The sequence below is a fragment of the Amycolatopsis sp. MtRt-6 genome (assembly GCF_017308975.1).
Lineage (GTDB): Bacteria > Actinomycetota > Actinomycetes > Mycobacteriales > Pseudonocardiaceae > Amycolatopsis.
In genome coordinates this window covers 224055-278963 of the sequence record NZ_JADWPD010000002.1, presented here as the reverse complement: position 1 = coordinate 278963, position 54909 = coordinate 224055, and the positions used below count along the sequence as shown (strand labels likewise).

At 72.8% G+C, this 54909-nt stretch carries 55 protein-coding genes and 2 pseudogenes (2 of these 57 running past the window's edge); 26 read left to right on the top strand and 31 right to left on the bottom strand.

The annotated features are described in order from the left end of the window. The 7 genes from I4Q55_RS04915 to I4Q55_RS04885 all read right to left on the bottom strand — a co-directional run. A protein-coding gene (locus I4Q55_RS04915; protein ID WP_206784799.1) for an NAD(P)/FAD-dependent oxidoreductase crosses the window boundary here: on the bottom strand, nucleotides 1–258 show its start. It extends 1293 nt beyond the left edge of the window; 258 of the gene's 1551 nt are visible here — the first part of the coding sequence; the start codon lies at nucleotides 256–258; its stop codon lies off the left edge, out of view. Then, nucleotides 255–977, bottom strand: coding sequence for a class I SAM-dependent methyltransferase (locus I4Q55_RS04910; protein ID WP_242545396.1), 723 nt, complete (start codon nucleotides 975–977; stop codon nucleotides 255–257). Before I4Q55_RS04910 ends, I4Q55_RS04915 begins: the two co-directional genes overlap by 4 nt. Before the next feature lie 5 nt (nucleotides 978–982). Next, the gene (locus tag I4Q55_RS04905; RefSeq protein ID WP_206784797.1) at nucleotides 983–1303 is read right to left on the bottom strand and encodes a lycopene cyclase domain-containing protein; all 321 of its coding nucleotides are present in this window, start codon (nucleotides 1301–1303) and stop codon (nucleotides 983–985) included. Then, a complete protein-coding gene (locus tag I4Q55_RS04900; protein WP_206784796.1) occupies nucleotides 1300–1641 on the bottom strand; it encodes a lycopene cyclase domain-containing protein in 342 nt (113 codons plus the stop codon). The genes I4Q55_RS04905 and I4Q55_RS04900 overlap by 4 nt, the downstream gene beginning before the upstream one ends. 1 nt (nucleotide 1642) lies before the next feature. Then, on the bottom strand, nucleotides 1643–2605 hold the full coding sequence (locus tag I4Q55_RS04895) for a phytoene/squalene synthase family protein (RefSeq protein ID WP_206784795.1): 963 nt from the start codon (nucleotides 2603–2605) through the stop codon (nucleotides 1643–1645). Continuing rightward, nucleotides 2602–4077 (bottom strand): phytoene desaturase family protein, encoded by a 1476-nt coding sequence (gene crtI, locus I4Q55_RS04890; protein ID WP_206784794.1) that lies wholly within the window; start codon nucleotides 4075–4077, stop codon nucleotides 2602–2604. Before crtI ends, I4Q55_RS04895 begins: the two co-directional genes overlap by 4 nt. Nucleotides 4078–4312: 235 nt before the next feature. Then, complete coding sequence (locus I4Q55_RS04885) at nucleotides 4313–5392, bottom strand: polyprenyl synthetase family protein (protein ID WP_206784793.1); 1080 nt, start codon at nucleotides 5390–5392, stop codon at nucleotides 4313–4315. 237 nt (nucleotides 5393–5629) lie between these two features. Between I4Q55_RS04885 and I4Q55_RS04880 the strand changes: the two genes are divergently transcribed. The 3 genes and pseudogenes from I4Q55_RS04880 to I4Q55_RS04870 all read left to right on the top strand — a co-directional run. Then, a complete protein-coding gene (locus tag I4Q55_RS04880; RefSeq protein WP_206784792.1) occupies nucleotides 5630–6508 on the top strand; it encodes a MerR family transcriptional regulator in 879 nt (292 codons plus the stop codon). Between the two features lie 95 nt (nucleotides 6509–6603). Further along, nucleotides 6604–7614, top strand: a complete 1011-nt coding sequence (locus I4Q55_RS04875) for a DUF5914 domain-containing protein (RefSeq protein ID WP_206784791.1) — start codon at nucleotides 6604–6606, stop codon at nucleotides 7612–7614. Nucleotides 7615–7714: 100 nt separating this feature from the next. Next, nucleotides 7715–8974 (top strand): annotated as a pseudogene (locus I4Q55_RS04870) (FtsW/RodA/SpoVE family cell cycle protein); the annotation flags it as partial. Here the strand turns inward: I4Q55_RS04870 and I4Q55_RS04865 are convergent. Next, nucleotides 8958–9956 (bottom strand): LacI family DNA-binding transcriptional regulator, encoded by a 999-nt coding sequence (locus I4Q55_RS04865; protein ID WP_206784790.1) that lies wholly within the window; start codon nucleotides 9954–9956, stop codon nucleotides 8958–8960. The pseudogene I4Q55_RS04870 and the gene I4Q55_RS04865 sit on opposite strands and share 17 nt — an antisense overlap. A 57-nt stretch (nucleotides 9957–10013) precedes the next feature. Further along, nucleotides 10014–11312, bottom strand: a complete 1299-nt coding sequence (locus I4Q55_RS04860) for a cellulose binding domain-containing protein (protein ID WP_206784789.1) — start codon at nucleotides 11310–11312, stop codon at nucleotides 10014–10016. 137 nt (nucleotides 11313–11449) lie between these two features. On the opposite strand from I4Q55_RS04860, the gene I4Q55_RS04855 reads away from it, so the two are divergent. After that, on the top strand, nucleotides 11450–11830 hold the full coding sequence (locus I4Q55_RS04855; RefSeq protein WP_307793112.1) for a VOC family protein: 381 nt from the start codon (nucleotides 11450–11452) through the stop codon (nucleotides 11828–11830). 10 nt (nucleotides 11831–11840) lie between these two features. Here I4Q55_RS04855 and I4Q55_RS04850 read toward each other — a convergent pair whose 3' ends face one another. The 4 genes from I4Q55_RS04850 to I4Q55_RS04835 form a co-directional block, all read right to left on the bottom strand. Further along, nucleotides 11841–12395, bottom strand: a complete 555-nt coding sequence (locus I4Q55_RS04850) for a maleylpyruvate isomerase family mycothiol-dependent enzyme (protein WP_206784788.1) — start codon at nucleotides 12393–12395, stop codon at nucleotides 11841–11843. Next, nucleotides 12395–12883, bottom strand: coding sequence for an SRPBCC family protein (locus tag I4Q55_RS04845; protein ID WP_206784787.1), 489 nt, complete (start codon nucleotides 12881–12883; stop codon nucleotides 12395–12397). Before I4Q55_RS04845 ends, I4Q55_RS04850 begins: the two co-directional genes overlap by 1 nt. Further along, the gene (locus tag I4Q55_RS04840) at nucleotides 12880–13239 is read right to left on the bottom strand and encodes a helix-turn-helix transcriptional regulator (protein ID WP_206784786.1); all 360 of its coding nucleotides are present in this window, start codon (nucleotides 13237–13239) and stop codon (nucleotides 12880–12882) included. The genes I4Q55_RS04845 and I4Q55_RS04840 overlap by 4 nt, the downstream gene beginning before the upstream one ends. A gap of 197 nt (nucleotides 13240–13436) precedes the next feature. Beyond that, nucleotides 13437–13766, bottom strand: coding sequence for a helix-turn-helix domain-containing protein (locus tag I4Q55_RS04835; protein ID WP_206784785.1), 330 nt, complete (start codon nucleotides 13764–13766; stop codon nucleotides 13437–13439). Nucleotides 13767–14126: 360 nt separating this feature from the next. On the opposite strand from I4Q55_RS04835, the gene I4Q55_RS04830 reads away from it, so the two are divergent. Further along, nucleotides 14127–15800: a DUF6461 domain-containing protein gene (locus I4Q55_RS04830; protein WP_206784784.1), complete on the top strand. Its 1674-nt coding sequence runs from the start codon at nucleotides 14127–14129 to the stop codon at nucleotides 15798–15800. Here I4Q55_RS04830 and I4Q55_RS04825 read toward each other — a convergent pair. Next, entirely contained in the window at nucleotides 15784–17451 is a 1668-nt protein-coding gene (locus I4Q55_RS04825) for an alpha/beta hydrolase (RefSeq protein WP_307793111.1), read from the bottom strand. The two genes, I4Q55_RS04830 and I4Q55_RS04825, sit on opposite strands and share 17 nt — an antisense overlap. Before the next feature lie 147 nt (nucleotides 17452–17598). Continuing rightward, a complete protein-coding gene (locus I4Q55_RS04820) occupies nucleotides 17599–18108 on the bottom strand; it encodes a hypothetical protein (RefSeq protein WP_206784782.1) in 510 nt (169 codons plus the stop codon). Nucleotides 18109–18233: 125 nt separating this feature from the next. Between I4Q55_RS04820 and I4Q55_RS04815 the strand changes: the two genes are divergently transcribed. Then, complete coding sequence (locus tag I4Q55_RS04815; protein WP_206784781.1) at nucleotides 18234–19256, top strand: LLM class flavin-dependent oxidoreductase; 1023 nt, start codon at nucleotides 18234–18236, stop codon at nucleotides 19254–19256. A gap of 50 nt (nucleotides 19257–19306) precedes the next feature. Here the strand turns inward: I4Q55_RS04815 and katG are convergent, their stop codons facing one another. Together katG and I4Q55_RS04805 are read right to left on the bottom strand one after the other, a co-directional pair. Further along, the gene (katG, locus tag I4Q55_RS04810; protein WP_206784780.1) at nucleotides 19307–21580 is read right to left on the bottom strand and encodes a catalase/peroxidase HPI; all 2274 of its coding nucleotides are present in this window, start codon (nucleotides 21578–21580) and stop codon (nucleotides 19307–19309) included. Then, entirely contained in the window at nucleotides 21577–22029 is a 453-nt protein-coding gene (locus I4Q55_RS04805) for a Fur family transcriptional regulator (RefSeq protein ID WP_206784779.1), read from the bottom strand. Before I4Q55_RS04805 ends, katG begins: the two co-directional genes overlap by 4 nt. Before the next feature lie 109 nt (nucleotides 22030–22138). On the opposite strand from I4Q55_RS04805, the gene I4Q55_RS04800 reads away from it, so the two are divergent. The 4 genes from I4Q55_RS04800 to I4Q55_RS04785 all read left to right on the top strand — a co-directional run bounded on the left by I4Q55_RS04800 (nucleotide 22139) and on the right by I4Q55_RS04785 (nucleotide 26690). Beyond that, complete coding sequence (locus I4Q55_RS04800; protein WP_206784778.1) at nucleotides 22139–22936, top strand: thymidylate synthase; 798 nt, start codon at nucleotides 22139–22141, stop codon at nucleotides 22934–22936. Beyond that, nucleotides 22933–23391 (top strand): dihydrofolate reductase, encoded by a 459-nt coding sequence (locus tag I4Q55_RS04795; RefSeq protein ID WP_206784777.1) that lies wholly within the window; start codon nucleotides 22933–22935, stop codon nucleotides 23389–23391. Before I4Q55_RS04800 ends, I4Q55_RS04795 begins: the two co-directional genes overlap by 4 nt. A 99-nt stretch (nucleotides 23392–23490) precedes the next feature. Continuing rightward, nucleotides 23491–25119: a GMC family oxidoreductase gene (locus I4Q55_RS04790; RefSeq protein WP_206784776.1), complete on the top strand. Its 1629-nt coding sequence runs from the start codon at nucleotides 23491–23493 to the stop codon at nucleotides 25117–25119. Beyond that, entirely contained in the window at nucleotides 25116–26690 is a 1575-nt protein-coding gene (locus I4Q55_RS04785) for a succinic semialdehyde dehydrogenase (RefSeq protein ID WP_206784775.1), read from the top strand. The genes I4Q55_RS04790 and I4Q55_RS04785 overlap by 4 nt, the downstream gene beginning before the upstream one ends. Nucleotides 26691–26693: 3 nt before the next feature. On the opposite strand, the gene I4Q55_RS04780 is transcribed toward I4Q55_RS04785, so the two are convergent. The 7 genes from I4Q55_RS04780 to I4Q55_RS04750 all read right to left on the bottom strand — a co-directional run bounded on the left by I4Q55_RS04780 (nucleotide 26694) and on the right by I4Q55_RS04750 (nucleotide 34779). Next, nucleotides 26694–28160, bottom strand: a complete 1467-nt coding sequence (locus I4Q55_RS04780) for a phospholipase D-like domain-containing protein (RefSeq protein ID WP_242545298.1) — start codon at nucleotides 28158–28160, stop codon at nucleotides 26694–26696. A gap of 42 nt (nucleotides 28161–28202) precedes the next feature. Next, nucleotides 28203–29111, bottom strand: coding sequence for a PDR/VanB family oxidoreductase (locus tag I4Q55_RS04775; protein WP_206784773.1), 909 nt, complete (start codon nucleotides 29109–29111; stop codon nucleotides 28203–28205). After that, complete coding sequence (locus I4Q55_RS04770) at nucleotides 29108–29269, bottom strand: hypothetical protein (RefSeq protein ID WP_206784772.1); 162 nt, start codon at nucleotides 29267–29269, stop codon at nucleotides 29108–29110. The genes I4Q55_RS04775 and I4Q55_RS04770 overlap by 4 nt, the downstream gene beginning before the upstream one ends. Continuing rightward, nucleotides 29266–30297 (bottom strand): aromatic ring-hydroxylating dioxygenase subunit alpha, encoded by a 1032-nt coding sequence (locus tag I4Q55_RS04765; protein WP_206784771.1) that lies wholly within the window; start codon nucleotides 30295–30297, stop codon nucleotides 29266–29268. Before I4Q55_RS04765 ends, I4Q55_RS04770 begins: the two co-directional genes overlap by 4 nt. Before the next feature lie 69 nt (nucleotides 30298–30366). Beyond that, nucleotides 30367–31131, bottom strand: coding sequence for an IclR family transcriptional regulator (locus I4Q55_RS04760; RefSeq protein WP_206784770.1), 765 nt, complete (start codon nucleotides 31129–31131; stop codon nucleotides 30367–30369). A 25-nt stretch (nucleotides 31132–31156) separates the two neighbouring features. Then, on the bottom strand, nucleotides 31157–32098 hold the full coding sequence (locus tag I4Q55_RS04755) for an acyl-ACP desaturase (protein WP_206784769.1): 942 nt from the start codon (nucleotides 32096–32098) through the stop codon (nucleotides 31157–31159). An 89-nt stretch (nucleotides 32099–32187) separates the two neighbouring features. After that, nucleotides 32188–34779, bottom strand: a complete 2592-nt coding sequence (locus I4Q55_RS04750) for an alpha-glucuronidase family glycosyl hydrolase (protein WP_206784768.1) — start codon at nucleotides 34777–34779, stop codon at nucleotides 32188–32190. A gap of 166 nt (nucleotides 34780–34945) precedes the next feature. Between I4Q55_RS04750 and I4Q55_RS04745 the strand changes: the two genes are divergently transcribed. Further along, nucleotides 34946–38278: a TM0106 family RecB-like putative nuclease gene (locus tag I4Q55_RS04745; RefSeq protein ID WP_206784767.1), complete on the top strand. Its 3333-nt coding sequence runs from the start codon at nucleotides 34946–34948 to the stop codon at nucleotides 38276–38278. Here the strand turns inward: I4Q55_RS04745 and I4Q55_RS04740 are convergent. The 4 genes from I4Q55_RS04740 to I4Q55_RS04730 form a co-directional block, all read right to left on the bottom strand. Continuing rightward, nucleotides 38233–38391, bottom strand: coding sequence for a hypothetical protein (locus I4Q55_RS04740; RefSeq protein WP_206784766.1), 159 nt, complete (start codon nucleotides 38389–38391; stop codon nucleotides 38233–38235). The genes I4Q55_RS04745 and I4Q55_RS04740 overlap by 46 nt on opposite strands. Nucleotides 38392–38452: 61 nt before the next feature. Beyond that, nucleotides 38453–39067, bottom strand: a complete 615-nt coding sequence (locus I4Q55_RS04735; protein ID WP_206784765.1) for a DUF2231 domain-containing protein — start codon at nucleotides 39065–39067, stop codon at nucleotides 38453–38455. Between the two features lie 29 nt (nucleotides 39068–39096). After that, on the bottom strand, nucleotides 39097–39267 hold the full coding sequence (locus I4Q55_RS48955; protein ID WP_242545297.1) for a hypothetical protein: 171 nt from the start codon (nucleotides 39265–39267) through the stop codon (nucleotides 39097–39099). 53 nt (nucleotides 39268–39320) lie between these two features. Next, on the bottom strand, nucleotides 39321–40079 hold the full coding sequence (locus I4Q55_RS04730) for an SDR family NAD(P)-dependent oxidoreductase (RefSeq protein ID WP_242545296.1): 759 nt from the start codon (nucleotides 40077–40079) through the stop codon (nucleotides 39321–39323). A 130-nt stretch (nucleotides 40080–40209) separates the two neighbouring features. On the opposite strand from I4Q55_RS04730, the gene I4Q55_RS04725 reads away from it, so the two are divergent. From I4Q55_RS04725 to I4Q55_RS04705, 5 genes are all read left to right on the top strand, one after another. After that, on the top strand, nucleotides 40210–40680 hold the full coding sequence (locus I4Q55_RS04725; protein WP_206784764.1) for a hypothetical protein: 471 nt from the start codon (nucleotides 40210–40212) through the stop codon (nucleotides 40678–40680). 385 nt (nucleotides 40681–41065) lie between these two features. Further along, nucleotides 41066–41518, top strand: coding sequence for a DUF2243 domain-containing protein (locus I4Q55_RS04720; RefSeq protein WP_206784763.1), 453 nt, complete (start codon nucleotides 41066–41068; stop codon nucleotides 41516–41518). Next, entirely contained in the window at nucleotides 41515–42258 is a 744-nt protein-coding gene (locus I4Q55_RS04715) for a cytochrome c oxidase assembly protein (protein ID WP_206784762.1), read from the top strand. Before I4Q55_RS04720 ends, I4Q55_RS04715 begins: the two co-directional genes overlap by 4 nt. 19 nt (nucleotides 42259–42277) lie before the next feature. Beyond that, on the top strand, nucleotides 42278–43069 hold the full coding sequence (locus tag I4Q55_RS04710; RefSeq protein ID WP_242545385.1) for an FkbM family methyltransferase: 792 nt from the start codon (nucleotides 42278–42280) through the stop codon (nucleotides 43067–43069). Between the two features lie 156 nt (nucleotides 43070–43225). Continuing rightward, entirely contained in the window at nucleotides 43226–43531 is a 306-nt protein-coding gene (locus I4Q55_RS04705) for a hypothetical protein (RefSeq protein ID WP_206784760.1), read from the top strand. A gap of 114 nt (nucleotides 43532–43645) precedes the next feature. On the opposite strand, the gene I4Q55_RS04700 is transcribed toward I4Q55_RS04705, so the two are convergent. Further along, nucleotides 43646–45628: an amino acid transporter gene (locus tag I4Q55_RS04700; protein WP_206784759.1), complete on the bottom strand. Its 1983-nt coding sequence runs from the start codon at nucleotides 45626–45628 to the stop codon at nucleotides 43646–43648. A gap of 176 nt (nucleotides 45629–45804) precedes the next feature. On the opposite strand from I4Q55_RS04700, the gene I4Q55_RS04695 reads away from it, so the two are divergent. Then, nucleotides 45805–46209 carry a ChaB family protein gene (locus I4Q55_RS04695; RefSeq protein ID WP_206784758.1) on the top strand — a complete coding sequence of 135 codons (405 nt, stop codon included), beginning with the start codon at nucleotides 45805–45807 and terminating at the stop codon, nucleotides 46207–46209. Nucleotides 46210–46216: 7 nt separating this feature from the next. On the opposite strand, the gene I4Q55_RS04690 is transcribed toward I4Q55_RS04695, so the two are convergent. Beyond that, on the bottom strand, nucleotides 46217–46609 hold the full coding sequence (locus tag I4Q55_RS04690; RefSeq protein ID WP_206784757.1) for a hypothetical protein: 393 nt from the start codon (nucleotides 46607–46609) through the stop codon (nucleotides 46217–46219). Between the two features lie 164 nt (nucleotides 46610–46773). Between I4Q55_RS04690 and I4Q55_RS04685 the strand changes: the two genes are divergently transcribed. The 5 genes and pseudogenes from I4Q55_RS04685 to I4Q55_RS04665 all read left to right on the top strand — a co-directional run bounded on the left by I4Q55_RS04685 (nucleotide 46774) and on the right by I4Q55_RS04665 (nucleotide 51426). Further along, nucleotides 46774–47400: a chemotaxis protein CheB gene (locus I4Q55_RS04685; protein ID WP_206784756.1), complete on the top strand. Its 627-nt coding sequence runs from the start codon at nucleotides 46774–46776 to the stop codon at nucleotides 47398–47400. Between the two features lie 37 nt (nucleotides 47401–47437). Then, complete coding sequence (locus I4Q55_RS04680) at nucleotides 47438–48466, top strand: chemotaxis protein CheB (protein WP_206784755.1); 1029 nt, start codon at nucleotides 47438–47440, stop codon at nucleotides 48464–48466. Continuing rightward, entirely contained in the window at nucleotides 48463–49224 is a 762-nt protein-coding gene (locus I4Q55_RS04675) for an ATP-binding protein (protein ID WP_206784754.1), read from the top strand. The genes I4Q55_RS04680 and I4Q55_RS04675 overlap by 4 nt, the downstream gene beginning before the upstream one ends. A 1-nt stretch (nucleotide 49225) precedes the next feature. Further along, a pseudogene (locus tag I4Q55_RS04670) lies at nucleotides 49226–51009 on the top strand (CheR family methyltransferase). Nucleotides 51010–51048: 39 nt separating this feature from the next. Then, complete coding sequence (locus I4Q55_RS04665) at nucleotides 51049–51426, top strand: hypothetical protein (protein WP_206784753.1); 378 nt, start codon at nucleotides 51049–51051, stop codon at nucleotides 51424–51426. A gap of 103 nt (nucleotides 51427–51529) precedes the next feature. Here the strand turns inward: I4Q55_RS04665 and I4Q55_RS04660 are convergent, their stop codons facing one another. Further along, nucleotides 51530–53182: a glutamate--tRNA ligase gene (locus tag I4Q55_RS04660; protein WP_206784752.1), complete on the bottom strand. Its 1653-nt coding sequence runs from the start codon at nucleotides 53180–53182 to the stop codon at nucleotides 51530–51532. A 144-nt stretch (nucleotides 53183–53326) separates the two neighbouring features. On the opposite strand from I4Q55_RS04660, the gene I4Q55_RS04655 reads away from it, so the two are divergent. The 4 genes from I4Q55_RS04655 to I4Q55_RS04640 form a co-directional block, all read left to right on the top strand. Further along, nucleotides 53327–53629 (top strand): DUF1905 domain-containing protein, encoded by a 303-nt coding sequence (locus tag I4Q55_RS04655; RefSeq protein WP_206784751.1) that lies wholly within the window; start codon nucleotides 53327–53329, stop codon nucleotides 53627–53629. Nucleotides 53630–53718: 89 nt separating this feature from the next. Next, nucleotides 53719–54216: a YbaB/EbfC family nucleoid-associated protein gene (locus I4Q55_RS04650; RefSeq protein WP_206784750.1), complete on the top strand. Its 498-nt coding sequence runs from the start codon at nucleotides 53719–53721 to the stop codon at nucleotides 54214–54216. 10 nt (nucleotides 54217–54226) lie between these two features. Continuing rightward, on the top strand, nucleotides 54227–54562 hold the full coding sequence (locus I4Q55_RS04645) for a hypothetical protein (protein ID WP_206784749.1): 336 nt from the start codon (nucleotides 54227–54229) through the stop codon (nucleotides 54560–54562). Next, nucleotides 54559–54909 carry the 5' portion of a hypothetical protein gene (locus tag I4Q55_RS04640; RefSeq protein WP_206784748.1) on the top strand. Its footprint extends 777 nt past the window's final position, so 351 of the gene's 1128 nt are visible here — the first part of the coding sequence; it begins with the start codon at nucleotides 54559–54561; its stop codon lies off the right edge, out of view. The genes I4Q55_RS04645 and I4Q55_RS04640 overlap by 4 nt, the downstream gene beginning before the upstream one ends.

Here is a 54909-nt window from a genome sequence, read left to right as displayed (position 1 = left end):
GCCGCGGCTCATGGTGACGCCGGTGCCGTCCGGCAGCCGGTCGGCCCAGCCGCCGACGCGCCCGCCCAGGTGGCCGTCGCGCTCGAAGAGCGTCACCGTGACGCCCCGCTCGGCCAGCCCGGTGGCCGCGGTGAGGCCCGCGATGCCGCCGCCGACGACCGCCGCGGCCGGTCGCTTCCCGAGCAGCCCGGCGTCGGTCAGGCCGGGCGGGGCGGGCCGCGTCTCGATCCGGCGGTCCGTGCCGACGGGGCGGGTCAAGGCTCCTCCCGCGGGTTGGTGCCGAGGACGGTGTGGACGACGCCGTGCTGCCAGCCGGGCATCGTGCCGGTGCGGACGTCGGTGAAGCCGGCCTCGGCGAGCCGGGCGGCGAGCGCGCCGAGGCCGTCGAACTCGCTCACGCTGCGGCGCAGGTGGCGGTAGAGGGTCGCGTCGCCGGTGGTGACCTTCCCGAGCGGGATGATCACGCCCGCGCAGACCGCGTTCCACACCCACCGGGCGCGCCGCGAGTCCCGGACGGAGTACTCGTGCACGGCGATGCGGCCGCCGGGACGCAGCAGTCCGCGCAGCCGCCGCAGCTGCCCGGTCGGCTCGGCCAGGTTGCGCAGCAGGTACGCCGCCAGGATCGCGTCGAACGGACCGGAAACGCCGTCGAGGTCCTCGACCGGCGTGTGGACGAAGGTGACCCCGTCCGGCCAGTTCTTGGCCCGGGCCCGCGCGAGCATCTCCCCGGAAGCGTCGAACGCGGTGATCTCCGCCCCGGGCGCGACCGACAGCAGCGCCGCCGTCGACGCGCCGGTGCCGCAGCCGGCGTCCAGCAGCCGCAGGCCCGTGCCGTCCGCCGGCAGCCCCAGCCGCCGCGCGGAGAGCCGGAGGTGCTCGTGGTAGCCCGGGTTGGCGCCGACCAGCCGGTCGTACCACCGCGCTTCGGCGTCGAAGGCCGACGGCACCGCCCCGCGGGGCAGGCCGTCCTTCGCCATGGCGTTCACGCGCGCTCCCGCCGGGGGCCGGTGCGTTCCCACGCCAGCAGCACGGCGGTCACGAGCGCGTAGCCGAAGAGGAAGTCTTCGAGGGGGATGTCCCAGGGCACCCGCCAGTTCGTGATGTGCTGCGGGTCGTACCGCACGATCGGGTCGGAAAGCTTGGTGAGCCAGCCGTCCACCGGGATCTGGAACGCGGTCACGATGGCCATCGTGATCCAGTACGCGGGCCGCCGGAACAACCCGGTCCGCAGCAGGAAAAGCTCGGCCAGGACGACGACGGCCACCGCGGCGACCGCGGGCACGGTGTACCCCCAGGGGATCACCGGCGGGCCTCCTTCCGGGCGAGCCGCTTGACTACCGCGATGGTGAGCTGGACGCCCTCGTAGGTCAGCAGCCCGCAGATCGGGATGACCACGAAGAACAGGATCTCCTCCAGCGGCACGGCGAAGGGAGCGCGGATGCCGGTGACGTGCTCGGGCGCGTAGTCCCAGACACCGCCGGCGATCGCCAGCACGTCCCAGGCCAGGAACACGAGCGCGACCGGCAGCACCGCGCGCGCCAGCCGCCGGGGCTGCCGGTAGACGCGCGCTCCCGCCAGCTCCAGCGGCAGGGTGACGAGCACGCACGCGGCCAGCACGACGAGGTATTCGGCCTTGCCCACGTCAGCTCACCGCCACCGGGAGCGCCGGCGCGGGGTGGCGCCGCCGCGCCCACTGCGTCCGCGCGACCGCCCCGCACGCCACGGCCAGCCGCTGCCCGCGGGACACCGCCGCGCGCCCGGCGAAGACGTCGTGCCCGGCGGCTTCGATGCGGTCGAGGATGCCGCCGTACAACCGCGCCGCCGTCGCCACGCACGGGCGGGAAACCGGGTGCAGCATGCCGATCCCCGGCCGGGCCTCGGCGTAGCTCTCGCGGGTGACGGCGATCTGCGCGCGGATCGCGGCTCGCACCGGCCGATCGGCCCGGCCTTCGCGGGCGCACCAGGCCAGCCGGTCGCGGTCGACGCCGTGCGCGGCCAGCTCGTCGGCCGGCAGGTAGACGCGGCCGCGGCGGAGGTCCTCGGCGACGTCGCGCAGGAAGTTGGTGAGCTGGAAGGCTTTCCCGAGCGCGGCGGCCCGCGGCTCGGCCTCCGCGCGGGGCGCGACGGTGCCGAGCACGGGCAGCACCTGCAGCCCGATCACCTCGGCCGAGCCGTGCACGTAGGTGTCGAGCTCCGCGCGGTTCGCGTAGCCGGAGACGGTGAGGTCCATCCGCATCGAGGTGAAGAACGCCTCGAAGTACGCCTTGGCGAGCGTGTACCGGGCTGCCGTGTCGATCACCGCGGTCAGCAACGGGTCGTCGCTCGCGCCGGCGTCGAGGTCGGCGAGGAAGCGCTTCTCGACGTCCTGCAAGCGAATGTCGAGCGTCTCCGGGGTGGCGTCGTCGTCCGGTTCGTCGACGATGTCGTCGAGCCACCGGGCGAAGCCGTAGAGCGCGTGGATCGCCGGCCGCTGCGCCGGGGTCAGCAGGCGGGTCGCGAGGAAGTAGGTGCGGCCGTGCCGGGCGTTGAGCTCGCGGCACCACGTGTAGGCCGCGCGCAGCCCGGGTTCGCGGATGCCGGCGGCGTCGAGTTCGCGTCGGGTCATCGGGTCCCTCCGGTGATCCGGTCGGCAGCCAGTCTGCCGGAGATGAGCACGGTCGGCACGCCGACGCCCGGCACGGTGGCGCCGCCGGCCAGGACGACGTTGTCCGTGCCGCGGGGGAGGTTCCGCGGCCGGAACGGCCCGGTCTGGGCGAAGGAATGGGCGTAGCCGAACGGCGTCCCGGCGACCAGGCCGCGGCTCGCCCACTCGGCCGGGCCGAGCACGTGCGTGAATTCCGGGGTGAAGCCGGGGAGCAGCCGCGCACGGGCCACGTCGAGGACCTCTTCGGCGTAGGAATCCGTTGCGGTGGCCCAGTCCGCGGGTCCGCGGTCGAGGTTGGGGACCGGGGCGAGCACGGAGTAGAGCTGGCGCCCGGGCGGGGCGAGCCCGGGATCGGACGCGGTCGGCCGGGTGACGAGCAGCGAGGGGTCGCTCATCCGCCGCCCCTGCGAGATGAGCTCGTCGAAGGTCGACCGCCAGCCGTGGCCGAAGGAGATCGTGTGGTGGGCGATCGCGGGGTGCGTGGCGGGACCCCCGGCGTGCACGACGACCGCCGACGGCGCGGCCCGCAGCGGGACCGGCCGCCGCGGCCGCCGGCCGAGCAGCCGGTAGCTCTCGGGCAGTTCGGTGGTGAGGACGACGGCGTCGCACGGGTGGCGGGCGCCGGCGGCGGTGCGGACGGCGGTGACGCGCGAGCCGGCGCGTTCGAGTTCGCTGACGGCGTCCCCGTAGCCGAACTCGACCCCGGCACCGGCCGCGACGCGGGCGAGCGCCTGCGGCAGGGCCGCGACGCCCCCGGGCGGGAAGTACACCCCGCCGACGGTGTCCATGTACGAGATCACCGCGTACAGGGCCAGCGCCCGCATCGGGGATTCGCCGGCGTAGAGGGCTTGGAAGGTGAACACCCGCTTCAGGCGTTCGTCGCGCAGGAACTCCCCGACCTGGTTGTCGAGCCGCCGGAACCCGCCCAGCGCGACGAGCCGGGCGAGCTCCGGCCGGAGCATGCCGAGCGGGGAGTCGATGTTCGCGTCGACGAACCGGTCGAACTCGGCGCGGTACAGGCGGGTCAGCCAGTCGCGCAGGCGGACGTAACCGGCGGCCTCGGCCGGCCCGGCGAAGTCGCGGACGGCGTCGGTCATCGCGGCGGCGTCGGTGTGCACGGGCAGGGTGCTGCCGTCGGCGAACTGCGCGACGTACGCCGGATCGAGCCGGGCGAGCGGAAGTTCCGCGGTGAGGTCGGCCCCGACGGCGGCGAAGGTGTCGCGCAGGATCGACGGCATGGTCAGCACGGTGGGCCCGGTGTCGAGCAGGTAGCCGTGCCGTTCGACCCGCCCGGCGCGCCCACCGGGCCCGGGATCGCGTTCGAGGACGGTGACGTCCCGCCCCCGGCCGGCCAGGTGCAGGGCGGCGGCCAGGCCGGCCAGCCCGGCCCCCACGACGACGACGCGGTTCGCCGGCCCCGGGACGGTCTTCATCGGTTCGGCTCCGCGCCGGGGAGGGTGAGTGGGGCGCCGGTGTGGGGCGGGGTTGTGGCGGTGTGGGTTGGGTGCGAGCGCCGGGTGTGGGGCGGGGTTGTGGCGGCGTGAGCTGCCTGCGAGCCGCCGGTGAGCGGCAACGCTGCGGGCGGGTGGCCCGCGAGCGGTTCGCCGCCGCGGGGCGGGGTCGGGCGCTGCGGGTACCTGGTCGCTGGGGCGCGGATCGGCCCGCCCCTCATCGGTCCCGCTCCGTGCAGCGCGCCGCGAGGGCGGTGAGCAGGTCGGCGGCGTGGTGCGGGACGACCGCCGGGTCGATCGCCGCGAGGGCCTTGTCCGCTCGCTCGCGGATCAGCTCGCCCAGGCGCTCCCGCGCGCCCGTCGCCACGATCAGCTCCCGCCAGCGCGTGACCGCCTCGTCGTCCACCGTGTCCAGCTCGAGCAGCTCGTTCAACTCGGCCCGGCGCCGCCGGCCGGCCATCGCCGCGGCGAGGACCACCACGCTGGATGCCTTGCGGTCGCGCAGGTCCTGGCCGGCCGGCTTGCCCGTGACCGCCGGGTCGCCGAACACGCCGAGCAGGTCGTCGCGGAGCTGGAACGCCTCACCCACCAGGCCGCCGAACTCGCCCAGTGCGGCCCGCAGCTCCGGGCCGCAGCCGGCCAGCGCCGCGCCGAACTCCAGCGGACGGCGGACCGTGTAGTTGCCGGACTTGCGGCGCAGCACGTCGAGGAGGGTGTCCCAGCCGGGCAGCGCCCGCGCGTCGTTGACCAGGTCGCCGAGCTGGCCGACGGCCAGTTCGGCCCGCATCGCGTCGTAGTGCGGCCAGCCGCGGGCCAGCTGCTCGGCCGCCAGCCCGCTTTCGCGCAGCAGCTGCTCGGACCACACCAGGAACAGGTCGCCGAACAGGATCGCGGCGGACTCGCCGAACCGCGGTGCCGAGCCCGCCCAGCCCTGCTCCTCGTGCCAGCGGGCGAACCGGACGTGCAGGGCGGTGCGGCCCCGGCGCAGCGCCGAGCCGTCCATCACGTCGTCCTGGACCATGGCGAAGCAGTGCAGCAGCTCCAACGCGGCGGCCGCGCGGATCGCGGCGTCGGATTCCGGCTGCCCGCACCGCCAGCCGACGTAGGCGAAAAGCGGCCGAAGACACTTCCCGCCCGCCACGAACTCCGGCACCGCGGTTTCCGCGAGCGCTCCTTCGGCGCGGCCGGAGAAGTGCTCCTTCGCCCGCGCGCTCACGAAACCGTGCGCCTCGGCGAGGCAGCGACGGGCCAGCGTGTCCAGCCGCTCGGCGGAGACCGGCTCGGTCGTCGTGGTCATCCGCGCCCTCCGCTACCCTCTCGGCCTATTCGATTCGCAACCGTTTCACACGAGCGGTAGCTTGTCCACTTGACCGTGGTGCACCCGAGCGGGCTCGCCGTGGATCGATGCGGATTCGCACGGCATAGCCCGCGGCGAGCCGGCCAAATTGTGGCGTGAGTCACAAACAGCCGTCCGCGGAGTGTTTCCGGGCGTGCCGTACGTGCCCGGCGGGTGCCGGATGGAAACGTGGTGTGGATGGACGTCGACGCGGTGAGCGGCCGGCCCGGCGGGGCGTGGACACCCGGCAAGGTCGCCGAACTGCTCGGCGTCTCGCCGGTGACGCTGCGGACCTGGGCCGCGCGGTACGGCGTCGGCCCGACGCTGCGTGACGACGGGCGGCACCGGCGGTACTCCGACGCCGACGTCCGCCGCCTGCAGTACATGCAGCGGCTCATGGACCGCGGCATGCGGGCGAGGGAGGCCGCCGCGGCGGCGTTCTCCGACGCCGGCGAAGCGGCCCCCGAGCTGTCCGCCGAACGGCGCGCCGAGGAGCTCGAGCGAGCCGCGGAAGGCCTCGACTTCGCGGCGCTGGCCGCGCTGCTGGACGAAACGCTGGACGCGCTCGGCCCGGCCGCGGCCTGGACCGAGGTGCTGGTCCCCGTGTTGCGCCACCTCGGCGGCCGCTGGTTGCGCGGCGACATCTGCTTCGCGTCCGAATGGGCCCTCACCGGAGAGATTTCGCTGGCCCTGCAGCGCTACAGCGCCGGGTTCGCGAACACCCCGCCCGGCCGGGCGGTGCTGCTCGCGTGCTGCCCGCAGGAGCGGCACAGCCTGCCGATGGAGGTGCTGCGGGCCGCCATGGTGGAGGTCGGCATCCCGGCGGTCTACCTCGGCCAGCTGGTGCCGGCCGAGACGACCGTCGCCGTCGCGGCCAAGCTCGACCCGGTCGTGGTGTTCCTGTGGTCGATGTCCGCCGCCACCGCCGACGACCTGCTCGTCCGGCGGCTGCGGCAGCGCGGTTTCGACAGCGCGACGGCGGGCCCGGGCTGGGCGAACCTGGTCGAGCGGGACGTCCCCTGGGTCAACGACCTGCCCGCCGCGCTCGAGCTGGCCACCGAACGCCTGAAGGCCTGAACCCGTGGCAAAGCGTTGCGCAACCGCTCCACATGCCCGACGATGGCTCTCGTGCCGGTCGCGTCGGCCGGCCGGGACAGGCGGGAGCGCGACCGGTGGATCTCAAGCGGCAGGTGATCGAGCGCTGGCCGGCCCGGTGGCCGGTGCGGCCGTTCCGGGAGCCGGCGTGGGCCCGGCAGGAACCCACCTACGCCGCCTGCAGCCCCGCGCTGATCGAGGCGGCGGTCAAGCGGGCGGGTGCCCGGCCCTCGGGCAACTGGTACGTCTTCGCCGCGGCCCGGGACATCCGGGCCGACCGGCCGTTCGGGGCGCGGGTGGGCGGGCGCGAGCTGGTCGCGTGGCGCGGCCCGGACGGCGCGCTGCTCGTCGGCCCGGGCGCGTGCCCGCACCTCGGCGCGCCGCTGGACCAGGCACGCGTGCACTGCGGCGAGCTGGTCTGCCGGTGGCACGGCCTGCGCGTCGGCGCGGACCGGCCCGGGTGGACGGCGCTGCCGTCCCACGACGACGGCGTCCTGGCGTGGGTCCGCCTCGACCGCGCCGGCGGCGAACAGCCGACCGAACGGCCGGTCGTGCCGGTCCGCCCGGACGGGACCACGGTCGACGCCGTGGCGACGCTGGCCGGCGTCTGCGAGCCCGAAGACGTCGTCGCCAACCGCCTCGACCCGTGGCACGGCGCGTGGTTCCACCCGTACTCCTTCGCGCGGCTGCGCGTGCTCTCGGCCCCGCAGGGTGTCGACGTCGCGGAGGCCGACGACCGGTTCGTCGTCGAGGTGACGTTCCGGCTCGCGGGCAAGCTCGGCGTCCCGGTGGTCGCCGAGTTCACCTGCCCCGGCCCGCGCACCGTGCTGATGACCATTGTGGACGGTGAGGGGGCCGGCAGCGTGGTGGAGACCCACGCGACCCCGCTCGGCCCGGGCCCCGGCGGCCGGCCCCGCACGGCGGTGATCGAGGCCACGATCGCCGCCTCCGACCGGCCGGGGTTCGCCGTGGCGGCCCGGCTGGCGCCGGCCCTGCGGCCGCTCATGCGCCGGGCCGCGGCCCGGTTGTGGCGGGACGACCTCGCGTACGCCGAGCGCCGGTACGCCCTGCGTGAAGATCGCCGCTGACGGGATTTCGCTTTCTCAGCGTCCTGCCAGCCGCGGGTGGCTAGCTTGGCGTGGCCGGGAACGGAACCGCCGTTTCCCCGAGCGGGGAGAGGTTCGCGCCATCGACGTCAAGGAACGGGAAGCCGGCCGCCGTCCGCGTGCGGGGGAGGCGCTGACCGGGTGGCTGACGCGGCCGCTCGCGTCGTTCCACCTCGTGCTGGCACTCACCGGGATCCTCGGGCTCTTCGGGGTGGTGATGGTGCTGAGCGCGTCGTCGGTCTCCTCCTACGACCCGCGCACCGGCGGCGGTCAGTACGACCTGTTCTTCAAGCACCTCACGTACCTGGCCCTGGGGGCCGGCGTGTTCTGGCTCGGCCTGCGCCTGCCGCTGCGCAAGATCCGGGCACTGGCGAGCAAGGCGATGGCCGCGGCGCTCGGCATGCTGGTCCTCGTGCTCACCCCGCTGGGCTCGGCGGGCGGCGGGGCCCAGCGCTGGTTCGTCGTCGCCGGGCAGTCGATCCAGCCGATCGAGTTCGCCAAGCTCGCGCTGGTGCTCTGGGGCGCGCACGTCCTGGTGGCCAAGGAGCACCTGCTGCACCGGTGGCGGCACCTGCTGGTGCCCGTGGTCCCGGTGACGCTGCTGATGTTCGCGCTGGTGATGGCCCAGCCGAACCTCAGCGGCACGATCACCCTCGGCGTGGTCGCGCTGGGCCTGCTGTGGTTCGCGGGCATCCCGGCCGGGCTGTTCGCGGCACTGGTCTCCGGGGCGGCCGCGGGCTTCACCGTGCTCGCCCTGTCCGCGGACTACCGGCTCGGGCGCGTCCTGACGTTTCTGTCCGATTCGCCGGGCCCGGATTCCGGTGCCTACCAGACGACCCAGGCGTTGTACGCGCTCGCCGACGGCGGGGTGTTCGGCCGCGGGCTCGGGCGGGGGAGCGCCAACTGGGGCTACCTGCCCGGCGTGGCGAACGACTTCATCTTCGCGCTCGTCGGCGAGGAACTCGGCTTCGTCGGCTGCGTCGCGGTGATCGCGCTCTACGCCGGCGTCGCCGTCGTGGGGACGCGGATCGCGCGCCGCGCCCTCGACCCCTGGATCCGGCTCGTGGCGGGCACGCTCACGCTGCTGGTGGTCGCCCAGGCCGCGATCAACATCGGGTACGTCGTCGGCCTGCTGCCGGTCACCGGCGTCACGTTGCCGCTGATCTCCTACGGCGGTTCGTCGTTGCTGGTCACCCTGGGGATGTTCGGGATCCTCGCCAACTGCGCGCGCCACGAGGCCGACGCCGTCGCCGCGCTGCGCGACCACGGGCCGGGCCGGTTCGGGGGACTGCTGCGCCTGCCGGCACCGCCGGCGTACGCGGGCCTCAAGCGGTCGCGCGGCTGATCAACGAGACCGGCAGCGAGATCCGGTGCGCGGTGTCCGCCAGCAGAGCCCGGACGAGAGCCTGCCCGTGGCCGTGCTTGTCGATCCGGACCGTGCTGAGCGGTGGGTCCAGGTACGCCGACAGCTCGAGGTCGTCGAAGCCGACCACGGCGCAGTCCCGCGGGACCGCGCCACCGCGCGCGAGCACCGCTCGCACCGCCCCGGTGCCCATCAGGTCGTTGAAGGCGAAGATGCCGTTGACGCCGGGCCAGGCGTCGAGGAGCCGGTGGGCGGCTTCCGTGCCGCCCGCGACGGTCGGCGGCCCCGGCACGATCCGGGCGGTGACGTCGCCGAACCCGTGGGCGGCACAGGCGGTGGCGAAGGCGAGGCGCCGCTCGTCGACCGCGACGCCGGCCGAGCCGGCCACCATGCCGAGGCAGGCGTCCGGCCGCCGCGCGAGCAGCCCGACGGCGGCCGCGGTGCCGGTCGCGAAGTCGTTGCTCACCGACGCTGCCACGTCCGCCGGCAGCTGCCGGTCGGCGACGACCAGCGGGACCGAGCGCGCGTAGCCGGCGAGGACGTCGTCGGGCAGGCCGTAGAAGAAGCCGACGACGCCGCGTGCAGAGCGGGCCAGCGCGTCCTCGAGGGCGTCGCGTTCCCGGTCGGCGTCGGCGTCGGTGTTGTACAGCACGACACTGCACCCGGCCGCGGCCGCCGCGTCGTACACCCCGCGGGCCACGGCCGGGTAGAAGGGGTTCGCGATGTCGGAGACGATCAGCGCGATGACGTCCGACCGCTGGGTGCGCATGGCCTGCGCCAGCGCGCTCGGCCGGTACCCCAGCCGGGCCGCCGCGGCCAGCACGCGCTCGCGGGTGTCCGGGGCGATCTCCGGCAGGTCGCGCAGGGCACGCGAAACGGTCTGCCGCCCCACGCCGGCTTCCCGCGCCACGTCCTCGATGGTCACGCGCTTGACCCGTGGCAGGCGTCCGTGTCCGGACACGCCGTCACCTCCCTCCGCGATCCGCCGAAGAGCCTAGGGGGCACCGCCGGAGGACGGTCAGCGGGCGGTGCAGGCGAGCTCGGCCAACGGCTGGGAAGTGCCGGTCACGACGGCACCCCACGTCGTCGTCGCGCCGGCCGCCACTGTCCCGTTGTAGGCCTCGTTGGCCGCTCGCACCTGCCGGCCGGACTGCGTCGGCACGGCGTTCCACGAGCTGGTCAGCTGCTGGCCGCCCGCGAACGAGAACGCCGTGGTCCAGCCGGCCAGCGCGGCCGAGCCGGTGTTCCGCACGGTGAACTCCAGCTGGTACCCACCGTTCCACGAGGACGTGACCGCGGACGTCACCGCGCACGACGCCCCGGCCGGCGTGGTCGGCGTCGTCGGCGTGGTGGGGGTCGTCGGAGTGCTGGTCCCGGTCGTGTAGCTGATGCCGGTGTAGGCGGCCGCGCACCCGGACAGGCACTGGTCCGGCAACGTGAAGCGGTAGACGCGCCCGTCGTTGACGAGCGCGTCGCTCGCGTCCCGGACCCGGATCGCGTACGCGGTGCCGGCCGTCGCGGTCGGGCCGATGACGAAGGCCTGCCCGAGGTCGCTGTTCGGTTGTGCCAGCTGCCAGCTGCCGTCCGCGCCGAGGAACTCCACGCCGTGGACACCGTTGGGCAGGTGTGACACGGCGATCGCCGGCCAATACCGTTGCGCGCCTTGGAGGAAGCCGAGTTTCAGGTCGCCGGTGTAGTTCGGGGCGGGCACGTAGGACCACGAAACCCGCCGGTTGTTCCAGTGCGCCGGGTGCATGTCCCCGACCGGGACGCCGTTCTTCACGAACCGGTTGAGCGACGCCGTCGACAGGTCGAGGTGCCCGGGATCGTCGCGGCACCAGGCGTTCGCGTCGCCGCAGCTGTCGGCCACGACCATGGTCAGCTGGGCGCCCGCGTAGCCGTCGGTCACCCAGGACCCGTTGCGGCAGAACGGTTGTCCCGGCGCGCCGTCGTTGACGCCGGTGCAGAAGTCGCCGATGGTGACCTGCACGAACCGCCCGCAGTTGCGGCCGTTGTCCCACAGGCCGATCTTGGCGGCCTGCGCAGGCGGGATCGGCCGCGGGTAGAAGCTGTAGTCGCCGGGGGTGTGGTAGACGTTGAGCGCGACGAAGTCGGGCGAGTCGAGCATGTCCTGCGGCAGGCCACAGCCGCCGTAGGGCGCGCCGAGCGCGTCGAAGTGGGTGGCGTTGCCGGTGATCGGCGCGACCGGCGCGGCACCCGATTTCCACGGCCACAGCACGGAAACACCCACGACGAGCACGGCGATCACGGTGAGCACACCCGGGCGCGCGGCCGTCCGGCGGGAGGCGGACCCCATGGACTCTCCTTCCGCCTTTCTCCGGCCGCGAGCAGGCGGAAGCGACCCCGGCGGCGTTGTCTGGAAGCGCTCCCAGAGTCCTCCGCGCACCCGCTGTTGTCAATCACGTCCGTGCCCGGTCGGTTATCCTCGGGGCCGTGCACCGCAGCCGGATGTTCGGGATCTTCGTCGACACGCCCGCCGCCGAGGCCGGCCGGGCCGCGGCCTTCTGGGCGGCCGCGCTGGGCGCGACGGCCCGTCCGGTGGCGGGCGAGGAGCAGTTCACCGCGCTGGACGGCGCTCTGCCCGGGTTGACCATGGACGTCCAGGCCGTCGACGACGCACCCCGCTACCACGTCGACATCGAGACCGACGACGTCGCCGCGGAGGTCGCGCGCTTGACGGCGCTGGGCGCGGAGCCCGTGTCCCGATGGCTGGAGTGCCACACGCTCCGCGCCCCCGGCGGTCACCTCCTGTGCGTGGTGCCCGTGCACAGCGATCCGGCCACGTTCGAGGAGCTCGCTCGCACGTGGCCGTGACCGCCGGGCCTCAAGGCCGCCAGGCGGGGTCGCGGCCGAGGAAGCCCATCAGCTTGTCCTGCGCCGACGCGCTGTCGTCGACCGGCACCGCCGGGCCGAACTGGCCGCTGTCGCGCAGCACCTGCTCCATCGGACGCATCGCCGTCAACGCCTCGGCGCAGCGCTCCTCGCCGAGCTCGGGCTCGCGGCCGAGCGCCTTGGCGAGATCCCACGAATGCAGCCAGATGTCCGCGGTGTAGAACTGGTCGAGCGCCGCGTCCACCGGCCGGTCGCCGGTGTGCGGGTTGCTGAGCACCCGCCCGGCGGGGTGGTCGAGGACGGCCTGGATGTCGGCGACGTGCTGCTTCCAGGCCCCGGCCGGATCGGCGGCCACGGCCAGGGCCGGCAGCTCGATCCCGGCGCCGCGGAGGAAGCCGCGCGGCCACTCGACGAGGTGGCGCACGACGTCGAGCGCCGTCCACCCCGCGACCGGCGCCGGCCGCGCCCAGTCGCCGGGGGCGGCCGAGGAGACCAGCTCGGTGAAGCGGGCGGCGTCGGCGACGTGCTGCTGAGCCGGCGATGTCATCAGGCTTCCTTCGCGAGCAGGGCGTCGAGCTTGGCGTACCCCTCGTTGATCCCGACCTCCATGCCGCTGGCCAGCATGCCGTCCCGGGTCGCGAAGTCCTGCACCACGCTCAGCACCCGCAGCCGGGTGCGCCCGCCCTCGATTTCCTCCAGGGTCAGCGTTTCCAGGGCGACGCCGTCGGGCTCGCCGTCGTAGGTGAACGTCCAGACGATCCGCTCGTCCGGCCGCACTTCGTGGAAGCTGCCGTGGAACGTGGCGATCTCCTCGCCGTCGCGGTCGTTCGCGAAGGCCCATTCGCCGCCTGTGCGCGCGTCCCACCGGGTGATCCGCGTGGTGACCGAGTGCGGCCCGACCCACTGCGCGTACAGCTCCGGGTCGACGTGCGCGCGGAACACCTGCGCGGGCGGGGCGTCGAACTCCCGGACGAGCCGGATGGTCGGGACCTTTTCGTCGGCCAGGATCTCGGTTTCGTGCTTCGCCATGGTCATGATGCGTCCTTCCGGGGTCGGGTTGCGTCGCCGGTCATGCGGCCCAGCAGGGCGTCGAGGCGTCGGTAACGCTCCTCGGCCTGCCGCCGGTACCGCTCGATCCACTTGGTCATCAGGTCGAACACCTCCGCGTCCAGGTGGACCGGACGGCGCTGGGCGTCCTTGCTGCGCGTCACCAGTCCGGCCTCTTCCAGCACTTTCACGTGCTTGGAGACCGCCTGGAGGCTCATGTCGTAGGGCTCGGCCAGTTCGCCCACGGTCGCGTCCGCACCGGCCAGGCGCGCCACCAGGTCACGCCGGGTCGGGTCGGCCAGTGCCGCGAACACCCGGTTGAGCCGCTCGCTGTCTTCGTCCACCGGTCTTCCTCAACTCTTCGGTTGAATAAGACGGTAGAGCGCGTGCCGGTCGTTGTCAACCTGGCAGTTGAGAAAGAGAGGAGGACATCCGGTGGCAGGGGGAGAGGGGTGTGTGCCGGGCGGCCACTCCCGCCTGCCTCAGCCGCGCCCCGAACGGGCCAGGCGGCAAGCGACTTCTCCGTCCACTATGGACGAACTCACCCTTCGGGTTCCCCCTGGAGGGCCCGGTTGAGGCGACGCGCTTCGTGGAGCTGGTCTTCGAGGGAAACGATGCGGCAGGCGGCGTCGATGGCCGTGCCCTGGTCGACCAGCTCGCGCACCCGGGCGGCCAGGCGCAGCTGGTGGCGCGAGTAGCGCCGGTGCCCGCCGGCCGAGCGCTGGGGGGTGATCAGGCCCGTTTCGCCGAGGCTGCGCAGGAAGGCCTGGGTCGTGCCCAGCATGTCCGCGGCGCGGCCCATCGTGTAGCCGGGGTAGTGCTCGTCGTCGAACTTTCCGGGCGCCGCCGGTCTTTCCCCGTCGGGGATCATTCCACCTCCACATCAGAAGGACCCCGATCGCCGTGCGCACGGCGATCGGGGTCCTCGAAGGTTGGGTTTCACCATTTCCGGCCGGCGTGACCGCCGGCTTCCCGCGTCCGGCACTGCGCCGGGTGACGCGGGGATCGCGCATCCGTGACCGAGCACCACCTCCGAACTCGATGGGCCTACGGCACCCGCGCGGCGCTACCGGGCCGCTGCGGGCGATCCATGATGGTCCCGTTCCCTTCCTTTCTCGTCTTTCCTGGTACACCCAGAACGTTACCCGCGTTCGCAGGCGAATGTCTACCCTCGCCACTGGAGATTTTCTCTCGCGGCCGGATACGAGCCGGGTTCTGGCACAGTGGGCGCATGGGGGAGAACCTTGCTGCCGCCGTGGCCGCCGCCGTGCCGGTCGTCCGCGCCGTGATCCCGCCCGCGCCCGCCGCCGCGCTGGGCCGCCTGCGGTTCCAGCCGGAACGCCGGACGTTCCCGGACATCCCCGAGCCCGAGGTGCTGAAGTCGCTCCGGACCCTGCCGGCCTGGGTGGTCGAGCGCGTGCACGGCGCGGTCGAGCTGACGCTGGGTTCGCTCGACGTCCCGGCGCCTCCGGTCGCGTCCGAGCTGAAGCCGCCGCCGGACGGCACGTTCGGCTTCCTCACCTCGGACAGCGAAGCGGAAGCCCTGCGGGAGACGCGGCTGCTGCACCAGTTCCGGCCCGGTCTCCTGGACCTGGTGGCGGACCTGACCGCGCGTCTGGTGGCCGGGGAAACGCTGACCGCCGAGGGCGACGAAGCGGCGATCGCGGCCGCGCACGGCGCCCACCACCTCGCGATCGCACTGGTGGCCGCCACGATCGCCGCGCGCGAAGCCGGCAGCCCCGGTGTCGCCGGCATCGTCGGGACGGCGCTCGGTGTCGCGGCGAATCTGCTCCGCGCGGCACCGATGCCCGACGGCTACGCGGCGGCGCTGCGGGAGAAGGAGCGGGCCGAGTACCGGCTGCCGCAGTCCGGGAGCACGTCCGTCGAGGTCCGCGACCACGTCTTCGCCCTGACCGAAGGCGGTTTCCCGGCCTTCGGCAGCTTCGCGGACAACGGCCTCGCGGAGTCCGCGGACGGTGGCGTGGTCGTCCGCACCGGTACGGAGAACGGCCCGGTCCGGGTCGGCATCCGGGTGCTGGCCGAGCCGCCCGCGACGGCGGAAACCCTGGGCTGGGAAGAGGTCGTCGACCTCAGCTGGCGCGCGAAGCACGGCTCGGCCGGCGTGGGGGAGGAGCCGGCGACGCCGTCGTGGCCCGGCGACCACCGCGTCCGCGTGACGACGCCGCCGTGGCCCGGCGACTACCGCGTCCGCGTGCACGCCTATGGCCGCGACGACCCGGAGACCGAAAGCTACGACCTCTGGATCTGGGCGGCGCCGCCCGAGCCGCCCGTGGTGCACGCCCGGGCCGACCGCCTCGGCCACCGCCTGCGCGGCGAGCCGGAGCCGCCGGTGGTGGACCGGCCCGAGGTGGCCTACCGCTGGATCGGCCGGTCCCGGCTGACGGTCGCGGCGACGGTCACGGTGGCCACCGGCCTGTCCGCCGAGGAGGTCGTCCGCGCGTTCGGCGCGGATCCGGCCCGCCCCGAGCCGGCGGAGGAGCTGCGCGAGGCGTACGGCGATCCGTGGGTGGAGGTCCTGGACCTCGACGGGGTCGTGGTGGCGATCGAGGAAAACGGCTTCTACGGCTCCCGCGCGCCCGTGCTCACCGCGGCGTCCCGCGCCGGCCGGGCGGCGAGCATGTTCTGGAACGTCAACGCCCTGACGCGCCTGTCCTTCGCGCGCGCGGGCGAAGTCCTCGCTTCGTTCGAGCCGGGCCTGGGCGAGCCGTCCGCGGACGAGGAGGTCGGCGCGGCGCTGGCGGGTCTCGACCTGCGGGACTACCGCGACCGCACCGAAAAGTGCCTGGTCGCGGTCGAGCGGTTCACCGGCCGGGGCCTCTACCCCGAAGACCTCGAGGACCTCGACCGGCTCGGCGTGGCCTACCGGATCAGCGGCCGCGGTTGACCGCGCTGATGTCGTCCTGGAGCCGCTCGCGCACCGGCGAGTCGGCGTCCCGGGGCGCGGGCGCGGCCGGCTGCGACGGCTCGCCCGCCGGGCCTGGCACCGGGTAGACCTCGCGCTCGCCGGGCAGCGGCACGCCGGGGCAGATGGTGGCCGCGGGCCGCGCGCCGCCGAGGAAGAAGCCGTTCACCAGTTTGTCCACACAGGAATTGCCGCTCACCGCGTACTGGCCGTGGAAGGGCGAATCCGCCACCGAGATCATCGGGATGCCGGCCGCCCGCGCGCCCGCCTCGGCCTGCTCGTAGCCGGTCTGCGGATCGAACTCGCCTTGCACCACCAGGATGTTCTTCGCCGCCCGCGGGGAGAGCCTCGGCAGCTCGTTCCGGGGCGGGTCGGACCAGAAGCCGCACGCCTCGCTGAGGCCGTACGCCCAGCCGAACAGCGGGTAGGCCGGTCCCTGCAGGTCGCTGAGCAGCTTGTACCAGCTCGCCGTCCGCGTCGGCTGGTCGCCGCACGCCACGGCCAGCCGGGTACCCGGGACGTCGGCGTAGTCGGGCTCCGGCGGGTCCGCCGCCACGTCGGCGGCGGTCAGCCGGTCCGCCGGACGCCCGAAGACGGCTCGCGAGGCCCGGTCGAGGTCGCCGCGCAGCGCGACGGGCGGCGGCGTGGCCTTGCCGTCGAGCGCCGCCGCGCCCTTGGTGAGGATCAGCGCGCCGGTCATCCACTGCCGGGTGCTGCCGTTGCCGACGAAGACCGAGTCGAAGACGTCCGGCGGCACGCCCTGCTCCTTGAAGAAGACGCGCAGCCGCTCCCACTTGGCCCGGACCTCCGTGGCAGTCTTGCCGAGCTGCTCCGGGAACCGGCGGGCCAGCCACGGCGCGTAGACGCGGTCGAACTGGCGCTGGTCGATCTTCGGGAACGCCTCGAACGCGGCCTGGAGGCGGCCTTCGAAGTTGACGCTGGAGTCGAGGACCAGCTTGCCGGCCCGGTCCGGGAACAGCGACGCGTACTTCGCCCCGAGCCAGGTCCCGTAGGAGAAGCCGAGGTAGTTCAGCTTCTCGTCACCCAGCAGCGTGCGGATCAGGTCCATGTCGTGCGCGGTCTGCCAGGTGGTGATGAACGGCGCGAGCGCGTCGCTCTGGCACGCCTCGGCCAGCACGCGCGGCGTCCGCTGGTGCAGCGCGATGCTGGCCGCCGAGCGGTCGCGGGCGTCGAGGTTGTCGTCCGCGGGCAGCCGCCCCAGCGGCACCCGGCACACGTACCCGGCGTCGGTGCCGCCTTCCTGGCCGGTGCCGCGCGGGTCCATGCCGACGATGTCGTAGTGCTCGTTCACCGACGGCTGGAGGCCGGCCAGCGCGCCGGCGAGCGCCGTGCCGCGGCCGCCGGGCCCGCCGGGGTTGACGAGGATCGCGCCCTGCCGGGTGCCGGTGGCCTTCACGCGGCTGATGGCCACCTGCAGGTCGGTGCCGGCCGACGGAGCCGCCCAGTCCCGCGGGACGGTGATCCGCGCGCATTCGGCCTGCGGGGGCTGGGCCCGCTGCTTGAAGGGGCAGGCACCCCAGGCGACCTGCTGGCCGCGGTACGGCGCGAGCGGGTCGGGCGTGGTCGCGGCGGCGGGCGCCGTGGCCACCACCAGGACCGAGACAGCCGCCACCAGCCCTGCTCGAGACGTTCGCACCGCAGTTTCCTCCCTCGCGCACCGGCCGGGCAAGATCAAAACACGGCGGGCGCGGCGGCAGCAGCGCGAAAACGGCGGCTCGCCGGAGGGTTCCTTCGATCCGGTGAACGCCGAAGGGGCAGGTCAGGTGCGGTACGGGCCGTGGTTGCCGAGATCGGGGCTCACCCGCGGCCGCGGGCCGTCCTGGCCGGGTACCGGGGTGACGGCGGGGTGCCACGCCGGGTCCGTCGCCGCCGGCTCGACGACCACCTCGGTGCCGGGCCGGACGAAGGTTTCGGTGCCGGCTTCCCGCTCCTGGAAGTGGTTCTCGACGATCCGGTCCTGCCGGCGGCGGGCGAGCACGGCCAGCGTGAGCACGTGGGCCACGGCCATGAGCAGGAGGAAGATGCCGAGCCGGCCGACCAGCGCGGCCGTCGAGCCCGACCACTGCGGGCCGACCACCGAGAGCAGGGCGAGCACGCCGAACGAGACCAGGTGGAAGACGGTGACCACCATCCACGCCATCGAGCCGGTGCCGTCCTCGCCGTCCGGTCCGCTCAGGTAGCGACGGCCGCCGCGGTAGAGGACCTGGCCGTCGGCCACCACGAAGATCAGGCCGATGATCAGGAATCCGGTGAGGTCGTTGTCGGGCATGCGTCTCCTCCTCGTTTCCGGCGGGGTACCCGGCCCGGCCGGACCCGGGCAGCGATTCACCGGAACGAGCGAGCGACCGGATCACACCCGGGAATCATTCGCGGCCGCCGGACGTCTGAGGTGGCGTGAAGAAGATTGGCTTCCTCTCGTTCGGCCACTGGTCGGCGGGCGCCCACTCCGAGACCAGGTCGGCCGCCGACTTCCTGCACCAGTCGATCGACCTGGCGGTGGCCGCCGAGGAGCTCGGCGTGGACGGCGCGTACTTCCGCGTGCACCACTTCGCGCGGCAGGCGGGCAGCCCGTTCCCGCTGCTGTCGGCGATCGGCGCGCGGACGTCGAAGATCGAGATCGGCACCGGCGTGATCGACATGCGCTACGAGAACCCGCTGTACATGATCGAGAACGCGGGCGCCGCCGACCTGATCTCCGGCGGCCGGCTCCAGCTCGGCATCAGCCGGGGATCCCCCGAGCAGGTCATCGACGGCTGGCGTTACTTCGGGTACGCCCCGGGCGAGGGCGAGACGGACGCCGACATGGCCCGGCAGCACACCGAGGTGTTCCTCAAGCTCCTCGACGGCGAAGGCTTCGCGCAGCCGAACCCGCGGCCGATGTTCGCCAACCCGCCGGGCCTCCTGCGGCTCGAACCGCACTCCGAAGGCCTGCGCGACCGCATCTGGTGGGGCTCCGGCTCGAACGCGACGAGCGTCTGGGCCGCGAAGCTGGGCATGAACCTGCAGAGCTCGACGCTCAAGGACGACGAGACAGGCGAACCGCTGCACGTCCAGCAGCGCAAGCAGATCGAGGCCTACCGCGAGGCGTGGACGGCCGCCGGCCACGAGCGTGAGCCGCGGGTTTCGGTCAGCCGCAGCATCTTCGCGCTGACGAACGACACCGACCGCGCGTACTTCGGCCGCGACCGCCACTCGCGCGACCAGGTCGGCATGATCGACGAGAACACCCGGGCGATCTTCGGCCGGTCGTACGCCGGGGAGCCCGACGAGCTCGTGCGGCAGCTCAAGGAGGACGAGGCCATCCAGGCCGCGGACACCCTGCTGCTGACCATCCCGAACCAGCTCGGGGTGGACTACAACGCGCACGTGCTGGAGAACATCGTGCAGCACGTGGCCCCGGAGCTGGGCTGGCGCTGAACAGCCGAACGGGCCCGGCCGAAGCTCGGCCGGGCCCGTCGGTGTCGATATCAGGCGAGGTCGAAGCGGTCCAGCTCCATGACCTTCGTCCACGCGGCCACGAAGTCGGCCACGAACTTCTCGCGGGCGTCGTCGCTGGCGTAGACCTCGGCCAGCGCCCGCAGCTGCGAGTTCGAACCGAAGATCAGGTCGACCGCGGTGGCGGTCCACTTCACCTCGTCGGTCGTCACGTCGCGGATCTCGTAGACGTTCTCCGCGGACTCCGACGCCTTCCACTTGGTGCCCGGCGCGAGCAGGTTGGCGAAGAAGTCGTTGGTGAGCACGCCCGGCTGGTCGGTGAGGACGCCGTGCGCCGCGCCGCCGTGGTTCGTGCCGAGCGCGCGCAGGCCGCCGACCAGGACCGTCATCTCCGGCGCCGTCAGGTCGAGCATGTACGCGCGGTCGACCAGCAGCACCTCCGGCTGGCGCTTCTCGCCCGCCCGCAGGTAGTTGCGGAAGCCGTCGGCACGCGGCTCGAGGACCTTGAACGACTCGACGTCGGTCTGCTCCTGCGAGGCGTCGGTGCGGCCCGGGTGGAACGGCACGGTCGTCTCGACGCCGGCGTCGCGCGCCGCCTTCTCGACGGCGGCCGAACCGGCCAGCACGATCAGGTCGGCCAGCGAGATCTGCGCGCCGCCGGCCTCGTTGAACTCGCGCTGGACGCCCTCGAGGACCTCCAGGACCTTGCCGAGCTGGTCGGGCTGGTTGACCTCCCAGTTGCGCTGCGGCTCCAGGCGGATGCGTGCGCCGTTCGCGCCACCGCGCTTGTCGGTGGAGCGGAAGCTCGCGGCCGAGGCCCACGCCGTGGAGACCAGTTCCGAGACGGAGAGCCCCGAGTCGAGGACCTTCGCCTTGAGGGCGGCGATGTCGGCGTCGCCGACGAGCTCGCCCTCGACGGCCGGGACCGGGTCCTGCCACAGCTGCGGCTCGGCGACCCACGGGCCGAGGAAGCGGCTGACCGGGCCCATGTCACGGTGCAGCAGCTTGTACCAGGCCTTGGCGAACGCCAGCGCGAACTCGTCCGGGTTCTCCAGGAACCGGCGCGAGATCGGGCCGTAGATCGGGTCGAAGCGCAGCGACAGGTCCGTCGTGAGCATCGTCGGCTTGTGCTTCTTGTTCGGGTCGAACGGGTCCGGGATGATCTCCGGCGCGTCCTTGGCGACGTACTGCTTGCCGCCGCCGGGGCTCGTGGTGAGCTCCCACTCGTAGCCGAAGAGGATCTCGAAGAAGCGGTTGCTCCACTCGGTCGGCTTGTCGGTCCAGGTGACCTCGAGACCACTGGTGATCTGGTCCGGGCCCTTGCCGCTGCCGAGCGTGTTCAGCCAGCCGAGGCCCTGCGCCTCCAGCGGGGCACCCTCCGGCTCCGGGCCCACGTGGTCGTCGGCCACGCCGGCGCCGTGGGTCTTGCCGAAGGTGTGGCCACCGGCGATGAGGGCGACGGTCTCCTCGTCGTTCATCGCCATCCGGCCGAAGGTCTCGCGGATGAAGTGCGCCGCGGCCTCGAAGTCCGCGCTGCCGCGGGGACCCTCGGGGTTGACGTAGATGAGGCCCATCTCGGTCGCGCCGAGCTCCGGCACCATCTCGGTGTCGCTGGCGTAGCGCTCGTCGCCCAGCCAGTCGTCCTCCGGGCCCCAGAAGATCTCCTCGGGCTCCCAGGTGTCGACGCGGCCGAAGCCGAAGCCGAAGGTCTTGAAGCCCATCGATTCCAGGGCGACGTTGCCGGCCAGGACGAGCAGGTCGGCCCACGAGATCTTCTGGCCGTACTTCTGCTTGACCGGCCACAGGAGACGGCGGGCCTTGTCGAGGTTGGCGTTGTCCGGCCAGCTGTTCAGCGGGGCGAACCGCTGGCCACCGTCACCGGCGCCGCCGCGGCCGTCGTAGATGCGGTAGGTGCCCGCCGCGTGCCAGCTCATCCGGATCATCAGGCCGCCGTAGTGGCCGAAGTCGGCGGGCCACCAGTCCTGCGAGGTGGTGAGCACCTCGGTGATGTCCCGCTTGAGGGCCTCGACGTCGAGCTTCGCGAACTCCTTGGCGTACTCGAACTTCTCCCCGAGCGGGTTGCTCTTCGACGAGTGCGCGCGCAGCGGGCTGAGGTCGAGCTGGTTGGGCCACCAGTCCTGGAGAGTGCGCGGACGCCCGCCCGTCTTGGGGGCCGGCGAGTCGATCGCCGGGTTCTCGCTCTCGCTGCCCTGCGAAGTCACCGAGTCGTGCGCGACCGGGCAACCGGCCGCCGCCTTCTTGTCCACGCCCTGCGCGCTGGACGGGTTGTCCTGGGTGGAGCTCATTTACTTCCTTCCGGGAGCGGCGAATCATTTCGGGGACGGTCGGCCGCGCAGTCGGGGCAGGTGCCCCAGTAGACGACCTCCGCTTGGTCGATCACGAAACCGTGGTCGTCCGAAGCGGTGAGACAGGGGGTGTGGCCGACGGCGCAGTCGACGTCGGCTATCGCCCCGCACGAACGGCACACGACGTGGTGGTGGTTGTCACCCACCCGTGCCTCGTAGCGGGCGTTCGCACCGGCCGGCTGGATGCGCCGGATCAGCCCGGTTTCGGTGAGCGCCCGCAGCACGTCGTAGATCGTCTGGTGCGAAACCGTCGGTTGCTCGGCCCGCACCAGGTCGATCACCGTTTCGGTGTCGACGTGGGGATGGTCGCGCAGCGCGGACAGCACGGCCAGCCGGGGTCGCGTGACCCGCAGCGAGACCGCCCGCAGCTGTGCTTCGAAGTCTGACATCGCCGCCGACCCTAGGGCCTTTTCTGGAATGGGTCAAGTTAAGAACTCGTGCGTGTCGGCCGTCCGGGGGTTCACGCTGAGTCAGCGGGTATGGCTTAGGCTCCCGGACATGCCGGATACCCAGTACGAAGACCTCCTCCGCCACGTCCTCGACACGGGCACCCGCAAGGGCGACCGTACCGGCACGGGCACGAGGTCGATCTTCGGGCACCAGCTGCGGTATCGCCTGTCCGAGGGTTTTCCCCTGATCACCACGAAGAAAGTCCACTTCCGGTCGATCGCCTACGAGCTGCTGTGGTTCCTGCGTGGCGACGCGAACGTGTCGTGGCTGCGGGAGCACGGCGTCACGATCTGGGACGAGTGGGCGGCGCCGGACGGCGACCTGGGCCCGGTCTACGGCGTGCAGTGGCGGTCGTGGCCGACCCCGGACGGCGGACACGTCGACCAGATCGCCGAGGTGCTGCGCACGCTGCGTGAGAACCCGGACTCGCGGCGGATCATCGTCTCCGCGTGGAACGTCGCCGACATCCCGCGCATGGCGTTGCCGCCGTGCCACGCGTTCTTCCAGTTCTACGTCGCCGACGGCGAGCTGTCCTGCCAGCTGTACCAGCGCAGTGCGGACCTCTTCCTCGGCGTGCCGTTCAACATCGCCAGCTACGCGCTGCTGACACACATGATCGCCGCGCAGGTCGGCCTCGGCGTCGGCGACTTCATCTGGACGGGCGGCGACTGCCACATCTACGACAACCACGAAGAGCAGGTCCGCACGCAGCTCGCGCGCGACGCGCGCCCGTTCCCCACGTTGGACCTGAAGCCGGCGGACAGCCTGTTCGACTACGTCTACGAGGACTTCGCCCTCGATGGCTACGACCCGCACCCGGGCATCAAGGCGCCGGTGGCGGTGTGATCGGGCTGGTCTGGGCCCAAGCCGCGAACGGCGTCATCGGGCGCGACGGCGCGCTGCCGTGGCATCTGCCGGAAGACCTCAAGCACTTTCGCACGCTGACCTCGGGCGCGGCGGTGCTGATGGGCCGCCGGACGTGGGAGTCGCTGCCGCCGCGGTTCCGGCCGCTGCCGGGGCGGCGCAACCTCGTGTTGTCGGCGACCCTGCAGGACGGGGTCGAGACGTTCGCGGACCTGCCTGCCGCTGTGGGGGCCGTGGACGGCGACCTGTGGGTGATCGGCGGCGCGGCGGTGTACCGGGCGGCGCTGCCGTTCGCGGACCGGATCGTCGTCACCGAGCTGCGGGAGTCCTTCGAGGGCGACACCCACGCGCCGGAAGTGGGGCGGCCGCCGGAGTCGGTGGGGGAGTGGCTGGAGTCGTCGACCGGCCTGCACTACCGCTTCCTCACCTGGGGCTGACGACGCCGGGCCGTTGCGCTCCCCAGGGTCCGCGCTATACGGTTGGCTCGAACTAGAACACGTTACAGTTCTAGTGGCCGGTCGTAGCGAGGAGCGGACATGGCGAAAAGGGCGGCGCGCGGCGACGAGGCCGATTACGTCGTCGTCGGGTCGGGGAGCTCCGGGGCAGCGATCGCGGGGCGGCTGGCACAGGCCGGGGCCAGCGTGATCGTCCTCGAAGCCGGGAAGAGCGACGAGCAGCTGCTCGTCAAGAAACCCGGGCTCGTCGGGCCGATGCACGCCGTGCCGCAGCTCAAGAAGCCGCTCGACTGGGGCTTCTACGGCGTCCCGCAGAAACACGTTCTCGATCGGCGGATGCCGGTGCCGCGCGGCCGGGTCGTCGGCGGCTCCAGCTCCATCAACGGCATGGTCTACGTCCGCGGCAACCGCGCCAACTTCGACTCCTGGGCCGAAGAGGGCAACACCGGCTGGGACGCCGACAGCGTCAACGCCGCCTACAAGCGCATGGAGGACTTCGAAGACGGCGAGAACGCCTTCCGCGGCGCCGGCGGGCCGATCCGCGTCACCCGCGCGAAGAACCCCCAAGAGGGCTCGCTCCAGTTCGTCGACGCCACCGCCGACGCGCTCGGCTGCAAGATCCTCGACGACTACAACGCCGAGTCCCAAGAAGGCGTCAGCCGGATGCAGCAGAACGCCGCCGACGGCCTGCGCTACAGCGCCTCGCGCGGCTACATCCACCACCTCGCGCCCTCGACGCTGCAGCTGCAGGACCGGGTGGTGGTCGAGAAGGTCCTCATCGAGAACGGCCGCGCCGTCGGCGTCGAGGTCCTCGACCGCGGCCGCCGGCGCACCATCCGCGCCGGCAAGGAGGTCATCCTCTCCGCCGGCGTCATCGGCTCCGCGCAGCTGCTCATGCTCTCCGGCATCGGCCACGCCGAGCACCTCAAGGAACACGGCATCGACGTCGTCGCGGATCTGCCGGTGGGCGACAACATGCACGACCACATGTTCCACGCGCTGACGTTCCACGTGACGACCAGCAAGAACAAGGGCACCGCCCCGTACTTCGCCCGCGGGCTGGCCCGGGAGCTGCTGCGCCCGGGCACCACGTTCCTGGCGAACTCGGTGTTCGAGGCGGTCGCGTTCCTGCGGACGTCGCAGGCCGGCGCGATCCCCGACCTGCAGCTGCACCTGCTGCCGTGGGCGTACGTGTCGCCCAACCAGGACGCGCCGATCCGGCACGACGTCGACAAGCGCCCCGCGCTCACCGTGCTGACGACGCTCATCTACCCGAAGAGCCGCGGCACGCTGCGGCTCGCCTCGGCCGATCCCGCCGCCGCGCCGGTCATCGACTTCCAGTACCTGTCCGACCCGGCCGACCTGGAGCTGCTCGGCGAAGGCTCGGAAATGGTGCGCGAGATCTTCGCGTCGAAGGCGTTCAAGGGCGCGGTCAAGGAGGAGATCCACCCGGGCGCGGGCCTGCAGGGGCAGGCACTGCGCGACGCGATCCTCAACCGCGCGACGTCGGTCTACCACGGCGTCGGCACCTGCCGGATGGGCGTCGACGAGCTCGCCGTCGTCGAACCCGACCTGCGGGTGCGCGGCGTCGAGGGCCTGCGGGTCTGCGACGCCTCGATCATGCCGTCGATCACCGGCGGCAACACCAACGCGCCCTGCATCATGATCGGGGAAATGGGCGCCCAGCTCGTCCTCGGGAGCCGGTCATGACGCTCACGCCGCTCGAACTCACCCGTCCGGCGTCGGTCACCGACGCGTTCCTGCGGCAGCTCGTGGCGCGGGTGCCGGGCTCGGCCGGGGCGACCTGGAAGCTCACCGAGGTCTACACCGGTGACGTGCTCGTCGAGCTGCCGCAGTCGACACCGGAGGACATCGAGCGGGCGTTCGCCGTCGCGCGCGAGGCCCAGCGCAAGTGGGCGGCCACGCCGGTCAAGGAGCGGCTGGCGGTGTTCGACCGGGCGCACGCGCTGTTCGTCGAGCAGGCGCGGACCGTCGCCGACCTGATCCAGGTCGAGAGCGGCAAGAACCGGCGGATGGCGATCGAGGAGACCTGCGACCCGCCGATGGTGATGAGCCACTACCTGAAGCGGGCGGCGCGACTGCTGGCGCCGACCAGGCGCGGCGGCCCGGTGCCGCTGCTGACGACGTCGACCGAGGTCCGGCTGCCCAAGGGGGTCGTCGGCATCATCGCGCCGTGGAACTTCCCGTTCGCCACCGGCGTTTCCGACGCCGTGCCGGCGCTGATGGCGGGCAACGCGGTGGTGCTGAAGCCGGACAACAAGACGGCGCTCTCGCCGCTCTACGGCATCCGGCTGCTGGAGCAGGCGGGCCTGCCGGAAGGGCTGTTCCAGGTGGTCTGCGGCGAGGGGCCGGACGTCGGCCCCACGCTGATCGACCACGCGGACTACATCATGTTCACCGGCTCGACGGCGACCGGCCGGGTGATCGGCGAGCGGGCGGGCCGCAACCTCATCGGCTGCTGCCTGGAGCTCGGCGGCAAGAACCCGATGATCGTCCTCCCGGACGCTGACGTTCCGGAGGCGGTGAAGGGCGCGATCTTCGGCGCGTTCGGCAACACGGGCCAGATCTGCATGCACATCGAGCGGATCTACCTGCCGGAGTCCCGGTACGAGGAGTTCAAGACGGCCTTCGTGGCGGCGACGTCGGCCCTCGACGTCCGCGCGGCCTACGACTTCGGCCCCGACATGGGCTCCCTGGTCTCGGTCGACCACATGCGCCGGGTGAAGTCCCATGTGGACGATGCGGTGGCGAAGGGCGCCACGGTCCTGTGCGGCGGCAAGCCGCGCCCCGACCTCGGCCCGGCGTTCTTCGAGCCGACGATCCTCGAGGGCGTCACGGCGGACATGGTCTGCGGCGTGACGGAAACGTTCGGCCCGGTGGTGGCGCTGCACAGCTACCGCACGGTCGACGAAGCGGTGGCACTGGCCAACGACACGGACTACGGCCTCAACGCGTCGGTCTGGAGCACCGACGTCACGGCGGCCCGCGCGGTGGCGGCCCGGATCGAGTCCGGCAACGTGAACGTGAACGACGTCCTCGCGACGGCTTACGCGGCCAAGGGGACGCCGTCCGGCGGGGTGAAGAACTCCGGCGTCGGGGCTCGGCACGGTGACCAGGGGTTGCTGAAGTACACGGACGTGAAGAACCTGGCGGTGCTGAAGAAGCAGGTCATGGGGCCGCGGCCGGGGCAGGCGTACGAGAAGTACGTGGAGAGCATGCTGTCCGGGCTGAAGCTGATGCGGAAGCTGCGGATCCGGTAGCGCTCAGCCGTCGACGAGCAGCCCGCGCAGCGGGCCCTGCAGCCGGGCGACGCGGCGGGAGACCCCCGGCAGCAGCACCAGCCGGTGGGTTCGCTGCTCGCCGCGGCGTTCCCGCTCGGCCTGCTCCTCCGCGAGCGGCCGCCACAGGTTGTCCACGATGTCCGCGGTGCCGCGGTCCGCCAGCTCCGGCACCGGGCGCCCGAGGTGTTCGGCCCACAACCGCAGCCGCGTCGTCCGGACGACGTCCGGGTCGTCGGTGGCGATGTTGACCTCGGTGTCGTTGAACAGCGAGTGCTCGTTGAGGTTGGCCGAGCCCACGGTCAGCCACGAGTCGTCCACGATGCCGAGCTTCGCGTGGACGTACACCGGGGCCGCCGAGTCGCCGTCGTGGGCGCTGATCGTGGTGGCCAGCAGCCGCCGGTTGCCGTCGTCGGCGTCGAGCAGCCTGCCGAGCTGGCCGCGGGTGGTGTCCGAGCCGTTGCTCGGCTTGCGCGGTAGCAGCAGGACCACGCGGAAGTCGTCGTCAGGCGGGGTGCGGAGTTTGTCGAGCAGTACTTCGGCGATCTCGGGCGACCACAGGAACTGGTTCTCCAGGTAGACCAGCCGCCGCGCCGATCTCAGCGCGCGCAGGTAGCCGTCGAGGACGGTGAACTCGCCTTTCGGCAGGAAGTCGTAGGTGTCGTTCGGCACGGTCCGCAGCAGCTGGACGCGGCTGCCGCCGGCCGGCTCGGGGACCGCGGGTGCCGGCAGGTCCTCGCCGGCGACCTCGGTCCACCGCCGCCGGAAGTGGTCGGCGACATCGGCGACGACGGGCCCGTCGAGCCGAGCCATCAGGTCGTGCCACCCGATCGGCCGCGGCGGGTGGTCCGGGCTGTCGTGCCGGTCGCCTTCGAGCGCGGTGAGGTCCACCCCGCCGACGAAGGCGACGGAGTCGTCGACGATCACCAGCTTTTCGTGGTGGCAGTGCAGGGTCCGCTCCCGCGAGTCCAGCACGCAGCGGACGTCCGAGCCTTCGGTGAACTTCCGCCGTTCGGCCCGCGCCAGCTTCCGCGACGGCTGGAACGCGGGAAAGGGCGGCCCGGCCCACAGCAGCACGCGGACGTCGACCCCCCGCCCGGCGGCCTCGGCCAGCAGCGCCCGCAGGGTGGGCGACCCGGGTTCCCGCGTCAGCCGGAAGTCCGCGCTGGCGTGCCAGTTCGCGATGTGCACGTGGGATTTCGCGCCTCGGACGGCCTCCGCGACGGCGGGCAGCGACTCCTCACCGTCGATCAGGACTTCGACCCGGTTGCCGTCGCGGACGGGGGCTCGCCCGCCGAGCGGATCATCGGCGCCACCCGGGTCGAGCACGGCACCCCAGCCGAGCCGGTGCAGCCGCCGCCGGTGGTGGGCGCACAGGAGCCCCTCCAGCCCGTCCCCGAGCCGCTCGTCCACCTTGTCCACGAAAGAGTGAAAGCTCTTCACCCGTCCCATATCACTACAGATCGGCGTGGTTCGCCGTGCAGTGACGCTGCGTCAGAGGTCGAGTACCAACCTGGGGGAGCACGCCCGCGACACGCAGAGCATCATCACCTCGTTCTCCAGCCGCTCGTCCGCGGTCAGCACCGAGTCCCGGTGGTCCGGTTCGCCGCCCAGCACACCCGTCTCGCAGGTCCCGCACGTGCCCTCGCGGCACGACGACAGCACCTGCACCCCGGCCGCCTCGACCACCTCCAGGATCGACCGGTCCGCCGGCACCGGCAGCACCCGGCCCGACCCGGCCAGTTCGACCTCGAACGCCGTCCGCTCGCCGTCGTCGGGCAGCGCGGTGAAGCGCTCGACGTGCAGGTCTTCCGGGCCCAGCGCCTCCACCGCCGCCAGCAGTGGTTCCGGCCCGCAGCAGTACACCGCCGTGCCCGGGCCTGCCGCGGCCAGGAGCGCCGGGAGGTCGAGGAGCCCGTGTTCGTCCTGGGGCCGGAACGTCACGCGGTCGCCGTGGCGAGCCAGCTCCTCCGTGAACGCCATCGACCCGCGCGTGCGGCCGCCGTAGACCAGGTGCCAGTCGGTGCCCGCGCGGTCGAGCATCGGCAGGATCGGCGTGATGCCGATGCCGCCCGCGATGAACAGGTACCTTTCGGCGTCCACCAGCGGGAAGTGGTTGCGGGGGCCCTCGACCGAAACCCGGTCCCCGGGCGACAGCGCATCGTGCACGTACGCCGAGCCGCCGCGGCCGTCGGCCTCCCGGAGGACCGCCACCCGGTACGCCGACGCGTCCGACGGGTCGCCGCACAGCGAATACTGCCGCACGAAGCCGGGCAGGACGAGATCGACGTGCGCCCCCGGCTCCCACGGCGGCAACGGCTCGCCGCCGGGCGCGCGGAGGGTGAGCGCCACGACGCCGTCGGCGAGCTTTTCCTTGGCTTCCACCAGCAGTTCGAGCGTCATCGGTGTCCTTCGGGGTGGGCGAGCAGCCAGTCCCACAGCTGCACGGGGTCTTCGAACTCGCGCTCGGCTCCGCAGTGGCAGACCGCGCGCAGCCGGTCGGTGCCGAGCACCCAGTGGATGCGGTTGACGCGGTCGCCGGTCAGCATCGGGCGGGTCATGACGCCGCCAGCCGCTGGAGCATCCGGCGGGCCGCGAGGCCGCCGGTGTCGATGTTGATCGACAGCTCCTGGTAGCCGTCCGGCTCGGCGGCGATCACCCGCTCGAGGACGTCGAGGGCCTCGACGTCCTGCAGCACCACGGTCCGGTTGTTCTCCGCCAGGAACGCCGAAACGCCTTCGTCGTCGAGGGCGAAATCCCGGGCCACCGCCCAGAAGTCGTGCGTCGAGTGCTCGGTCTCCGGCGTGATGGCGTAGACGACCTCGACGTGGAAGGCGTCCGGGTCGGTCCCGTCGGGGTTCGGCACGGACCCGACCGGCGCGATGCGGCTGTGCAGCTTGTACAGGCACGGCGGCGTGTACTCGATGTCCTGCCAGCGCGTGATGCGGCCTTCGAGGCCGGTCGACTTCGAGTAGAACGGCGGGCACGCCGCGTCGGCCATGTGCCGCGACACGTAGACGATGCCGGCGTCCTCGTCGACCTCGGTCGTGATCGGCGTTTCGGCGACCTCCGGGGTGCCGATGTAGCCGCCGTGCAGGTAGGTCTCGTGGGACAGGTCCAGCAGGTTGTCCACCAGCAGCGAGTACCGCGCCTTGAGCGGTTCCATCCCGCGGACGGTCGTGTAGTCCGGCGAGGCGAGCCAGGGCGCCCGCGGGATCCGCGCCGCGTCCGCCTTCGCGGGGTCGCCGATGAACACCCAGACGAAGGAGTCCTGCTCCACCAGCGGGTAGCGCGTCAGCCGCGCGGTCCGCGGCACCCGGGTCTGCCCGGGCACGGCCACGCACTTGCCGTCGACGCCGTAGGTGAACCCGTGGTAGCCGCAGATGACCTGGTCGTCGACCAGCCGCGACGGCGCCTGCGACAACGGGAACCGCCGGTGCACGCACCGGTCGGCCATCGCGGTGACGCTGCCGTCGCGGGTCCGCCAGAACAGGATCGGTTCCCCGCAGATGGTGCGGCTGAACAGTTCGGTGCCGATCTCGGAGCCGTAGGCGGCGACGTACCACTGGTCGCGGGGAATGGCGCTCATCGGGTCGTCCTTTCGTGGTGGGCCGGGTCACAGCGTGGGGGAGCGACCCGGGCGCCACGAAGGGCTATTTCATAAGACGGAAAGCGCTCGGGAAATCGCGCGCGCACTCGTCATGACCAGCGGGGCGAGCGCGTGCGGCGACACGCTCCCGTACCGCACGACCAGCGACACCGCGGCCACCACGCGGCCCCGGGCGTCGTGGATCGGCGCGCCGACCGACAGCGAGTCGAGGGTCACCTGGCGCTCGCTGATCGAAAACCCGTGCGTGCGCACGTCAGCCAGCATGTGCCGGAGCCGGTCGGGGTCGGTCACCGTCTCGCTCGTGTACCGCTCGATCGGGCTGCCCAGCACCTCCTCCTGCACCTCCGCGGGCGCGTGGGCCAGCAGGACGAGCCCGACGCCCGTCGCGGTCAGCGCGAACCGCCCGCCGACGCGGGTCAGCACCGGGACCGCTCCGGTCCCGGCGATCCGCTCGATGTAAACGACCTCGGCGCCTTCGCGGACGGCGAGCTGGACGTTCTCGCGGGTGATCTGCGAGAGGTCCTCCAGGAACGGCAGGGCGAGTTCCCGCAGGCCCAGGCCCCGCGGCGCGAGCGAGCCCAGTTCCCACAGCCGCAGCCCGACCCGGTAGACGCCGGCTTCGTCGCGCTCCAGCGCGCCCCACTCGCAGAACTCGCGCAGCAGCCGGTGCGCGGTCGCGGCCGGCAGCCCCGACCGGCGGGCGACCTCGCTCAGCCGCAGCGCCGGCCGGTCCGGCGAGAACGCCTCCAGGACCCGCAGCGCGCGCCCCAGCACCGGCCCGGTGGCGCCGGGAACGCGACCTCGGTGCGGCACGGCGACCTCCGGCGGCTACGCAGGCTCAGAGGTCCACTATGCCCCGCGCCGCCCGGCGCGCGGCGGCGGCGTCCCGGCGTTCCTCGAAGCGGGACGCCTGCGTGTCGAGTCCCTTGAGGAACGTGGCGAGCTCCTCGCGCGCGGCTTCCCCGACCGCGCCGAGGCCGGTCAGGTCGAAGACCTTCCAGTACCGCAGCAGCGGCTGGACGACGTCGTCGTGGTGGATCCGCAGGTCGTAGATGCCGGCCTTGGCCATCAGTGCCGCCTTGCGCTGGAAGCTCGGGATCACCGCGCCCGGCATCGCGAAGTTCAGGACCTCGTCGGTGATCGCCCGCATCATGGCGTCGGGCGAGATCTCCAGCGCCGCCTTGACGAGGTTGCGGTAGAAGACCATGTGGAGGTTCTCGTCGGTGGACACCCGGGCCAGCAGCTTCTCGGCCAGGGGGTCCTGGGTGTAGCGGCCGGTGTTGCGGTGCGAAAGCCGGGTGGCCAGCTCCTGGAACGAGACGTACGCGCAGACGTTCAGCAGCGGCTTGTCACCGGTGTCGTAGCCCGCCTGCATGGTCTCCATCCGCATCCGCTCCAGCTCGACCGGGTCGACGGCGCGGGTGACCAGCAGGTAGTCGCGGATGCAGATGCCGTGGCGGCCCTCTTCGGCCGTCCACCGGTGCACCCACGTGCCCCACGCGCCGTCGCGGCCGAACGCGCGCTCGATCTCGCGGTGGTAGCTGGGCAGGTTGTCCTCGGTGAGCAGGTTGACTTCGAGAGCCGTCCGCGCGATCGGGCTGACCCGAGACTGCTCCGGGTCCCACGCCTCCCCGCCCAGCTCGGCGAAGTCGCGCCCCTGGCTCCAGGGGACGTACTCGTGCGGCATCCACTCCTGGGCGGCGGCGAGGTGCCGGTTGAGGTTCTCTTCGACCGTGCCTTCGAGTTCGTGCAGCAGGCGGGTGGTTTCGGGGACCGGCATGGAACGTCCTTCCGTACCTACGCAACCGTAACTTACGGTGCCGTAGGATACGACAACGGACGCCGCCGCCGGGAGGTTCCCCGAAGCCTTCAGCGGGTGAAGTCGAACACGTAGTCCTTGAGAATCGGGCCGAAGGAGCTCTTCCCGGTGACCCGCACGACGGCCCGCCCGGGCACGCCTCCGGCCTGGGAAAGCACTTCGCACCGCACGGCGGGATCGGCCGGGATGACCTTCGTGATCCTCGGCGAGGTGCCCGCGGCCAGCGGGATGGTGACCGACGGCGCTCCGGCGTCGAACCCGCCGATCGTCCGGCCGCCGGCCACGATCCGGATCGAAAGGGGGCCGTCCGTCGGGATCGGCCGGCCGCTGAACTCCTGCCAGTAGCGCACGCAGGTGTCGCGCCAGCTGCCGGCGTCGGCTTCGTGGGCGGCGAGCTTGGCCTTCACCTCGGCGAAGCGCCGCGCGTCGACGTGCGGTTCGAGCGCGTCCCAGGCCTGGCGCAGCCAGGAGACGTAGTGCACGCCCGTCTGGTAGCGGTACACCAGCTCGTCCCAGAAGATCCGGCCGCTGCGCATCGGCCGGTCCCACGGCACGTGGTGGAACCACATCAGCAGGTCTTCGGGCACGGTTTCGATGTCGCCGTACCGGGCCGTGAGCACCGGGAAGTACTGCGCGACGAAGTTGCTGCCCGTGGGGGAGCGGTCGTAGCCGAGCCCGGCGCGGTCGGCCTTGTTGTAGTACACCGGGCTCCAGTCGTCCCGTGCCAGCTGTTCGCCCGGCGCCGGGCCGTAGTGGTCGCTGGTGCGGAACTGGTGGGCGACGCCGAGCGGGGTCTGGTAGCTCACCAGCGCTTCCCGGGAGCCCATCATCATCGCCTCGATCGTCCGGACGACGAAGTCGCGGTTGCTCCAGGTCAGCCGGACCCAGTCTTCGGCGATGCCGCGCGTGTCCAGGGTCCAGTCCCAGGCCAGCCTGCCGAAGGCGTACAGGTTCGCCTGCGCGAAGTGGTGCCCGGTCAGGTTGTCGGCGTTGCCGAAGTTGGCCACGCCGACGATGGCGGTGTCCGGGTGGCCCTGGGCGGAGCCGTCGACCACGTGGCCGACCAGGCGCCGGGCCAGCAGGCGGCCGTCCGAGCCGGTGGCGTACGTGTCGGACTTCAGCACCTCTTCCCACAGCGGGCCGAGGTAGCACAGCATCGTGTTCTGCCCGGTGTACTCCTGGGTGATCTGCAGTTCGATGGCCTGGTTGGTGTGTTCCAGCCGGCCGAAGAGCGGGTTCGCCGGCTCCCGGGGCTGGTAGTCGAGCGGGCCGTTCTTCGTCTGCAGGAACACGTTCTCGGCGAACCGCCCGACCGTGCCGTCGGGCTGGGGCTCGTCGTCGATGGGGCCGAACTCCAGGTAGGCGCGCTTCAGCCGGTCCGCGTCGACGTCGGCGTTGTAGACGAAGGTCCGCCAGAAGATCCGCATGCCGAGCGGCGCCACCGCCGCCGCCATCCCGTTGGCGCCGTCGCCGTGGTCGTAGCCCAGGTCCTGCGGGCCGGGCTGGCCCTCGGAGTTCGCCTTGACCGTGAAGCCCATGAAGTCGGGGATCGCGGCCTGCAGCTGCCGCGCCCGCCGGGTCCACCAGTCCCGGAACTGCGCGCTGTAGGGGTCCAGCTGTTCCCGGGTGAGGGTGTCGGGCGCGAACCGGGCGTCCGTCGGTGCCGCGTAGTTGATGGACACCGCCAGCTTGATCCCGTACGGGCGCAGCGCGTCCGCCAGCGCGGCTTCCTGCTCGATGGCGGCCGGGGTGAGGTAGAAGCTGTTGGCGTTGACGTTGTTGATCGTGATGCCGTTGATGCCCAGCGACGCCATCGCGCGCGCGGCCACGAGGTACCGGTCGAGGATCACCGGCAGGTTCAGCCCGGCCGACGCGCCGGTGGCGGTGAAGACGAAGATCGCGCCGTTCTCGCCGTTCAGCCCACCGGTTCCGGCCGGGTCGTTCCCGGCGTAGAGGCGTTCGGTCTCCCAGTAGTTCAGGTACCGGTGGTTGATCCGCGGCACCGAGGAAAGTTTCAGGTCGGTGATGGGGTGCTGCGCCTGGAGCCGCCGGAGGAACGCGAACGTCCCGTACAGCGCGGCGAGATCGGTGTTGGCGGCGATGACGATCGACCGGTGCCCGCCGCGCGTCAGCGAGCGGATGAGGTAGCCGTCGCGCCCGAGCGGCGCCAGGTCGCGCGCGGGCACGAGCCGGCGCACCAGGGGCGAGCTGTCCGGGGTGCCCACGACCACCGCGCGGTCCGGGAACCCGTCCCGCACCGGCACGGACCGGCCCAGCAGCCCGCCGAGGCCGCGGACGAGCTCGTCCCGCGCCGCTTCCAGGGTGGTTTCCACCAGGTGCTCGGTGGATCCGGGCGCCATGCTCAGGTTCGCCGTGTGGCGGTGGACCTTTGTGCGGCCGGCGTTCTCCACGACGATCGCGCCGAGCGCGGCCCGGTACCGGGCGAGGAGGCCGGGATCGGCGACCGGCTCGTAGCGCAGCCACAGGTCCGAGCCGTCGTAGTCGCTCGGGAAAGCCGGCGCCGGCGGACTCGCCTGGGCCGGCGCGGCCACGAACATCGAGGTGGCCACGGCAGCTCCGCTGCCGATCAGGAAGGACCGCCGGCGCAGCCGGCTCTGCTCGTTCTCGTCGCTGAGAGACACCGTGCCCCCATCGTGTTCACGAGTATTTAGTTCGGTTCCCGCACTATTGCGGGCGGGAGTCCGAGCTGTCAAGAATTGGCGATATACCGGGAAAATCCCGAAAGTTTCGGCGTGTCGGCGACGTCGTTCTCCGGCCCGTTGATCGGCCGTGTCAGACTGCCCGGCGATGCTCACCCCAGCCGATCTCGCCGACCTGCTCGACTGCGAGCACCGCAGCGTCCTCGTCCAGGCGCGGGCCGCGGGGCTGCCGGGAGCGCCGCGGCCCGAGCCCGGCAGCCACCAGACCGCCGGCGTCGAAGACCTCACGCTCGCCGCGAAGGCGACCGAAGAGGCATTGCGGTCCGGCGTGCCGGTGATCCACCGGGCCGTTTTCCTCGACGGCGAGTTCGCGGCGCAGGCGGACCTCCTGGTCTCCGACGGCGGAGGCCGCTACGAGGTCCACGACACGACCCCGGTCCGGCAGGCGACGCCCGCCGCGGTGGTCCGGCTGACGGCCTGCGCCGACGCGATCACCCGCGCCGGGTGGCCGGCCGGGCCGCACCTGCACCTCCGGCTGACCGACGGTGGCACCCGGACCCTGCGCGTCGAGGACTTCCGGCCGCTGGTGGACCGCCTGCGGACCCGGCTGGCGGGCCGGCCGCCGCGGCTGCCGGTCCCGCTGTGGGCCGACGAGCGCCCGGCCTGCGCGGGGTGCGGGTTCGCCCAGCACTGCGCCTCCGCGCGGGAGGCCGACCGCGACCTCTCGCTCGTGGCCGGGATGCGCGGCGACCAGCGCCGCAAGCTCGTCGCCGCCGGGCTCGGCTCGATCGACGCGCTGGCCGCCGCCGGTCCGGACGACCGCCCGCGTGACCTGTCCGCGACGGCGTTCGCGACCCTGCGCGCCCAGGCCGCGCTGCAGGTCCGGCAGGACAGGACCGGCGAGGTCGCCTACGAGATCGTCGACTCCGGCGAGCTGGCCGCCCTGCCGGTCCCGGCGCCGGGTGACGTGTTCGTCGATCTGGCGGGCGATCCGCACGCCCTCGCCGGCGAAGGCCTGGAGTACCTCTTCGGCGTGGTCGCCGACCGGCAGTTCACGCCGTTCTGGGCGCACAGCCGCGCCCAGGAGCGGCGCGCGTTCGAGGAGTTCGTCGACTTCGCCGCGGCACGCGTCGCCGAGCACCCGGGGTCGCACGTCTACCACTACGCGCCCTACGAGGTCACCGCGATCAAGCGGCTCGCGGCGGTGCACGGCACCCGCGAAGAGACCGTCGACCACCTGCTGCGCAGTGGCGCGGTCGTCGACCTGTCCGCGGTCGTGCGCAAGGCGCTGCGGGTGTCCCAGCGGTCGTACTCGATCCGGCACCTCGAGCCGCTCTACCAGCCCGGCGCTCGCGCGAAGACCGCCGTGTCCGACGTCGAGGCGTACGAGGAGTACCTGGCGTTCGCGCAGGCCGGGGAGCCGGAACGCGCCGACGAGGTCCTGCGCCGCATCGGCGAGAACACCGAGGACGACTGCGGCTCCGCCCAGCGGCTGTTCGAGTTCCTGCACCGCGTCCGCGCCGACGCGGGCATCGACGTCCCGGAGCCGCCGGCGGAGTCCGCCGAGGACGCGCTGCTGCGCGCCGCCGAGGAGGACGTCGCCGCCGAGCGGCGTGCCGAACGGGCCGCGCAGGTGGCCGCGCTGGTCGACCCCCTGCTCGAAGGCCTGCCGGACGACCCGGGGCACTTCACCGCCGACGAGCGGGCCCGCGCGCTGCTGGCGGCGTCCGTCGGCTACCACCGCCGCGAGACGAACCCGGCCTGGTGGGAGTACTTCCGCCAGCTCGCCGCGCCACTCGGCGACCTCGAGGTGGACACCACCTGCGCGGTGCCGGTCGCCCTGGAAGCGGGGGAGTGGGTGCCCCCGGCGGGCCGGACGCGCACCGCGAAGCGGACGCTGCAGCTGGCGTGCGACCCCGATCGGCCGCACCCGTTCGCCCCCGGCGACGACGTGCGGCTGCGCTACGGCGACACCGCCCGCGACGCGAAGGTCGTCGCCGCGTCGGCCGTGGAGCTGACCCTGGAAGAGAGTTCCCCGCCGGAGGCGACCACGAACGACCGGCCGAGCGCGGTGCTGCCGGGCAGCCCGGTGCGGCCCTCGCCCAAGGACGAGGCGGTCGCCGACCTCGCGCGCCTGGTCGTCGACGCGCTCCCGGAGCTGCCACGCCACCCCGGCGTCGACCTGCTCCGGCGGACCCCGCCGCGGCTGCGGGGTGGCGCGGCGCTCCCGTCGCCGGGTGCGGACCTGGTGGCCACGGTGATCGAGGCGGTCGACGCGCTCGACGGGTCGGCGCTGGCCGTCCAGGGGCCACCGGGCGCGGGCAAGACCTATCTGGCCGGCCGGCTGATCGCCCGGCTCGTGCGGGCGGGGCGGACCGTCGCGGTCACCTCGACCAGCCACAAGGCCGTGGAGAACGTGCTGAGCGCGGCCAAGAAGAGCGCGCCGGAGCTGCCGTGCGCCAAGCGCGCGAAGAAGACGCCGGACCCGGACGCGTTGTGGGACCAGCCGAAGAGCAACCCGGCGCTGGTGAAGTGGCGGGCGGAGCACGACACCGGGCACCTCGTCGGCGGGACGGCGTGGACGTTCGCCAACGCGGCGGTCCGCGAGGAGCCCTTCGACCTGCTGATCATCGACGAGGCCGGCCAGTTCGCCCTGGCCGACGCGCTCGCGGTGTCGATGTGCGCCCGCAATGTCCTGCTGCTGGGCGACCCGCAGCAGCTGCCCCAGGTGGTGCAGGGCACGCATCCCGCGGGGGCGGAGGCCTCGGCGCTCGGGCACCTGATCGGCGAGGCCGACATCATGCCGGCGTCGCTGGGGTACTTCCTCGACGAGACCCGGCGCATGCACCCGGCGGTGTGCGAGCCGGTGTCGAAGCTGTCCTACGCCGGACGGCTGCACGCCCACCCGTCGGCCGCCGAACGCGCGCTGGAGGGCGTCGACGCGGGCCTGTACCTGGCCGAGGTCGACCACCAGGGCAACACGACCCGCTCGGTGGAGGAAGCCGCGGCCGTCGTGCGGATCGTGTCCGAAGTGCACGGTCGCTTGTGGACGGACCACGGTCCGGCGCGGCCGCTCGGCGACCACGACATCCTCGTCGTCGCGCCCTACAACCTGCAGGCGCGGACGGTGACGCGGGCCCTGGCGGAGGCCGGGTACCCGGGCGTCCGGGTGGGCACGGTCGACCGGTTCCAGGGCCAGGAGGCCCCGGTGGTGATCGCGACGATGACGTCGTCGTCGGCGGTCGACCTGCCGCGCGGCCTGGACTTCCTGTTGTCGCGCAACCGGCTGAACGTGGCGCTGTCGCGCGCGCAGGCACTGGCGGTCCTGGTGTGTTCACCCCGGCTGGTCGAGGCCGACATCCGGACGGTGGACCAGATGCGCCTGGTCGCGGGCATGATCGGCCTGCTGACCGGCGCGCGGCCGTGGCTGTCCGGTCAGCTCGGCGGTTCGATTTCGCCGGCGTCCTCGTCGACGTCCTGAGAGCCGGGCCGCGTCCGGTCGGTCTCGGGGATTTCGACGTCGAGGTCCAGCTCGGGCGTGCCCGGAGGCGCCGGCACGTCGGGGGTCAGGGGACGGTTCTCGGATTCGCTCATGCGGGCCGGTTACCCCGGCGGCCGGTGCTCAAAGCGCGCCCGGGTCCGGCGTGCGGTGGGGTCAGGCGGGGTTGCGGGGCGCGGCCGGGTCGTCGCCCGCGAGCTCGGCCGGAGCCACCTCGGCCAGGGACTGCCAGCGGAACACCCCGGCACCCTGGGCATACGCCAGGTGCCCGCCGAGCGCGCCGCCCACGCCGGCCGCGGTCAGGCCGAGCAGGCCGAAGAGCCGTCCGCCCCGGCCGCCGCGGCGGGCCAGGTACGAGGCGCCGAACAGCGCCGTCGCCGTCGTGTTCGCCGCCGCGTGGATCAACCCCACCCGGCGTTGGCGCCGGTCCAGGCCCGTGTAGTCGGCCAGGCCGAGCACCACCGCCGCCGGGGCGGTCAGCAGGCCGGCCGCGACCAGGCGGCGGGCCGTGCCGGCGCCGTCCGGGAGCAGGTCGAACGCCGCCGAGCACAGCCAGGCGCCGATGGGGACCGTCACCGCGATCGGGTGCAGCGGGTGACCCAGCCCGTGGCCGCGCAGCTGCCGCGTCACCCGGCTTCCGGCGACGGCGCCCAGTACCCGCCCGAGGCCGGAGGCCGGTCCGTCGAGCGCCTCGGCCTCTTCGGCCTTCCGCAGGGCCCGGTGCGCCCAGGCGGGCTTCGACCGGGCGTGACCATCGCGTCGGGGATCCATACCGCTGCGGCTACCCCGCCGTGCGCCGGTCAACCGTGCCGGCGCGACACCGCCGCGGTGAGCAGGTCGCCCGGCCGGGGCAGCGTGCCGATCAGCTTCGTGAACGCGCTGCGCCGGACCACCTTGCCGGCGTGGCTGCCGTGGACCTGGCCCGGTTCGTCCACAGTGGAGTCGACGTTGTCGGTTCCGTTGTCCGGCAAGGCGTTCCGGAAACTCCGGGAGCCGATCCGGCGCAGCGACAACAGCGCGTCGGTCAGCGCGGGGGAGAGCCGTTGCCCGAGGAAGAAGCCGGCCGCGGCGCCGCCGACGGGGATTTCGCGGCGCGGGTGCGTCGAGGCGAAGACGATCGTGTCGGCGACCGTCTCCGGCGCGTACACCGGCGGCGGGGGTTTCGGCAGCGCGCCGAGCTTGCTGCGCGCGTGCTCGAAGAACGGCGTGTCGATGGCCCCGGGCAGGATGGTGGTGACGGCGATCGGGCACCCTCCTGCGCGAGTTCGATGCGGAGGCAGTCGTAGAAGCCGCGCAGCGCGAACTTGCTGGCGGTGTAGGGCGCGTGCAGCGGCACCGCCCGCACGCCCTCGACCGACGCGACGCCGATCACCGAGCCGCCGCCCGCGCGGCGCAGGGCGGGCAGCACCGCGCGCACGCCGTGGACGTGGCCCAGGAAGTTGACCCGCAGCACGCGGTCGAACTCTTCGTCGGTGATGTCTTCGACGCGGCCGAACACCGACACACCGGCGAGGTTGACCCAGGTGTCGATCCGGCCGAACTCCGTTTCGGCCGCCTGGACCAGCGCGCGGACGGCGGCCGGATCGGCGATGTCGGTGGGCATGGCCAGCGCCGTCCCACCCGTGTTCGTGATCTCGTCGACCAGCGTGCCGAGCGCTCGCTCGGTGCGTCCGGCGCACACGACACGCGCTCCCCGTGCGGCGAAGGCGAGCGCCGTGGCGCGCCCGATCCCGCTCGACGCGCCCATCAGCACGACCACCTGGTCGGACACCGGTCGGGGCATGACGCCTCCCTGTGTTCGGGGATCCGGAGCCACCCGGATACCGCCGGCGGTGTCGCACAAACGCCGGGGCCTCGACCGGCTGCCGCCGTCCGGTGTTTCGCCGTCGCGGCGGCGTGGAAGCCCGGGGAACATGACCGAACCGGACCAGAGTTACGACCCGCCGCAGGACACCGGCGAACCCGACGCCGTCGAGACGGACCCGGCGGCGCTCAACAGCGCCGAGGACCTCGACGAGGACCGGATCCGCGCCGACCCGCTCGAGGAGGGCCTGGATCCCCCGGAGCACTGGTCGGGCGTGACGAAGTACGGGATGACGCCGTGGGAGCAGGCCCACCCGCGCGGGCTGGGCGACCGGATCGCGGAGGAGAACCCGGACCCGGCGGCGGAGGTGCCGGCCGGCATCGACGACCGCGCGGGCGAGACCGAAGACCCCGACACCGGAGCCCGCCCGGAGCGGCCGCTGCAGGTCGAACCAGTCGACGGCGACGGCCCACCGGTGGACAGCGAGGCCGATCAGGTCGGCGTGGACGCGGGTTCGGCGCCGGCCGCGGGGCCGGAGCAGGCCGCGCTGCACGTGGAGGATGAGCGGGCGCGCCGCTGAGCTTGCGCCGGGGCATGGGGGCAGGCACCGGGCGCCCGGGCACCGGGGCATGGGGCAGGCACCGGGTGCCCGGCCGCCGGCGCCCTGCCATCGGGCACCGGCCGCCGGGCACTGGGCACCAGGGCTCCGGGTGCCAAGGCGCCGGGCACTGGGCACCTGGGACCGGGGCGGCGGGGCCGGGGCGCCGGGCATTGGCAGCGGGCACTGGCAGCGGGGGCCGGGCTGCGGGTGCCGACCGCCGGGCGCCGGGCACTGGCCACCGGGCCGGCTCCGGCGCGCTCGTCCTGCCTGGACGGCCGCGATGCCGCGGTGATCCGAGCCGCCCCCGCGCCCGGTTCGCCGAACCGGGAAGCGTGTCCGGCCCCCGAGCGGGTAGCCCCCGCCCATGCCTCAGCACGAAACCAGGTCCGCCCACGCCCGGTCGGCGTGGGCGGGGGTGCTCGCCGGGATCGGGGTTGCCGCCTTCGTCGACGAGACCGTCTTCCACCAGCTGCTGCACTGGCACCACTTCTACGACCGCTCGACCACCGACGCCGGGCTCGTCTCCGACGGCCTCTTCCACGCCTTCGGGTTCTTCGCCGTCGTCTTCGGCCTGGTGCTCGTCGCCGACCTGCGGCGGGGCGACCGCCTCTCCGGCCGGGCCTTCGCCGGCGGTCTGCTGACCGGGGCCGGCGCCTTCCAGCTGTACGACGGCACCATCCAGCACAAGCTCCTCGGCCTGCACCAGATCCGCTACGCCGTCGACCTCACACCCTACGACTGGACGTGGAACGTCGTCGCGGTGCTCCTGATCGTCGCCGGGGTGGTCCTGCTGCGCCGCGCGCGGGCGACGGCGTGAGCGTCCACGCGGGCCTGGCGCTGCTCGCCGTCGCGGCCTACGAAGCCGGCGCGTGGCGGCTACGGCAGCGCGGAGACCGATGGCCACCCGTCCGAGACGTCGTCTTCGGTGCCGGCGTCGGCGTGGCGCTGGTGCCGGGTGCGGCCACGTTAACCGGGCACATGCTGCAGCACGTCCTGCTCGGCATGCTCGCGCCGCTGCTGGTGGTCCTCGCCCGCCCGGGGACGCTCCTGCTGCGTGCGGTCCCGACGGTGGCCCGCCGCCGTCTCAAGCGGGTGCTGGGGTCGTGGCCCGCCGCCGTGCTGGTCTTCCCGCCGGTTGCCGCCGTCCTCGAAGCGGGGAGCCTGTGGCTGCTCTACCGGACCGGCCTGTTCGCCGCGATCGGCGACGAGCCCTGGCTGCACGTCCACGTCTTCCTGACGGGCCTGCTGTTCACGACGGCGATCTGCCGGCTCGACCCGCTGCGCCACCGGGCCGGGCTCGGCGTCCGCGCGGGCGCGCTGATCGGTGCGGCCGCCGCGCACGCCGTGCTGGCCAAGACCTTGTACGTGACGCCGCCGCCGGGTGTGGTGCTCGCCGTCGCGGACCGGCAGGCCGGGGCGCAGCTCATGTACTACGGCGGAGACGTCGTCGAACTCGGGCTCGCGCTGGTCGTCGCGCTGCAGTGGTACGCCGCCCGCGGCCGCGCCGAGGTGCGGAGCAGCCGCCGAACGGGGGTGCCCGGCGGCGCCCGATGCTGATAAGCCTCTGCGCGTGACGATGGACACGATCGACCTGCACAGCATCAACCCGTGGGAGGTGTCGTTCCTGCGCGAGGAGGTCGGCGCCTACTTTGCCCACGGCGTCGAGCTCGCCCCCGGCGCGACCGTCCTCGACGTCGGCGCCAATGTCGGGGTCTTCTCCGCGGCCGTGTACGAGCGCCTGGACGGGGACGTGCGGATCTACGCGTTCGAGCCGCTCCCGCCGCTCCACGCGACGCTGGAGCGCAACGGCCGTGACTTCTTCGGCGGCCGGCTGACCGCGTTGCCCTACGGGCTGGCGGCCGCCGAGGACGAGATCGACTTCAGCTACTTCCCGGCGGCGACCATCTTTTCGTCGTCGTGGCGCGACGCGGCCAACGTCGAGACCGAGCGGCGCCGGGTCACGGCGAGCGTCGTCGAGATGATCCGCCGCGGCGGGCTGGGCGCGGGGCTGAGCCGCGTGCCGGCGCCGATCCTGCGCGGCATCGTCGGGCGCAAGCTGCGGGTGATGCGGGAGCTGGAGACGCACCGCGTCCGCGTCCGGCCGCTGTCGGCGGTGCTCGACGAGCAGGGCATCGAGCGCGTCGACCTGCTGAAGGTCGACGTCGAGGGCGCCGAACTCGACGTGCTGCGGGGGCTCGAGGACCGGCACTGGCCGCTGGTGGCGCAGGCCGTCGTCGAGGTCGAGGGCTGGCGGCACAACCGCGACACGGTCCGCGAGGTCTTCGCCGCGCGCGGCTTCACGGTCGAGGCCGTGCAGGACCCGGTCCAGGAGGCGGCCGACATCGGGATGGTCTTCGCGGTCCGCTAGCGGTCATGGCCGGTGACCCGGCGTGATCATGTGGCAGGACCGGGGTCCCCCGTTGCATACTGCTGGAATGGCGCGCAGGAACCCGGAGACCGCACGGTGAGTCCCCGAGAGGGGCCTTCACGCCCGAAATTCGGCCGGATCGACCCGTTTTGCCTGATGGCGGTGCTGCCGGTGCTGGCGGTCGCCGGCATCCTCGGCGCACTGGTCCACTGGGCACTGGGGGTCGGCTGCGCCGCGTTCGCGGGACTGATCCTGCTGTTCGACTCCTGGGTCAACCGGCCGCGTCCGGTCCCGCAGGCGGAGCGCCCGGCCCGGGCGCCCCGGCCGGCGGCACCGCCTCCGCCGCGTGGACCCGCGCGCGCACCGGCCCGGGCGTCGGCCCGCGCACCCCGGCCCCAGGACGGCCGCGGTCCCGCGCGGGCGCCGGTTCGCCGGGCTGGGCCGCCGCCCGCGGGGAGATGATCGGCGGGGTTCGCTGAGCGGTGCCGGCCCGGATACCCCGGCCACAGGATTTGCGGTCCGGGCCACCGGGCAGGCTGCCTGTCCACGCGTTGCCGTGAACGCCGCCCGCGCCGCTCACCCGCCGACGTGGATGGCGGGGCGGCGGGCCGGGTCCTTCTCGATGCCGCGGATGATCTCCCGGACCACCGGCGCGGTGTCGCCGCGGCCGAGGAGCAGGTACCGGAACAGGTGGCCGAGCGGGTTGCCTTCCGACCACTCGAAATAGCACCGCGGGCGGACGCCCGTCACGTCGCGCAGGGTCAGCAGGATCGCGGCGATCGCGTTGGGTGCCGCCGGGCTGTCCGCGCGGAGGATCCGGTAGCCGTCGATCTCGATGCCGCGCACCTGGAGCACGTTGCTGAACTCCGACGGGTCCACGACGTCGATCTCGAGGAACAGGATGTCGGCGGCGCCGGGCACCGGGTTCATGCCGCGCTGCTCGGCTTCCTTCGCCGAGTACTCCGCGTGGTCGCCGTCCTGGCGCTTGTTGGCGACGATGTTCAGCGCGCCGTCGTGGGCCAGTGAGTCGGCGATGAACCGGCGGGCCTCGTCGTCGAACTCGATGCGCTCGGCGCGCAGCTCCGTCGTGCGGGAAACGCGGGACACCAGCGAGACGACGATGATCCCGAGGATGAACAGGGCCGAGATGGCGATCCCGTCGGGCTTTTCGATGACGTTTTCGACGAGCGCGTACAGCAGGACGATCGTGAGGACCACGAAGCCGACGGCCGCGCCGCGCTGGCGTCGCCGGATCGCCGAGATGCTGACCGCGACCGCGCCGGACACCATCATCGCCAGGATGCCGGTCGCGTAGGCGCCGGCCTGGGCGTTGACGTCCGCGCCGAACGCGATCGTGATGAGCACGCTGATCGCCGTGTAGACCAGCACGACCGGCCGGACCGCGCGGCCCCACTCCGGCGCCATGCCGTAGGACGGCAGGTACCGCGGGACGATGTTGATCAGCCCGGCCATTGCCGAAGCGCCGGCGAACCACAGGATCAGCACGCTACTGATGTCGTAGGCGGTCCCGAAGAGCTCGCCGAGCTCGCGGTGGGCGAGGTAGGCCATGGCGCGGCCGTTGGCCTCGCCGCCCTCCTTGAACGCGTCGGCCGGGATCAGCACGGTCGTGACGAAGCTCGTCGCGATCAGGAACACCGACATGATGAGCGCGGCGGCGGTCAGCAGCTTCCGCGTGTTGCGGATCCGGGACTCCAGCTTCTCCTCGGCGGTCTTCCCGTCGGCGGCGACCAGCGGCATCATGCTGACGCCGGTTTCGAAGCCGGAGAGCCCCAGGACCAGCATCGGGAACGCGAGGACGGCCGGGCCGACGACACCGGCGAACCCGCCGCCACCGGCGGTCAGCGCGTCGGTCCAGCGGGACAGCGCCGTGGAGTCGCCGACCAGGTCGATCACGCCGGCGACCGTCACCACGCCGTTGAGCAGCAGGAAGACCGCGACGAGCGGGATGGCGACCCCGACGGCCTCGCTGAAGCCGAGCAGGAACACCCCGCCGAGGACCAGCAGGAGCACGACGGTGATCAGCACCGCGTGACCGTGCAGGAAGCCCGGCAGGTACGGGTTCTCCAGCATGTGCACGGTGGCGTCCGCCGAGGACAGCGTGATCGTGATGATCCACGACGTGGCGACGAACCCGAGCAGGGTGAGGACGAAGAGCTTGCCGCGCCAGAAGGGCAGCAGGTTCTCCAGCATCGCGACCGAGCCCTGCCCGTGCGGGCTTTCGCGGGCCACCCGGCGGTACATCGGGAGCATCCCGAGCAGCGTCAGCGCGACGATCAGCAGGGTCGCCAGCGGCGAGAGCGCCCCGGCGGCGAGCGCGGCGATGCCCGGGAGGTAGGAGAGGGTGGAGAAGTAGTCGACGCCCGTCAGGCACATGACTTTCCACCAGGACTGCGGCGTCCCGTGGTCTTCACCGCCCGCGCGGCCGACGGGCGCGACGCGGTGCTCCAGCAGCCACCGGGCCACGCCGGACGCGGGCTGCGGCGGCGTCACCGGGCTTTCGACGCTCGCCGGTACGGTCAATTCGGGTGAAGCACCCATTTTCGCCCTCTCGTCCCCTCGACCCGAAAACACTGGTCATCAGCATGCCCGACCCCGGAAAGACACCGCACGGGAGGCTCCGCACGGACGGTCCTCTTCGGACGGTAGTGCTGGTGGGGCGAGCTGAATCGGCGAAAGTGTGTTTCGGCGGGGCGAGCCGGGGTAGCCGAGGCGACATGCCCGGACGCGAAGACTTGCCCAGCACGCTGCTGCGGTCGCCGCGCAAGGCCCAGGACACGTGGGTGGCCGCGCACGACTCCGCGCTGCGGACCTACGGGCCCGGCCGGCGGGCCCAGCAGACCGCCTACGCCGCCCTGAAGCACACCTTCGAGAAGGTCGGCGACCACTGGGAGCCCAAACCCGAACGCGGCCCGTCGGACGCGCAGGCCGCCGGGGGAGCCGGGCAGCCCGAAAAGCCGACCCGCGGCGGCGTCAACGCCACCGCGAGCCGGCAGCACCTCTACGAGCGCGCCAAGCAGCTCGGCGTCCCCGGGCGGTCGCGGATGTCCAAAGAGGAACTCGTCAGCGCGCTGGAGAAGGAGAACCGGCGCCGGACCGACCGGGCCCGCCGCTCCGGGTGAGCCGGGGTCAGAAGTCGTCGGCGCCGGTGAGTTCCTGCTCGAAGGCGTCCGCGCGGGCGACGACCGCCTTGAGCGGGCGCTCGAACTCCTCCAGGATACTGAGGTCCTCCAGCGGCACGGTGTGCTTGAGCAGCGCGACGCCGTCCACCACCGCCGCGCCGCCGACGGCCGAGGCACCGGCGAGCTCGAGCAGCCGCCGCAGGTCGACCTTGTCGGCCCAGCCGACCGGGGAGGAGATCTCGATCCACGAGCCGCCGTCGAGCTCGTCGAGGTGGTGCACCGTCACCTGCTGGGTCCGGTCCCGCGGCCCCTCCAGCCGGAACCGCAGCCAGCCCTCCGACTCCTCGAGGACCTCGTACCGCGTCCGGACAAAGTTGATCACGTCGATCCAGGTGGTCACCCGCTGCGCCTCCCGCCTTCGGCCTGCCTGCGCGGTCAGCATCTCATGTCCGCGGCCAAGACAGTTCGCTGGTCGCCGGGTCGTTTCCGTGTCACGATGGATCCCGTGCGGGGCCGTCCGGCAGCACGGCGGATCACGCCGGTCGGCGCGGGCGGTGGACGCCGGTGACCACCGGCGATCCGGCGCGCTTCCCGGTCGTCGCCCTGGTCGCCTCGGCGGGCGGCCTGGACGCCCTCACCGGGGTGCTCGCCCCGCTCCCCGCGGACCTGCCCGCGGCGGTGCTCGTCGCCCAGCACCTGGACCCGTTCCGGACGAGCCACCTGACCTCGATCCTGGCCGAACGCACGGCACTGCGGGTGGCCGACGCCGCGGACGGCGACGAGCTCGAGCCCGGGGTGGCGCTGGTCGTCCCGCCCGCCCGGCACCTCCTGCTGACGCCCGAATCGCGGGTCGCGCTGGTGGACGTCGGCGCCCTGCCGCCGGCCCGGCCGTCGGCGGACCTGCTGCTGGCCACGCTCGCCGTCACGTGCGGCCCCCGCGCGCTGGCCGTGGTCCTGACCGGCAAGGGCACCGACGCCCAGGCCGGCATCCGCGCCGTCGCCCGCTGCGGCGGCACCGTGTTCGCCCAGGACGAGGTGACGTCCGCGCACTTCGGCATGCCCGGCGCCGCCATCGACACGGGCCTGGTCGGCTCCGTGCTCCCGCTGCCGGACATCGCCGGGGCCATCCTCGGCCACGTCCGTGCGGCCCATCGCGCGTTTAGCCCGCTCGGCGGGGGCTACCCGGAGTAGCGAGCGGCTTCGACTACCGTGAGGGAAGAGTGAGGAGGTGGACACTGTGCCGCCTTTCCGGCGCGACCTCGTGGTCATCGGCGCTTCGGCCGGGGGTGTCGAGGTGCTGCGCACGGTCGTGGCCGCGCTGCCGCCGGACTTCCCCGCAGCGGTGCTGGTCACCATGCACCTGTCCGCCGGGACGCGGAGCGCACTGGCCGGCATCCTCGACCGGGCGGGCCCGTTGCCGGCCCGGTCCGCGCGCCACGGCACGCCGATCGAGCCGGGCACCGTGTACGTCGCGCCTCCGGACCGGCACCTGCTCACCGGCGACGGTGTGCTGGTCCTGACCCAGGGCCCGACCGAGAACGGGCACCGGCCGGCGATCAACGCGACCTTCCGCTCCGCCGCGCTGACGGACGGGCCGAAGGTCATCGGGGTCGTGCTTTCCGGGGTCCTGGACGACGGGGCGGCCGGGTTGCGCGCGATCGTGGACCGGGGCGGCCTCGCCGTCGTCCAGGACCCCGCCGACGCGCTGTACAGCGGCATGCCGGAGAACGCGCTGGCGCTGGTGGACACCGAGCACGTGGTCCGGGCGGTCGAGCTCGGCGCGTTGCTCGACAAGCTCGTCCGGATGCCGGTGGACCCGGCCGAGGTCCCCCCACCCCCGGACACGCTCGTGCTGGAGGACCGGATCGCCCGCGATTCCGTCCGGGCCGGGGCGTTCCCGCCCGGGGACGAGCAGAACGGATCGGGGTACACCTGCCCCGACTGTCAGGGCGCGCTCACCGAGGTGCACCCGGCGGGCCGCTACCGCTGCCGGATCGGGCACGCCTGGTCGGCGCAGGCGCTGCTGTCGGCCCACGCCGGCGAGTTCCGGTTCGCGCTTCAAAAGGCGCTGCGCGCGCTCGACGAAAAGGCCGGACTGGCCCGGAAGCTGGCCGCGCAGCTCTCCGGCAGGCGCCCGACCGGGCTGGCGGAACGCTACGCCGCGTCCGCCAGGGAAGCCGCCGAAGCCGCGGAGACGCTGCGCCGGTTCCTGCTCGGCACGACCGACCCCGCAGGCGAGGAACCGACGGCACCATGAGCTCCACTGCAATCCAGCTGGCTGTCGGCCGCCACGAGCAGGCGACCGTCGTCCGGGTCACCGGTGAGCTGAACCGCGCCTCGTACTCGACGGTGCGCGACGGGCTGCTCAAGATCGCGACCGACGCGCCCGACGGCCTGGTGGCTGACATCAGCGAGCTGGTCATCGCCGATTCCTCGCTGGCGAGTGTCTTCTCCCTGGTCGCCATGCGGATCGGTGACTGGCCGGCCATTCCGTTCACGGTCGTCGCGAGCTCCGCCCACCGGGAACAGCTGAGCCGGCACGTGGTCGACCGCTACGTCCCGGTGCGCACCGACCTGGCGGCGGCGACGGCGGCACTGGACCACCCGGTGCGCCGCCGGTGTGAACGTGTTTTCCCGTGCGCCGAGGGCACCTCGGCGCAGATCCGCGAGTTCGTCACGGCCAAGCTGACCGAGTGGGACGTGCCCGAACTCGCCGAAGACGCCCGGCTGATCGCCACCGAACTGGTCGAGAACGTGCTGCGGCACACCACGTCCGAACCGAAGCTGCGGCTCGACCTGCGCCGTGGGGTGTGCACGGTGGCCGTGGCCGACCAGGACACGCGGCCGGCCATGCTGCTCGAACGGCTGTCCCCGTTCGAGCCGGGCATGGGACTGAAGCTGGTCGCGCAGATCGCCCGCACGTGGGGCTGCAGCCGGTCGTGGGCCGGCGGGAAGGTCGTCTGGGCGGTTCTGCTCCCCGGTGCCCGCACCACCGGTGACCGTCCGGCCGGGTAGCGTGTCGGACCGTGACCGAGCCCAAGAACCCAACGGCGAGTTCGAATCCGTGCTCACCTACCTCAAGGAGTCGCGGGGCTTCGACTTCACCGGGTACAAGCGCAGCAGCCTGATGCGCCGGGTCCGCCGCCGGGTGAGCCAGGTCGAGATCGACAGCTACGCCGACTACATCGACCAGTTGCAGGTCAACGCCGACGAGTTCGTCGCGCTGTTCAACACCATCCTGATCAACGTGACCGGCTTCTTCCGCGACCCGGACGCGTGGGACCACCTGCGCGAGCAGGTGCTGCCCGCGCTGCTGGCCGAACGCAGCCCGGAAGAGCCGATCCGCGTGTGGAGCGCCGGCTGCGCGGCCGGGCAGGAGGCCTACAGCCTGGCGATGCTCTTCGCCGACGCCCTCGGCGTCGAGACGTTCCGGCAGCGGGTGAAGATCTACGCCACCGACGTCGACGACGAAGCATTGGCGCAGGCCCGGCACGCGGCCTACACCCCGGCGGAGGTCGAGGGGCTCACCGAAGCGCAGCTGGAGCAGTACTTCGAGCTGCAGGGCAGCCGGTACTGCTTCCGCAAGGACCTGCGCCGCTCGGTCATCTTCGGGCGCAACGACCTGTCCAGGACGCGCCGATCTCCCGGATCGATCTGCTGGTCTGCCGCAACACGCTGATGTACTTCAACGCCGAGACCCAGACCAAGATTCTCGAGCGGTTCCACTTCGCGCTCGCGCCGCGGGGCGTGCTGTTCCTCGGCAAGGCCGAGATGCTGTTGTCCCACACCAGGATCTTCGAGCCGGTCGACCTCAAGCGGCGGGTCTTCCGCAAAGCGGTCAACGCTCCGGTGAGCTACAACCACTTCGTTTCCCCCAGCTTCCCGCAGCGGCGCACCCAGGACATCTCCGGCCTCGAGGAACTGCGTGAGCACGCCTTCTCGGCGAGCCCGGTCGCGCAGATCGTCTTCACCGAGGGGGAGACGACGGCGCTGATCAACGCTCAGGCGGAAGTCGCGTTCGGACTGTCCGAACGCGACATCGGGCGGCCGCTGCGCGACCTCGACGTCTCCTACCGGCCGGTGGCGCTGCGCGCGTACGTCGAGCAGGCCCGGCTGGAACGCCGGTCGCTGCGGATCAAGGACGTCGAGTGGCGCCGGGCCGGGGAGACCGTGTGGTACGAGGTGCACGTCAATCCGCTGGTGGGCAAGGACAAGTCGCTGCTCGGCGTTTCGGTGGTGTTCCACGACGTGAGCTGGGCGCGCCAGCTGCTCACCGAACTGGAGCACACGAACCGGCAGCTCGAGTCGGCCTACGAGGAACTGCAGTCGACCAACGAGGAGCTCGAGACCACCAACGAGGAACTGCAGTCCACCAACGACGAGCTGCAGACGATCAACGACGCGCTGCGCGAGCGCAGCCTCGACCTCGACGAGGTGAACGAGTTCCTCGAGTCGGTGCTCACCTCGATCCGGGCCGGCATCGTCGTCATCGACGCCGAGATGCGGATCAAGGCGTGGAACCGCGGCGCCGAGGACCTGTGGGGCGTGCGGCGGGAGGAAGCCGAAGGCATCCACCTGCTGAACCTGGACATCGGCCTGCCGGTCGCCGAGATCCGCCCGGTGGTGCGCGAAGCGCTGTCGGACCCGGTCTACTACGGCGAGCTGATGCTCGACGCGATCAACCGGCGCGGCCGCGCGGCGGTCGTCCGGCTGCTGTGCAGCTCGTTGCGCAGCTCGAACGGCGAGAGCCACGGCGCCCTGCTGATGATGGAGGAGACGAAGCCCGAACCGGGCGAGTGAACCTTGCGGCGCCGCGGCCCGGCTGTTATCCGTGGAGCCATGGGGTTGACCAAGGTGTGGCTCGCAACGCTCAGTGACGGCCTGCTCCGCGCCGACCAGGTGGTCGGCCTGACGGCGCACGCGACCCCGGCGCTGACCGGGAAACCACCGCGCTGGCTGCTCGACGCGACGATCCGGACGGCGGCGGGCAGCGGCAGCGCGGACGGCTGGGACGTCGGAATTCTCCACCGCACGCTGATCCAGACGCCGGGCGAGCCGGTGGGGGCGCCGGAAGCGCTGGCCCGCCTGCTGGCCCGGCTGGACCGCGAGGACGCGGCCGGCCTGGTCACCGCGGTGGCCGACAGCGGTGCCCGGGCGCCGAGCGTGGTGCGGTTCGGTTTTCGCCCGTTCGAGGATGACGAGGGTGCCGGCGGCTGAGGGCGGCTGCGGCGCCCGGGCCCGGCAGGCGAGCCTCGTGCGCTCGCCTTTCACCCGTTCGAGGATGGCGGCGGGCTCCGGCGGGTGAGCCCGCCGCCGTCCGTTACTTCGTCAGCGTGGCGATCCGGCCGAGGACTTCCTCCTGGCCCAGTGCCTGGGTGATCGCGTGCAGGTCGGGGCTGCGCGTCGACCCGGTGAGGGCGATGCGGATGATCTGCGAGGCCTCGCGGATCGAGCCGGGGAAGCCCTCGGGGTTCTTCTTGAACTCCTTGGCGTTGCGGGCGAAGCCGTGCTTGGCCGCGACCGCGCGGATCTGGTCGAACCACTCCTGGCCGTCTTCGAGCTGGCGGTAGTCCGCCGCGAAGTCCCGTGCCACCGCCTGGACGACCGCGGGGTCGACGCCGAGGGCGGCGATGCGCTCGTCTTCGGGCCCGGTGACGGCCGCGTGCAGCTGCGGGAAGAAGAAGCCGTAGACCGCGCGGAACTCGCTCCACTTCTTGAGGTCCTTGCGCGGGTTCTCGGCCCCCTCGCGCTCGACGGCCAGCGCGCGCAGGGCCAGGTCCGGCTCCTCGTCGAGGACCCGGCGCAACTCGGGGTCGAACCGCTCGGCCCACGTGCGGACGGCCTCGAGGATCGCCGCGCCCGGCAGGGTCGCGATGTGGTCGGCGGCGATGTCGTCGAGCTTGACCAGGTCCACCAGCGGGCCGGCGACGCCGCACTCGTCGAGGTTGATCGGCTCGGTCAGCGCCTGCTCCAGCGGCAGTTCCGCGAGCCGGCCGTTGGCGAGGCCGCGCAGGTAGTACAGGACGGCCTCGGCCGGGTAGCCGGCCTCGATGTAGAAGTCGACGGACGCTTCCGGGTCCTTGCGCTTGGACAGCTTGCGCTTGCTGCCGCCCTCCTGCTTCATCAGCGGCGCGATGTGCGCGTAGGTGATCGGCTCGAAGCCGAGCGCGGCGAACAGCTGCTGGTGCACCGGCACCGACGAGATCCACTCGTCGCCGCGGATCACCAGGTTGACCCGCATGAGGTGGTCGTCGACGGCGTGCGCGAAGTGGTAGGTCGGCAGCCGCGGGCTCTGGTCGGAGCTCTTGAGGATGACGACGTCGTTGCGGTTGGCCTCGGCTTCCAGGGGCCCGCGGATGGCGTCGGTGAACCGGGCGCGCGCGCCGGTGTCGTCCGGGGCGCGGAAGCGCACGACGTACGGGGCGCCCGCGTCGAGCTTGGCCTGGACGTCGGCCGGGTCGGCGTCGCGCCAGATCGCCCAGCTGCCGTAGTAGCCGGTGGGCAGCTTGGTGGCCTGCTGCCGCTGGGTGATGGCGGCCAGTTCCTCCTTCGTCGCGAAGTCGAGGTAGGCCTTGTCCTGGCGGAGCAGATCGCGGACGTAGGTGAGGTAGACGCGCTCGCGGGCGGACTGCTGGTAGGGGCCGTAGTCCCCGCCGCGGTGGACGTCTTCGTCGGCGGCGAGGCCGAAGTAGGAGAAGCCGCGCTCGAACTGCTCGAGGGCGCCCTCGACCTCGCGGGACTGGTCGGTGTCCTCGACGCGCACGAGGTAGCGGCCGCCGGAGCGCCGGGCGACGTCCTGGTCGATGGTGGCGACGTAGATGCCGCCGAGGTGCACAAACCCGGTGGGCGACGGGCCGAGGCGGGTGACCAGCGCGCCTTCGGGCAGGTCGCGGGCGGGGTACTGCTGCTCCCAGTGCTCGGGTTCGGGCAGGTCGGCAGGGAAGAGGGCGTCGATGACCGCTCGGTCCAGCATGTGGGTGTTCTCCCCGCGTCGTGGTGCGCTTGCCTCGGCGAAAGTGGTCGTTTTCGCCGACGAAGAGCCTAGCCGGGGCGGTCGTCCGGCCTCTCCGGTGGGTTGACGGCCCAAAATGTCGGTGCCGCGTGTGACACTGCGGCCGTGGACATCGTCTTCGACGCCGAGCTGTGGGAGTGGGACGCCCGGCGCACCGAGAGCTGGACCTTCGTCAGCCTGCCCGCGGACGTGTCGGAAGACATCCGCGAGCGCCACGCCGAGCCGCGGCGCGGCTTCGGTTCCGTGCGCGTCCGCGTGGCCATCGGCGCCACCCGCTGGCAGACCTCGATCTTCCCGGACGGGAAGCGCGGCACCTACGTGCTGCCGGTCAAACGGGCCGTCCGCAAGGCCGAAGGTCTCGACGTGGGTGACGTCTGCACCGTGACCGTGGAGCTCGCCGACGGCTGAGCACCCCGATCCGGCGAAACGCGATCGGCGGCGGAAGCGATCTGTCATGATGCGGACACAGGGCCCCGAACCGCGCAGAGGGAGACACGATGTCCGCCCAGATGGACGAGCTGATCGCCCAGTTCCAGAACTTCCAGAGCAAGGTGCGGCAGGCCGAGGCCCGCTTCGCCGGCGTCGGCGACATGCAGGAGCGGATCGCCCGGCTGGAGACCACCGTCACGTCGCCGGACGGGACCGTGACCGTCACCGCGGGCGCCGGCGGGACCATCACCGACCTGCGGCTCACCGCCGGGGCCACCCGCGTCGAGGCCGGGCAGCTGGCCGCGACGATCATGGACACCATCCGCCGGGCGGCGGCCGGGGCCGCGCAGCAGCAGGCCGGCATCGTGGACGAGACCTTCGGCGACGCGTTCGGCGTCGACGTCTCGGCGCAGGTGCGCGAAGCCCAGGCGGAAGCGTTCGGAACCGCGGCGGCCGAGCCCGCGTCGGAGGCACAGCCGCGGCAGCCGTCGCGGCCCGCCCGCCGGGCAGATCCCCGAGCGGACGACGACGACTTCGACCAGGGCCCCATCCTCCGCCGATCCTAGGGAAACCGCGATGCCAGACGGAATTCAGACGAACATCGGCGCGATCTCCGCCTACGCCAAGCAGCTGCCGTTCTACGAGCAGGAAGCCGACAAGTTCGGCGCCAAGATCGACGCCGCCGACGTGACGAACGAAGCGTGGGGGCTCGTCGGGCTCTTCGCCAAGCAGGGCTACACCGACCGGCTGACCGAACTGCGCTCGCTGCTCACCGACCTCAAGGACGGCGTGGACGGGTTCACCACCAAGCTGACCAAGGCCGCGGAGATGTACCAGGGGATGGAAGACGCCGGGAAGATCGCCTTCGGTCGGCACGAGGCGCAGATCGACGCGATCGGGCAGGGCGAATGACCGAGCCGAAGAAGAGCATCGCCGACGCGCTCGACGTCGGGGCCTACGACGAGAGCATGAGCGCGAACCTCGACCGCGCGGCCGGGTTCGTGCCGGTGGCCGGCACGATCTACAAGTCCGGCAAGAAGATCGCCGAGCACTCCCAGCAGGCGGCCGAGGCGGACAGCCCGGCCGAGCTGGCGTCCGCGGGGGCCGCGCTGGTCGGCGACGGCGCGGCGTTCGTCGGTGCCGCCGCGGCCGACATGGTCACCTTCGCCATGGACCCGATCGGCTGGCTGGTCAGCCACGGCCTCAACATGCTGCTCGAACTGGTCCAGCCGCTGCAGGACGCGCTGCACCAGGTCACC

Excerpts from the sequence above, each read along its gene's own strand:
- I4Q55_RS04910 (WP_242545396.1), bottom strand. The coding sequence starts at position 977 with ATGGCGAAGGACGGCCTGCCCCGCGGGGCGGTGCCGTCGGCCTTCGAC.
- I4Q55_RS04895 (WP_206784795.1), bottom strand. The coding sequence starts at position 2,605 with ATGACCCGACGCGAACTCGACGCCGCCGGCATCCGCGAACCCGGGCTG.
- crtI (WP_206784794.1), bottom strand. The coding sequence starts at position 4,077 with ATGAAGACCGTCCCGGGGCCGGCGAACCGCGTCGTCGTCGTGGGGGCC.
- I4Q55_RS04885 (WP_206784793.1), bottom strand. The coding sequence starts at position 5,392 with ATGACCACGACGACCGAGCCGGTCTCCGCCGAGCGGCTGGACACGCTG.
- I4Q55_RS04880 (WP_206784792.1), top strand. The coding sequence starts at position 5,630 with ATGGACGTCGACGCGGTGAGCGGCCGGCCCGGCGGGGCGTGGACACCC.
- I4Q55_RS04860 (WP_206784789.1), bottom strand. The coding sequence starts at position 11,312 with ATGGGGTCCGCCTCCCGCCGGACGGCCGCGCGCCCGGGTGTGCTCACC.
- I4Q55_RS04850 (WP_206784788.1), bottom strand. The coding sequence starts at position 12,395 with ATGACATCGCCGGCTCAGCAGCACGTCGCCGACGCCGCCCGCTTCACC.
- I4Q55_RS04845 (WP_206784787.1), bottom strand. The coding sequence starts at position 12,883 with ATGACCATGGCGAAGCACGAAACCGAGATCCTGGCCGACGAAAAGGTC.
- I4Q55_RS04835 (WP_206784785.1), bottom strand. The coding sequence starts at position 13,766 with ATGATCCCCGACGGGGAAAGACCGGCGGCGCCCGGAAAGTTCGACGAC.
- I4Q55_RS04830 (WP_206784784.1), top strand. The coding sequence starts at position 14,127 with ATGGGGGAGAACCTTGCTGCCGCCGTGGCCGCCGCCGTGCCGGTCGTC.
- I4Q55_RS04820 (WP_206784782.1), bottom strand. The coding sequence starts at position 18,108 with ATGCCCGACAACGACCTCACCGGATTCCTGATCATCGGCCTGATCTTC.
- katG (WP_206784780.1), bottom strand. The coding sequence starts at position 21,580 with ATGAGCTCCACCCAGGACAACCCGTCCAGCGCGCAGGGCGTGGACAAG.
- I4Q55_RS04805 (WP_206784779.1), bottom strand. The coding sequence starts at position 22,029 with ATGTCAGACTTCGAAGCACAGCTGCGGGCGGTCTCGCTGCGGGTCACG.
- I4Q55_RS04800 (WP_206784778.1), top strand. The coding sequence starts at position 22,139 with ATGCCGGATACCCAGTACGAAGACCTCCTCCGCCACGTCCTCGACACG.
- I4Q55_RS04790 (WP_206784776.1), top strand. The coding sequence starts at position 23,491 with ATGGCGAAAAGGGCGGCGCGCGGCGACGAGGCCGATTACGTCGTCGTC.
- I4Q55_RS04785 (WP_206784775.1), top strand. The coding sequence starts at position 25,116 with ATGACGCTCACGCCGCTCGAACTCACCCGTCCGGCGTCGGTCACCGAC.
- I4Q55_RS04780 (WP_242545298.1), bottom strand. The coding sequence starts at position 28,160 with ATGGGACGGGTGAAGAGCTTTCACTCTTTCGTGGACAAGGTGGACGAG.
- I4Q55_RS04775 (WP_206784773.1), bottom strand. The coding sequence starts at position 29,111 with ATGACGCTCGAACTGCTGGTGGAAGCCAAGGAAAAGCTCGCCGACGGC.
- I4Q55_RS04770 (WP_206784772.1), bottom strand. The coding sequence starts at position 29,269 with ATGACCCGCCCGATGCTGACCGGCGACCGCGTCAACCGCATCCACTGG.
- I4Q55_RS04765 (WP_206784771.1), bottom strand. The coding sequence starts at position 30,297 with ATGAGCGCCATTCCCCGCGACCAGTGGTACGTCGCCGCCTACGGCTCC.
- I4Q55_RS04755 (WP_206784769.1), bottom strand. The coding sequence starts at position 32,098 with ATGCCGGTCCCCGAAACCACCCGCCTGCTGCACGAACTCGAAGGCACG.
- I4Q55_RS04745 (WP_206784767.1), top strand. The coding sequence starts at position 34,946 with ATGCTCACCCCAGCCGATCTCGCCGACCTGCTCGACTGCGAGCACCGC.
- I4Q55_RS04740 (WP_206784766.1), bottom strand. The coding sequence starts at position 38,391 with ATGAGCGAATCCGAGAACCGTCCCCTGACCCCCGACGTGCCGGCGCCT.
- I4Q55_RS04735 (WP_206784765.1), bottom strand. The coding sequence starts at position 39,067 with ATGGATCCCCGACGCGATGGTCACGCCCGGTCGAAGCCCGCCTGGGCG.
- I4Q55_RS04730 (WP_242545296.1), bottom strand. The coding sequence starts at position 40,079 with ATGCCCCGACCGGTGTCCGACCAGGTGGTCGTGCTGATGGGCGCGTCG.
- I4Q55_RS04725 (WP_206784764.1), top strand. The coding sequence starts at position 40,210 with ATGACCGAACCGGACCAGAGTTACGACCCGCCGCAGGACACCGGCGAA.
- I4Q55_RS04720 (WP_206784763.1), top strand. The coding sequence starts at position 41,066 with ATGCCTCAGCACGAAACCAGGTCCGCCCACGCCCGGTCGGCGTGGGCG.
- I4Q55_RS04710 (WP_242545385.1), top strand. The coding sequence starts at position 42,278 with ATGGACACGATCGACCTGCACAGCATCAACCCGTGGGAGGTGTCGTTC.
- I4Q55_RS04705 (WP_206784760.1), top strand. The coding sequence starts at position 43,226 with ATGGCGGTGCTGCCGGTGCTGGCGGTCGCCGGCATCCTCGGCGCACTG.
- I4Q55_RS04700 (WP_206784759.1), bottom strand. The coding sequence starts at position 45,628 with ATGGGTGCTTCACCCGAATTGACCGTACCGGCGAGCGTCGAAAGCCCG.
- I4Q55_RS04695 (WP_206784758.1), top strand. The coding sequence starts at position 45,805 with ATGCCCGGACGCGAAGACTTGCCCAGCACGCTGCTGCGGTCGCCGCGC.
- I4Q55_RS04675 (WP_206784754.1), top strand. The coding sequence starts at position 48,463 with ATGAGCTCCACTGCAATCCAGCTGGCTGTCGGCCGCCACGAGCAGGCG.
- I4Q55_RS04665 (WP_206784753.1), top strand. The coding sequence starts at position 51,049 with ATGGGGTTGACCAAGGTGTGGCTCGCAACGCTCAGTGACGGCCTGCTC.
- I4Q55_RS04660 (WP_206784752.1), bottom strand. The coding sequence starts at position 53,182 with ATGCTGGACCGAGCGGTCATCGACGCCCTCTTCCCTGCCGACCTGCCC.
- I4Q55_RS04650 (WP_206784750.1), top strand. The coding sequence starts at position 53,719 with ATGTCCGCCCAGATGGACGAGCTGATCGCCCAGTTCCAGAACTTCCAG.
- I4Q55_RS04645 (WP_206784749.1), top strand. The coding sequence starts at position 54,227 with ATGCCAGACGGAATTCAGACGAACATCGGCGCGATCTCCGCCTACGCC.